We start from the raw sequence: 57,671 nt of genomic DNA on the forward strand, positions 1-57,671 counted from the left end.
CCGGACAGGCCCTTCTCGTGAGCGCGCGCGACCAGGCGGGCGAGGTCCAGGACGAGGGGGGCGGCGAGGGCGGAGTCGCAGCCCTGCCAGGTCGTCTGGAGGATCATGCGGGCGCCGAGGAAGCCGTCGAAGGCGATGTGGTCCCAGGCGGTCTTCCAGTCGCCGAGGGCGGGGACGTCGTCGATGTGGACCTCGCCCTCGGGGACGGTGCCGAGGGTGTCGGCGAGGACGCGTTCCTTGCCGGCGTTCTTGGCGGCCGCGGCGGCCGGGTCGGCCAGGGCGGCACCGTCGCCGCCGCCCAGCAGGTTTGTCCCGGACCAGGCGCGGACGGCGAGGGCCCGTTGGGTGAACATCGGGCCCAGGACCGAGCGCAGCAGCGTCTGGCCCGTCTTGCCGTCGCGCCCCGCGTACGGCAGACCACAGGCCGCCGCCGGAGCGGCGAGCGCGGGGTGGTGCAGTCCGGTGGAGGGGGTGAAGTTGACGTACGGGCATCCTGCGCGGAGGGCCGCCGCCGCGTACAGGGAACTCGGCGGCAGGGCCGCACCGTCCGGCGCGGGCTCGGTGGAGGCCACGTTCACGACGACCGCTCGGGCCAGCCCGTGCCGTCGTACGAAGTCGCGCATGTCCGCGGCGAAGCCGGTGATCAGCTCCTCCTCGTCCCGGGTGTCGCCGGGGAGCGGGCCGCCCGGTCTGATCTCGCGGTCGGCGGCGGCCAGTTCGGCCGCGACGGCCGACGGGAGGCCGACGGGCAGGACACCTCCGGCGGCGAGTGCCTCGGCGCGTTTGGGCAGCGGGCAGTCCACGGTGTCGTGGCCGCCGAAGACGAGTGAGGCCAGGGCGGGCAGGCCGCTGTCGGCGAACGCGGGGGTCTCGGTGACCAGGCCGGTCGGTGGCTGCAGGCCGGCGGTGACGGCGGCGCAGCCCGCGACGACCGTGGTGGCGACGGAGCCACGGGCCCCGATCAGCCAGACACCGACACGCGCTGGGGAAACGGACGCGGACATGAGCAGCCTCCTTCACGAACACGGTCGAGCGCGGTCGCGTGCGGTCGAGCGTGGTGGACGCGGCGTACGAACCCCGCGGGCCGCGCGCGGCGAGGCCCGGAGGGGAGAAGGCGGCGGGCGGGGGTCCGGCGTCCCCCGCCCGCCGCCGCTCAGCCGCCCTGCGAAGCCACAGCCGTGGTGGCCTTCGCGGGCAGTTCCTTGATGCGGATGTCACGGAAGGACACCCGGTCGTCGGCTCCGTGGTTCTGGATGCCGATGTGGCCGTCCCGCAGCGAGCGGGCCGGGTCGGTGTTGGTGAAATCGTTGATCTTCACGCCGTTGAGATAGACGCGGAGCCGTTCGCCCTCCACGCGGATCTCGTAGGTGTTCCACTCCCCCGGCGGGTTCAGCGCACGGTCGCGCTGCTTCAGGTCGGCGGAGCGGAAGCCGTAGACGGACCCGGTGGTCTTCTCCGGGACGTCGGTGGCGTCGATCTGGATCTCGTAGCCGTTGTTCACGGCCGACCACGGGTCGTCCGAGGGCGGGAAGCCCACGAACACACCGGAGTTGTCGTCACCGGAGGCGCCGGCCATCTTCCAGTCGAGCTTCAGGGAGTACGACGAGAAGCCCGAGTCGGCGTACCAGAGCATCCCCATTCCGCCGGAGGAGGTGAGGGTGCCGTCGTCGGCCAGGTCGAACGTCCCGGGGCCCGCCTGGCGCCAGCCGTCCAGGGAGCCGCCGTCGAAGAGGGCGCGGTAGCCGTTCTCCGGGCGGCAGTCGGCCTGTGCCTCGCCGACGGCCCAGCGGATGCCGCCCAGCAGGTGCTGCCGGAACGCCGGTTCCGCGAAGGACTCCTTGGTGTGGCCGCCCCCGGTGTAGAAGGCGCGGCCGCCCTGGTAGTTCTGGCACCAGGCGATCGGATGGTCGCCGTTCATGGTGCCGCCGGTGTACGACGACTCGTCGAGCGAGGCGAGGACATGGGCGCGTTCCCGGGGATTGGAGCGGTAGTTGTACCACTCGTCGGTACGCTCCCAGGCCCGCGGGAGTGCCGAGGTCGCCGGGTGGGCGTGGTCCTCGACCTCCACCGTCGCCGGCTGGATCGCCGGGTGGGACTGGAAGTAGGCGCCGGCGAGACCGCCGTAGAACTCCCAGTCGTACTCGGTGTCGGCGGCGGCGTGGATGCCGACGTAGGCGCCGCCGCGGTGGATGTAGCCCTCGAACGCCCGCTGTTGGGCGGGGTTCAGGACGTCTCCCGTGGTGGAGAGGAAGACGACCGCGTCGTACCGCCGCAGGTTGCGGTCGGTGAACGCGCCCGCGTCCTCGGTGGCGTCGACCGTGTAGCCCTCGGTCTCACCGAGTTGCCTGACCGTGGCCACGCCCTCGGGGATCGAGTCGTGCCGGAAGCCGGCCGTCTTGGAGAAGACCAGCACCCGTGCGGAGTCGCCCGGTTGCGAGGCGGCGGGTTCGGAGACGCAGCCGAGGAGCAGGGCCGCGCCCACGGCCGCCGTGCCCAGTCGTCCGGTTGAGCGCATCACGCGTACCTCCTCTCAGCTCGTGGTGAAGGTGAAGTCGTCCACGTCGTACAGGGCGCCGGTGCCGCTGCCCTTGAAGACGAGGAACAGGGTGGTGGTGCCCCGGGGTGCGCGGGACAGATCGGCGCTGACGTCCTGGAAGGTCTCCCAGCCGCCGGTCACGGGCACGATGGCCTTGCCGAGCAGGGTGCCCTTGGCGGATCCGGCGCGGACCTCCAGGGTGCCGCCGGCACCGGCCGAGGAGACGCGCGCGGTGATCGACTCGGCGTTGCTCAGGACGTACGGCGTGAAGGAGATCCAGTCGCCGTTGTTGATGTCGCCGACCGTCTTGCCGCCGTGCGCGCCGGCCTTGGTGATGACCGTGACGCCGGAGGAGTCGCCGAAGTGCTCGGCCTGGCGGTGCCTGGGCTGGACGACGTTCTGGTCGTGGGTGGTCAGCGCGGCCTGGCCGCCGCCTCCGTTGTCGGTGTACTCGGCGTCGAACACGCCGAAGATGTTGGCGTCGTCGTCGTGGCCGCCGTCGGCGCTGGTCTGGATGGTGCCGGTGCAGCCGTTGGCGGAGGTGACCGGGTGGCCGTGGCTGTCGTGGCCGAGGACGAAGGTGACCTTGACCTTGGAGCAGTCGATCCTGCGGTCCTCGGGGTCGGTGACCCTCACCTTGAACGGCACGGCGTCCCCGAAGCTGAACAGCTGGCCGTCACGGGGGAGTTCGAGGGTCACCTTGGGCGCGGTGTTGCCCACCACGACCTGCACGCTCGCGCTGCCGGTGCGGCCGGAGGGGTCCTTGGCGGTCAGTGTCGCCGTGTAGGTGCCGTTCTTGCGGTACGTGTGGGTCGGGTTGGCCGCGGTCGAGGTGCCGCCGTCGCCGAAGGTCCAACTGTAGGTGAGGGCGTCGCCGTCCTGGTCGGTGGTGCCGGCGGAGGAGAAGCCCACCCTGAGCGGGGCCTGTCCGGAGGTGCGGTTGGCGGTGGCCTGGGCGACCGGGGAGTGGCCGTCGGTGGCGTTCTCGATGCGGTAGAGGGCGGAGTGCTCGTCGCCGCCGAACCAGGAGACGCCGTAGTCGAGGACGTAGAGCGCGCCGTCCGGGCCGAAGGCCATGTCCATGACCTGGGTGCCGGTCCACGGGATGTCGTTGATGGACTCCACGGTGCCGTTCGCGTCGCTGGAGATGCGCTTGATCCAGCGGCGGCCGAACTCACCGGCGAAGAAGTCGCCGTCGTAGGCCTCGGGGAACTTCACGGGCGAGTCGAGCGCGGGGTCGTAGTGGTAGACCGGGCCGCCCATCGGGGACTCGGAGCCGTCGCCGAACTCGGGCACGGAGGCGCCGTCGTAGGGGATCCAGGCGGTCTGGGCCGGAGGCAGGTCGGTGAGGCCGGTGTTGTTGGGCGAGGTGTTCTTCGGGGCGGCGCAGTCGAAGGCGGCTCCCGAGGCGCCGGTGGCGAAGTCGTAGTCGACGTAGGCGTCGTTGTCGCCGGTGCAGTACGGCCAGCCGAAGTTGCCGGGGCCGGTCATCCGGGCGAACTCGACCTGGCCGGCCGGTCCGCGCGCCGGGTCGGCGGCGCCGGCGTCCGGGCCGTACTCGCCGACGTAGAGGATGCCGGTGGCCTTGTCGACGCTGAAGCGGAACGGGTTGCGCAGGCCCATCGCGTAGATCTCGGGCCGGGTCTTGTCCGTGCCGGGCGCGAAGAGGTTGCCGTCGGGGACGGTGTACGAGCCGTCGGCGTTCACCTTGATGCGCAGGATCTTGCCGCGCAGGTCGTTGGTGTTGCCGGCCGAACGCTGGGCGTCGAAGGCGGGGTTGCGGTTGGACCGCTCGTCGATGGGCGTGAAGCCGTCGGACTGGAAGGGGTTGGAGTCGTCGCCCGTCGACAGGTACAGGTTGCCCGCCGCGTCGAAGTCGATGTCGCCGCCGACGTGGCAGCAGATGCCGCGCGAGGCCGGGACGTCGAGGATCTTCTTCTCGCTGGCGTTGTCGAGGGTGCCGTCGGCCTTCAGGACGAACCGGGAGAGCCGGTTGACGCCGTCGAAGGGCGCGAAGTCGGCGGCGGTGCCGGTCTCGGGGGCGTCGCCCGCGGGGGTGTTCAGCGGGGGCGCGTAGTAGAGGTAGATGAACCGGTTGGTGGTGAAGTCCGGGTCGACGCCGATGCCCTGGAGGCCCTCTTCGTCGTGGCTGTAGACGTCCAGCTTGCCCGCGAGCTTGGTGGTGCCGGCCGCGTCGGTGAGGCGGAGTTCGCCGTCGCGCGAGGTGTGCAGGACCGAGCGGTCCGGGAGGACGGCGAGCGACATGGGCTCGCCGACCTCCGGTTCGCCCTTGGCGAGGGTGACCTGCTGGAAGTCCTCGGCGGCCGCCGCGGCCGCTCCCTCGTCGGCGACGGCTGCGCCGGCCTGGGGAGCGGTGAGGGTAAGGGACGCGCCCGCCAGCAGCAGGCCGCTGATCAGGGCCGCCGCTCTGCGCCACGGGGCGCGTCGTCTGTGGGTCTCGATTCTGTCGGTGCCGGTGGTGCGGTCTTTCCCGTGCACGGGTGCCTCCAGAAAGGGGCTGGTTGTACGGGCGGGTGCGAACGCCGGGATGCGCCGTCATCCCGGAGCGGTCGAAAGGACTCAGGTGCCGGAGTCGTGGAGAGAGGTCAGGTGCCGAAGTCGTGGACAGAGCGCGGGCTCAGTTGCCGAAGGCCGCGTCGAAGGAGGCCGTCGGAGGCTCGAAGTCGTACTTCTTGAGGCTCTTGAGTGCCTCGGGCGCGCCCTGGAGCCGGTCCATGCCGGCGTCCTCCCACTCCACGGAGATCGGGCCCTGGTAGTCGATGGAGCGCAGCATCCGGAAGACGTCCTCCCAGGGGACGTCGCCGTGGCCCGCGGAGACGAAGTCCCAGCCGCGGCGCGGGTCGCCCCACGGCAGGTGGGAGCCGAGGCGGCCGTTGCGGCCGTCGAGCCGCTTGCGGGCCTCCTTGCAGTCGACGTGGTAGATCCGGTCGCGGAAGTCCCACAGGAAGCCGACCGGGTCGAGGTCCTGCCACACGAAGTGCGAGGGGTCGAAGTTCAGCCCGAACGCGGGCCGGTGGCCGACGGCCTCCAGGGCGCGCTGGGTGGTCCAGTAGTCGTAGGCGATCTCGCTGGGGTGGACCTCGTGGGCGAACCGCACGCCCTCGGCGTCGAAGACGTCCAGGATCGGGTTCCAGCGCTCGGCGAAGTCCTCGTAGCCGCGGTCGATCATCGACTCGGGAGCGGGCGGGAACATGGCGACCAGGTGCCAGATGGCGGAGCCGGTGAAGCCGATGACGGTGTCGACGCCGAGGGCGGCCGCGGCGCGCGCGGTGTCCGCGATCTCGGTGGCGGCCCGTCGCCGTACGCCCTCCGCCTCGCCGTCGCCCCAGATGCGGGCCGGCAGGATCGCCTGGTGGCGTTCGTCGATGATGGCGTCGCAGACGGCCTGGCCCACCAGGTGGTTGGAGATCGCCCAGCACTTCAGGCCGTACTTGTCGAGGAGTTGCTTCCTGGAGTCGATGTAGCTGGAGTCGGCCAGGGCCTTGTCGACCTCGAAGTGGTCTCCCCAGCAGGCGAGTTCGAGTCCGTCGTAGCCGAAGTCGCGGGCGAGGCGGCAGACCTCTTCGAGCGGGAGGTCGGCCCACTGGCCGGTGAAGAGCGTGAACTGGCGGGGCATGTCTGCGAAACCCTTCTCAGACGGCTATGGGTGTTCAGACGGCTATGAGTGTTCAGACGGCTATGGGTGTGTAGACGGAGTTCTTCTCGGCGCTCTCCTCCACCGCGGCGAGCACCCGCTGCACCTGGAGCCCGTCGGCGAAGGAGGGGCGGGGCGGGCGGCCCTCGGCGATCGCGTGCACCAGGTCGCGGGCCTGGTGGACGAAGGTGTGCTCGTAGCCGAGGCCGTGGCCCGGCGGCCACCAGGCGTCGAGGTAGGGGTGGTCCGGCTCGGTGACCAGGATGCGGCGGAAGCCGGCCCGCGCCGCGGGTTCGGTGCCGTCGTGGTAGGCGAGTTCGTTCAGGCGCTCCAGGTCGAAGGCCAACGAGCCGAGCTCGCCGTTGAGTTCGATGCGCAGGGCGTTCTTGCGGCCGGTGGCGAAGCGGGTGGCCTCGAAGGAGGCGAGGGCGCCGGAGGCGAAGCGGCCGGTGAACACGGCGGCGTCGTCCACGGTGACCTGGCCGGTGCCGGCGGACTCCACGGAGGACAGGCCGCTGCTGGCGCCGACGGGCAGCGGGCGCTCGCGTACGAAGGTCTCGGTGAGCGCGGAGACGCCGGCCAGCGGCTCGCCCGCCAGGTACTGGGCGAGGTCGACGATGTGGGCGCCGAGGTCGCCGAGCGCGCCCGATCCGGCGGCTTCCTTGCGCAGCCGCCAGGTCAGCGGGAACCCGGGGTCCACCAGCCAGTCCTGGAGGTACGACACCCTGACGTGCCGCAGGGTGCCGAGGCGGCCGTCGGCGACCATGGAGCGGGCCAGCGCGGTGGCGGGCACCCGGCGGTAGTTGAAGCCGACCATCGCCAACTGACCGCGCCCGTACGCCACTTCGGCCGCCGCGGTCATCGCCTCGGCCTCCTCGACGGTGTTGGCGAGGGGCTTCTCGCACAGCACGTGCTTGCCCGCGGCCAGGGCGGCGAGGGCGATCTCGGCGTGGCTGTCGCCGGGGGTGCAGATGTCGACCAGGTCGACGTCGTCCCGTGCGATCAGGGCCCGCCAGTCGGTCTCGGCGGCCGCCCAGCCGTGCCGGTCGGCCGCCGCGCGCACGGCCGCCGCGTCCCGCCCGCAGATCGCGGAGAGCACCGGGCGGCGGGGCAGGTCGAAGACACGGCCCGCGGTGCGCCAGCCCTGGGAGTGGGCGGCGCCCATGAAGGCGTAGCCGACCATCCCGACGCGCAGCGGTGGCTTGCCGGCCTCCGGTGCTGCTGACTGCTGCGGCTGTTCCATGCAGATGTCCTCCTCGTCGTTCGTGGCGCGGTGGGGGGTGGGGCCCGGCCCGAAGGACCGCCGTGGTCCGTCGGGCGGGCGCGTCACTTGAAGCCGGTGGACATGTACTGGTCGACGTTGGTCTTGTCGACGACGGCCGAGTAGAGCGTGATGGACGCCGGGATCTCGTACTCGGCCATGCCGCCGATGCCCTTGGCCTGGCCGAGGGCGCGGGCCAGGTCGATGGCGGAGGCGGCCATGGTCGGCGGGTACAGGACGGTGGCCTTCAGCACTCCGTTGTCCTGCTTGATGGCCTGGAACGCGGAGAGCGCGCCCGCGCCGCCGACCATCAGGAAGTCGTCGCGGCCGGCCTGCTCGATGGCGCGCATCGCGCCTACGCCCTGGTCGTCGTCGTGGTTCCACAGGGCGTCGAAGTTCGACTGGGCCTGCAGGAGCTGGGCCATCTTGGCCTGTCCCGACTCGACCGTGAACTCGGCGGCCTGGCGGGCCACTTTGCGGATGTTGGGGTAGTTCTTCAGGGCGTCGTCGAAGCCCTGGGTGCGCTGCCGGGTGAGTTCCAGGTTGTCGATACCGGCGAGTTCGATGACGCGGGCGCCCGACTTCCCCTTGAGCTTCTCGCCGATGTAGTGGCCGGCGTTGAGGCCCATGCCGTAGTTGTCGCCGCCGATCCAGCAGCGGTACGCCTGCGGGGTGTTGAAGATCCGGTCGAGGTTGATCACCGGGATGCCCGCGCGCATCGCCTTCAGTCCGACCTGGGTGAGGGCCTTGCCGTCGGCGGGCAGGACCACCAGGACGTCGACCTTCTTGTTGATGAGGGTCTCGATCTGGCCGATCTGCGCGGCGGTGTCGTTGGAGCCCTCGGTGATCTCCAGGGTGACGTCGGAGTACTTCTTCGCACGGTTCTTGGCGTTGTCGTTGATGGCGTTGAGCCAGCCGTGGTCGGCCTGCGGGCCGGCGAAGCCGATGGTGACCTCCTTGCCCGGCTGGTCGTCGGCGGCGGGCTGGTTGCTCGCTGCCTGCTCGTCCTCCTTGGAGTCGTTGCTGGTGCACCCGGTGAGCAGGGCCCCGGCCGACACGGCGGCGGACCCGAGGAGCAGCCCTCTGCGGCTGGTGAAGCGGCTCGTGAAATCGGTCGGCTCTGGCATGGCGGTGAACCCTTTCCTCAGGTCGTGCTCGCGGTACGGCGCTGGACCAGCACGGCGGCGACGATGATCGCGCCCTTGGCGATCTGCTGGACGTCGCTCTGCAGGTTGTTCAGGGCGAAGATGTTGGTGATCGTGGTGAAGATCAGGACGCCGAGCACGGAGCCGGTGATGGTGCCGCGGCCCCCGCTGAGCAGGGTGCCGCCGATGATCGCGGCGGCGATGGCGTCGAGTTCGTAGAGGTTGCCGTTGGTGTTCTGACCGGAGCCGGACAGGATGATCAGCAGGAAGGCGGCGATGCCGCAGCACAGTCCGGACAGCAGGTACAGGTAGAGGCGTTGGCGGCGGACGTCGATACCGGCCAGCCGGGCCGCCTCCGCGTTGCCGCCGACGGCGACCGTGCGGCGCCCGAAGGTGGTGCGGTTCAGCACCAGCCAGCCGATGATCGTCACGACCGCGAACACCATGACCAGCGGCGGGACGCCGAGCACATAGGCGTCGCGTTCGCCCAGGTCGAGGATCGAGGAGACGGAGACGATCTGCGTCTGGCCGTCGGTGATCTGCAGGGCGAGGCCGCGGGCCGAGGCCAACATGGCGAGCGTGGCGATGAACGGGACCATTCCGCCGTACGCGATGAGCAGTCCGTTGACCAGGCCGCAGCCGACGCCCACGAGCACCGCGGTGAAGAGGATGCCCGCGAAGCCGTACTCCTGGGTGGCGACGGTGGTGGCCCAGACGGAGGCGAGGGCGACGATCGCGCCGACGGAGAGGTCGATGCCCCCGGAGGTGATGACGAAGGTCATCCCGACGGTGACGACACCGATCACCGAGGCCTGGGTGAGGACGAGTTGGAGGTTGCGGGTGTCGAGGAACTCGTCGGGCTTGGTGACGCCGCCGATGAGGATCAGGACGGCGAGGACGCCGAGGAGGGAGAGGGTGCGCACGTCGGCGCGGAAGACGAGGGCGCGCCAGGCCGGGGGTTCGTTGGCCGACGGCATCTTGTCGGCGCTGTCCCGGGGCGGGGAGACGGGCTGCGTCATGACGCGGGGCTTCCTTCCATGACGAGGTCGAGTACACGGTGTTCGTCCAGCTCGTGGGCGGGCGCCGTGTGGACGACACGGCCCTCGCGCAGCACCAGGACACGGTCGGCGAGGCCGAGCACCTCGGGGACCTCGCTGGAGACCAGCAGCACGCCGAGGCCCTCGTTCGCGAGGCGGCGGACGACCGCGTACAGCTCGGCGCGGGCGCCGACGTCGACGCCCCGGGTCGGTTCGTCGAGCAGCAGGACCCGGCAGCCGCGCAGCAGCCAGCGGGCCAGGACGGCTTTTTGCTGGTTGCCGCCGGACAGGGTGCGCACGGGCACGTCCGGGTTGTCGGGCCTCAGGGACAGCTCACGGGTCGCGGCCCGGGCGGCCCCGTGTTCGGCGCCCCGGTCGATCCAACCGGCGCGCGCGAAGCGGGACATGGAGGAGACCGAGACGTTGCGGGTGACGGACTCCAGCATCAGCAGGGCCTGGGCCTTGCGCTCCTCGGGGGCGAGCCCGAGTCCGGCGCGGACCGCGGCACGCACGCTTCCGGGCTTCAACGCCTTGCCGTCCACGACGACCTGACCGGTCGTCGGTTTGCGGGCGCCGTAGATCGTCTCCAGGATCTCGGAGCGTCCCGAGCCGACGAGTCCGGCCAGGCCGACGATCTCCCCGGGGCGCACGGTCAGGTCGAAGGGCTCGAACTCGCCCTCCCGCGCCAGCCCCCGGATCTCCAGCAGCGGGGTGCCGTCCACCGCGTCGGCCGGCGGCCGCTCGGGGAAGACGTACTCGACGTTGCGGCCCGTCATCAGGGCGACGACCTCGCGCGTCGGTGTCGACTTCGCGGGCAGTCCGACGGCGACGGCCCGGCCGTCCTTCAGGACGGTCACCCGGTCGCCGATACGGCGGATCTCCTCCAGCCGGTGGGAGATGTAGACGACGGCGACGCCCTCGGCGGTCAGGTCGCCGACGATCCGGAAGAGGTTGTCGACCTCGTCCGGGTCGAGCGCGGCGGACGGTTCGTCCATCACGATCAGCCGGACGTCGTGCGAGAGCGCCCGTGCCATCGACACGATCTGCTGCTGCGCGGCCGACAACTCCCCCACCAGCCGGGCGGGATCGATCTCCGGATGCCCGAGTCGCTTGAGCAGCGCGGCGGTCGACGCCTTCGCCGCCTTGGCGCGCACGACGAAGCCGGCCGTCGTGGGTTCGTGGCCCAGGTGGACGTTCTCGGCGACGGACAGGTGCTCCACCAGGTCGAGTTCCTGGTAGATGGTGGCGATGCCCAGGCGCATGGCGGCGATCGGCGAGCGCAGGGTGACGTCCTCGCCGCGCCAGCGGATGGTGCCGGTGTCGGGCTGGTGGGCGCCGGCCAGGACCTTGATGAGCGTGGACTTGCCGGCCCCGTTCTGGCCGAGCAGGCAGTGCACCTCGCCGGCCTGGACGTCGAGGTCGACGCCGTCGAGGGCCCGGACACCGGGGAACGACTTGGTGATGCCGGACATGCTGAGCAGCGGTGATTCTGGTGCCATGTGCGGGTCCCCCTGGCTGGCGTACGGGCCGGAATCAGGGCAGGGCGAAGCAGCGGGATGTGCTGGCGTGCCGTGGATGGAGCCGTGCGGTGAAGCGGCCGTCCGAGGACGTGCCTACGCGGGTGAGAAGACGGTGCCTGTGCGGGTGAGCAGCGGTGCGCCTGTGCGAGTGAGAAGCGGTGTCTACGCGGGTGAGAACAGGTGGTCGCTGATGAGGCGGGCCGCGCCGATGACTCCGGCGGTGGGGCCCAACTCCCCCAGCACGATGGGCAGGTTGCCCGTCGCGAGGGGCAGCGACTGACGGTAGACCTGGGTGCGGATCGCGGCGAGCAGGGTGTGGCCGAGGCCGGTCACCCCGCCGCCGATCACCACCAGGCCCGGGTTGAAGAAGGAGACCAGGCCGGCGATGACCTGGCCGGTGCGGTTGCCGCCCTCCCTGATGAGGTCGAGCGAGGTGGCGTCACCCGCGGCGGCCGCGGCGGCGACGTCGACGGCGCTGAGCGCGCCGTTCGTCTCCAGCCGGGTCGCGAGTTCGGCCGACAGTCCCTGGTGCGCGGCGTCCGTGGCGTCCCGGGCCAGGGCCGCGCCGCTGAAGTGGGCTTCCAGACAGCCCCGGTTGCCGCAGGCACACGGTCGTCCGTCGGGCACGGCCTGGATGTGCCCGATGTCGCCCGCGCTGCCCGTCGTCCCGCGGTGGACCTCACCGCCGGCGACGATCCCGCAGCCGATACCGGTGCCGATCTTGACGCAGAGGAAGTCGCCCACGGAGCGTGCCACGCCCGCGTGCATCTCCCCCATCGCCATCAGGTTCACGTCGTTGTCGACCATGACCGGGCAGCCGAGTTCCTGGCTGAGCGCCTCCCGCACGGGGAAGCCGTCCCAGCCCGGCATGATCGGCGGAGCCACTGGTACACCCTCGGGGAAGCGGACGGGTCCCGGGACGCCGATGCCGGCGCCGTCGAATCCCTCCGCGAGCCCCGAGGCCCTCAACTTCGCGGCCATGGACAGGACTTGCTCGAAGACCGCGACCGGGCCCTCGCGGACGTCCATGGGCTGGTTGAGGTGGCCGAGGATCTCCAGTTCGGCGTTGGTGACGGCGACGTCGACCGAGGTCGCGCCGATGTCGACGCCGAGGAACCGCAGTGCCGGGGCGAGCCGGATGTTGTGGGAGCGGCGGCCACCGCGCGAGGCGGCGAGTCCGTCGGCCACGACGAGGCCCGTCTCCAGCAGCCGGTCCACCTCCACGGCCAGTTTGGACCGCGAGAGGTCGACCTGATCGCCCAGCTGTGCGCGGGAGTTGGGGCCTCCGTCGCGCAACAGCTTCAGCAGTCGGGCCTGGTGGGCGTTCGCGGGTCGTGCCGTCATACGTCTCACAAGCCCCTCCCCGCCTCGATCGGCCGCCTGCTGTCCGGCTTTCGAGGGGAACGTAGCAGCGGCTGTCGAGACTGGGAAGAAGCTGTGCAGAGATTGCTGCCAACTTTCTCCACTCACAGGACAAAGACACTCCTTGCCCTGGTGTCCCCCGCGTTCACGCCGCAGGATGGGCAGCGCACCCGGACGGGCGGCGGCCGGGGCGGGGAGAGGGGGACCGGGTGTTCCTTGTGACGGGTGCCACCGGCAACGTGGGCGCCGAACTCGTGCGCGGGCTGGCGGAGATCGGCAAGCCGGTGCGGGCGCTGAGCAGGTCGGGCCGCGCGGACGGACTGCCGCCGGGGGTGGCGGCCGTGGCGGGCGACCTGAACGAGCCCGGGACGGTACGGCCCGCGCTGGACGGCGTGGAGGCCCTGTTCCTGATGCCCGGGTACGGCGGCCAACGGCAGGTCCTGGCGGACGCGCGGGCCGCGGGCGTGCGGCGGGTGGTGCTGCTGTCCGGGCTGTCGGCGCGGACCGGCGACACCGGCAACGCCGTGGCCGGCTATCTCATCGACGCGGAGGCCGCGGTCCGCGAGTCGGGGCTGGCGTGGACGGCCGTACGCCCGACGAGCTTCATGTCGAACGCGCTGCGGCTGGCGGACCAGATCCGCAAGGGCGACACGGTACGGGTGCCGTTCCCGGACGCGTCCACCGCCGACATCGACCCGTACGACATCGCACGGGTCGCACGGGCCGCGATGCTGTCGGACCAGTACCGGGGGCAGACCCTCGAAGTCTCGGGCCCCCAGGCGCTGTTGCCCGCCGACCGGGTACGGATCCTCGGCGAGGTACTGGGCCGGGACCTGGTCGCGGTCGGGCTCTCGCACGAGGAGACGCGCGCGGAGCTGGAGGCGGTCACTCCGAAGCCGTACGTCGACGCGTTCTTCGCCTTCTTCGTGGACGGCACCCTGGACGAGTCCGTGGTGCTGCCGACGGTCGAGGAGATCACCGGCCGCGCGCCGCGCACGTTCGCCCGGTGGGCACGGACGCACGCGGCGGAGTTCTGAGCCTCGACGGGCCGAACTCCCGTTCCGGCTAGCCCTGTTGACGGGCGTGGTACGAGCGGCGCGTGTGCTCGGTGTGCTCCCGCATGAGCTGGGTCGCGCGCTGCTCGTCACGGTCGGCGATGGCGGCGATCAGGGCCCGGTGCTCGATCCAGGACTGGTGGCCGCGCTGCCGGGCGATGGGCGTGTAGTACCAGCGGACCCGGCGGTCGACCTGCGCGGCCAGCTCGGCGAGCACGGCGTTGCCGGCGAGCTCCATGATCAGGGCGTGGAAACGGGCGTTCATCGCGACCGTGCCGTCCACGTCGGCGGCGGCGACGGCCTTCTCGCCCTCGGCGCACAGCTCCTCCAGCGCCTTGATCCCGGCGCTGTTCGCGTTCGCCGCGGCGAGCCGGGCCGCCTCGGCCTCCAGCAGCGTGCGTACGGTGAGGAGTTGGTCGGCCTCCTCCTCCGTCGGCTCGTGCACGAACGCGCCCTGGGCGGGCCGCAGGTCGACCCAGCCCTCGGTGTTGAGCCGCTGAAGGGCCTCGCGCACCGGCTGCCGGGAGACCCCCAGATGCCCGGCGAGTTCGCTCTCGACGAGGTGCTGGCCGGGCTGAAGGGCACGCGTGGTGATGAGTTCGAGCAGCGCCTCGTAGACGCGGTCGCGCAGCGGACCGGGCCGTTCCAGTTTGGGCACAGCCCCCTGCGGCAGTCCTGTCGACAACATCGCGGTCCCCCTCCTCGGCGGGCCGTGCACAGCGACCGTGAGCCGGTGCCAGCGGACACCAGTATCGATTGTCTTTCGTCTACAGTCTACGGCGCACAGATGCCAGGGAAACGCCGGGTCGGCCTCGTCACACCGGGCCGCCGCACCCCTTCACGTCCCCCTCCCCGCCCCGCCGCCCTCAGGGGCAGCGGACGACCTGTCCGGCGTACGACAGGTTCCCGCCGAAGCCGAACAGCAGCACCGGGTCCCCGCTGGAGATCTCGCCGCGCTCGACCAGCTTGGAGAAGGCCATCGGGATGCTCGCGGCCGAGGTGTTCCCGGACTCGGTGACATCGCGGGCGACCACGGCGTTCACGGCGCCGATCTTCTCGGCGAGGGGCTCGATGATCCGCAGGTTCGCCTGGTGCAGGACGACCGCGGCGAGGTCGGCGGGGGTGAGCCCGGCCCGCTCGCAGGCCTTGCGGGCGAAGGGCGGCAGCTGGGTGGTGGCCCAGCGGTAGACGCTCTGCCCCTCCTGCGCGAACCGCGCCGGCTGCCCCTCGATCCGTACCGCGTTGCCCATCTCGGGCACCGATCCCCACAGCACGGGCCCGATGCCGGGTTCCTCGTCCGGCCCGCAGGCCTCCACGACGGCGGCCCCCGCTCCGTCGCCGACGAGCACACAGGTGGTCCGGTCGGTCCAGTCCGTCACCTCGGACATCTTGTCGGCGCCGATGACCAGGGCACGGGTCGCGGCGCCCGCGCGAACGGTGTGGTCCGCGGTGGCCAGGGCGTGGGTGAACCCCGCGCACACCACGTTGAGGTCCATCACGGCGGGCGAGGGGATGCCGAGCCGGGCGGCGACCCGGGCGGCCATGTTCGGGGAGCGGTCGACGGCGGTGGAGGTGGCGACCAGGACCAGGTCGATGTCGCCGGGCGTGAGGCCGGCCGCCGCGAGCGCCTTGGCGGCGGCGTGCCCGGCGAGCTCGTCGACCGGCTCGTCGGGGCCGGCGATACGGCGGGTGCGGATGCCGACCCTGCTGGTGATCCACTCGTCACTGGTGTCGACCATGCCCGCCAGGTCCTTGTTGGTCAGTACCCTGGCGGGCTGGTAGTGGCCGATGGCGGCGATGCGCGAGCCGGTCATGGGTGGGTCCCCCTCGTCGTACTTCAGGTAGCGGGATCCACCAGTCTGATCAGTGACTCGCGGGTACGACGGCAAGTGATGCCACAGGAATCGGGCGCCCCGGTTGTCAGCTTCCGTCAGACCCTCGGGCACCCGAACACCTACCGAACAGTTACCCGGTGAACAGCTGGGTGGCCTTCTGTACGAGCTCGTACACCCCGTAGACGAGCGGCACGCCCACCCACACCCAGGCGAAGGCGATCAGTCCGCGCCGGTCAGGCGGACTCTGGCTGCTGTCGCTGGACATCGGCACTCTCCTTCTCGCTCGGTGTGGCGCTGTTGCCCGAGGCGGCGCTCGGCGCGGGGATGTGATGGCGGGCGTCGACGGGCCGGACGAGTTCGTTGGCGACGAAGCCGACGCCGAGCAGCCCGATCATGATGACGAAGGACAGACCGTACAGGGCCGCGCCGGACCGGCCCGCCTCCTCCTGCCGGTCGGCGATCCAGTTCACGATCAGCGGTCCGAGGACGCCGGCCGTGGACCAGGCGGTGAGCAGCCGCCCGTGGATCGCGCCGACCTGGTAGGTGCCGAAGAGGTCCTTCAGATAGGCGGGGATGGTGGCGAAGCCACCGCCGTAGAAGGACAGGATCACCAGCGCGCACAGGATGAACAGCGGCTTGGAGGAGTCGCCGAACAGGGCGATCAGCGCGTACATCACGGCGCCCACGCCCAGGTAGACGCGGTAGATGTTCTTGCGGCCGATCAGGTCGGAGGTGGACGACCAGCCGATCCGGCCGGCCATGTTGGCCGCGGACAGCAGGGCGACGAACCCGGCTGCGGCGGTGACCGACACCGGTGTCGAGGTGTCCTTGAAGAAGTCCGTGATCATCGGCGCGGCCTTCTCCAGGATGCCGATACCCGCGGTCACGTTCATGCAGAGCACGACCCACAGGCACCAGAACTGCGGGGTGCGCACGGCCTGGCGGGCCGACACCTGCGGGCCGGCGAGGATGCTGGGCGCCCCCTCGACCGGCTTCTCGGTGCGCGGCACCCGCACCAGCAGCACGCCCAGCGTCATGAAGACGGCGTACGTCAGACCGTGGACGAGGAACGCGAGCGCGATGCCGTCGTTGTCGCTGCCGAACGACTCCAGCATCTGCGCCGACCAGGGCGAGGCGATCAGCGCGCCGCCGCCGAAGCCCATGATGGCGATGCCGGTGGCCATGCCGGGCCGGTCCGGGAACCACTTGATCAGGGTGGAGACGGGTGAGATGTAGCCGATGCCGAGGCCTATGCCGCCCACGAAGCCGTAGCCGAGGACGATCAGCCAGTACTGCTCGGTGGCCGCGCCGAGCGCGGAGAGCAGGAAGCCGGAGGAGAAGCAGACCAGGGCCACGGTCATCGCCCAGCGCGGACCGTTGCGCTCGACGAGCGTGCCGCCGAACGCGGCGGACAGGCCGAGCATGACGATGCCGAGCTGGAACGGCAGCGCGCTCTGGGTGCCGCTGAGGCCGAGCGCCGATTCCAGCGGCGGCTTGAACACGGACCACGCGTACGCCTGGCCGATGGAGAGGTGGACCGAGAGAGCGGCCGGGGGGACAAGCCAGCGGCTCCATCCCGGCGGTGCGACTGGGGGACTCATGATCCCGAACGATAGGAATCGGCCAGGCAGTTGGGAAGCCGACCGGCCGTAACTCGTCGACCGTATGCGGTGAGCGGTATCCATGACGCGACAAACGGTCGCCGGGGCCGGACGAGCGGTCCCGGCGCGGGGCTCGGCCCAGGTCACCGGTGTGTGTTCCGGTGACCTGGGCCGAACGGTGCGGCGCGCGTCAGACCAGTTCCGCCGGACGCTCGCCCGGAGGCCTCTCCCGGCTCGGCGCGGCGGCCGGCAGGAGCGCGTCGGCGTCGTCCATGTCCGGGTGGATGTCCGGGAGGATCCGGTCCAGCGGTCCGGGCAGCCACCAGGCATGCCGCCCGAGCAGGCTCATCGCGGACGGTACGAGCACCATCCGCACCAGTGTGACGTCCAGGAGGACGGCCACCGACAGTCCGACGCCGAACAGCTTGGTCGAGGCGCTCGGGTCCAGTACGAACGCGCCGAACACACCGATCATGATCAGTGCCGCGCTCGTGATGACCCGGGCCGTCGGTCTGCCGGCCACCGGCAGCGAATCGCGCCGGGTGCTGGCCGTGTTGCTGTTCCTGCGCGCCTGACGCCGACGACGGCCTTCCCGGGGCGCTCGGCGCGCCCAGCGGCCGGACCAACCTGTTTCCCGGTTCCGTCAGGTGCTGCGCGAACCCTTGCTGCCCCAACCTCCATACTGTAGACAATATTCCGTCGACAGATTTCGACAGTGCGCCATCTCCGCGGTATCCCTCGACCGAACGGAGCTCCCTCGTATGAAAGTCGCAGTACTCGGCGCCGGAGCCATCGGCGCCTACGTCGGAGCCGCGCTGCATCGCGCCGGCGCCGACGTGTATCTCGTCGCCCGTGGACCGCATCTGGCGGCCATGAGGCAGCACGGCGTCCAGGTGCTCAGCCCGCGCGGCGACTTCACCGCGCGCGCCCACGCCACCGACGACCCGGCCGAGATCGGCCCGGTCGACTACGTCTTCCTCGGCCTGAAGGCCCACTCGTACGCGGCGTGCGGGCCGCTGATCGAGCCACTGCTGCACGACACCACGGCGGTCATCGCCGCCCAGAACGGCATTCCCTGGTGGTACTTCCACCGGCACGGCGGCCCGTACGACGGCCACCGCGTCGAGAGCGTGGATCCCGGCGGCGCGGTCAGTGCGGTGCTCGCGCCCGAACGGGCCATCGGCTGTGTGGTCTACGCGGCGACCGAGCTCGAAGGTCCGGGCGTCGTACGGCACTTGGAAGGCACCCGGTTCTCCGTCGGCGAGCCGGACCGGTCCCTGTCGCCCCGCTGTACGGCCTTCAGTGAGGCCATGCAGGCCGGCGGCCTGAAGTGCCCGGTCGAGCCCGATCTGCGCAACGACATCTGGCTCAAGCTGCTCGGCAACATCTCCTTCAACCCGATCAGCGCGCTGGCCCGCGCCACCATGCGGCAGATGTGCCTGCACGGCGGCACCCGCAAGGTCATCGAGATCATGATGACCGAGACCCTGGCCGTCGCCGAGGCCCTCGGCTGCGAGGTCGGCGTCTCCATCGAACGCCGGCTCGCCGGTGCCGAGCGGGTCGGCGACCACCGCACCTCCACGCTCCAGGACCTGGAGCGCGGCAAACCGCTGGAACTCGACGTGCTGCTCGCGGCCGTCGTCGAGCTGGCGGAGATCACCGGCGTGGACGTGCCCACCCTGCGCACCGTGCACGCCATCTCGGACCTGCTCGCGCTGAGGAGCGCCGCATGAGGAAACGCGACCGGACCCCGAAGACCTACACACGGCTCACCCACCCCCTCGTCCGCGACTCCCGTGACGAGCTCTTCCGGCAGGCCAGTTGGGAGGAGGCCCTGGACCGGGCGGCCCGGGGCCTGGAACGCAACCGCGGCGCCTTCGGGATGTTCTCCTGCGCCCGCGCCACCAACGAGATGAACTTCGTGGCGCAGAAGTTCGCCCGGGTCGTCATGGGCACCAACAACGTCGACTCCTGCAACCGGACCTGCCACGCCCCGAGCGTGGCGGGCCTGTCCGCCGCCTTCGGCTCGGGCGGCGGGACCTCCTCGTACGAGGAGATCGAGCACACGGACGTCATCGTGATGTGGGGCTCCAACGCCCGCTTCGCCCACCCGATCTTCTTCCAGCACGTGCTGCGGGGGATCCGGAACGGCGCCCGCATGTACGCCGTCGACCCGCGCCGCACGTCCACCGCCGAGTGGGCCGAGAGCTGGCTCGGTCTGAACGTCGGCACGGACATCCCGATGGCACACGCGATCGGCCGCGAGATCATCCACGCGGGGCTGGCGAACGAGACCTTCATCGAGCGGGCGACCAGCGGCTTCGAGGAGTACAGCAAGCTCGTCGAGCCGTGGACGCTCTCCCTCGCGGAGAAGGTGACGGGCGTACCGGCCGCCGCCATCAGGGAGTTGGCGCACGCCTACGCCCGCGCCGAGCGCGCCCAGCTGTGCTGGACCCTCGGCATCACCGAGCACCACAACGGCACCGACAACGTCCGGGCGCTCATCAACCTCTCGCTGCTGACCGGCCATGTCGGCCGTTACGGCGCCGGGTTGCAGCCCCTGCGCGGCCAGAACAACGTGCAGGGCGGCGGCGACATGGGGGCGATCCCCAACCGGCTGCCGGGCTTCCAGGACATCCTCGACCCCGACACCCGGCTGAAGTTCGAGTCGGCCTGGGACACCGTCATCCAGCCGCACTACGGGCTGAACCTGACGGAGATGTTCGAGGCGATGGAGGAGGGCTCGCTCAAGGCGGTCTACTGCATCGGCGAGAACCCGGCGCAGTCGGAGGCCGACAGCGAACAGGCGATACGCCGGATGCGGCAGCTCGACTTCCTGGTCGTGCAGGACATCTTCCTGACGAAAACGGCCGAGCTGGCGGACGTCGTGCTGCCCGCGACCGCGGGATGGGCCGAGACCGAGGGCACCACCACCAACAGCGAGCGGCGGGTCCAGCGGGTCCGCCGGGCGGTCGCCCCGCCCGGTGAGGCCCGCGAGGACATCGACATCATCTGCGAGCTGGCGGCCCGGCTCGGCCACGAGTGGAAGTACGCCGACTCCGAGGCGGTCTGGAACGAGCTGCGCGCGGTCTCGCCGGACCACTACGGGATGACGTACGAACGCCTGGAGGAGCACCAGGGCATCCAGTGGCCCTGCCCGGACACCGAGCGGCTCGAACCCACCTATCTGCACGGCCGGTTGTGGGAGCCCGACCCCGCCGACCGCGGCCGTCCGGCGCCCTTCGGGCTGGTCCAGCACGATCCGCCGGTCGACCTCACCGACGAGCGGTACCCGATCCGGCTGACCACCGGAAGGCGGCTGGACTCGTACAACACCGGTGTGCAGAGCGGGAGTTACGCCTCCCCGCTCAGGCGCGGCGAGTACATCGAGCTGTGCCCGGAGGACGCCGAGAAGTACGGGGTCGTGGTCGGCGAGGAGGTGCGGATCTCCTCGCGGCGCGGGGCGGTCGTCGCGCCGGTGTGGGTCGACACCGCCCTCAGGCCCGGCCTGGCCTTCATGACCATGCACTTTCCCGACGAGGTGGACACCAACCAGCTGACGATCGAGGCGAACTGCCCGATCGCGGGGACGGCGGAGTTCAAGGCGTCGGCGATCCGGATCGAGAAGCTCCCGGTTGCGACCATCGTGAGGTGACGTAAGTGGACCTGCACTTCGGCGACAGCAAACCCACCGACGACGAACGGGCGGCCGTGGACGCCCTGTTGGGACCCCCCGAGTCCTCCTGGGAGGGCGCGGACCGTTCCGACGCCGACCTGAGGTGGGCGCGCGGCGGGCGCGCGGCCCGGGACCGCCGCGACCTGCTGTTGCCGGGGCTGCACGCCATCAACGACCGGGTCGGCTGGATCAGCGACGGCGCCCTGGACTACCTGTGCCGGCGGCTGACCGTACCGCCGGCGGAGGCCTACGGCGTCGCCACCTTCTACGCCATGTTCTCCGTCAAGCCCCGCCCGGCGACCGTGCTGCACGTGTGCACCGACCTCGCGTGCGCGGCGGCCGGTGCGTCCGAACTGTGCGCCGGGATCGAGTCCCGCCTCGGCCCCGGCAGCGGCGTCCACGTCGAGCGCAGCCCGTGCCTGGGCCTGTGCGAACGCGCCCCGGCCGCGCTCGCGATCAGGGCGGGCGATCCCGTGCGTACGGCGGTCTCGGCGCCGGCGACCGTGCGCGACGCGGTGCTCGCCGCGAGCGCGCCGGACTCCGCGCCCGAGGAGCCGCCGGCGGCGATGGCGGTGCCCCAGGCGGGCGACCCGGCGCTGACGCTGCTCGGGCGCGTCGGTGTCGTGGACCCGGCCAGTCTCGACGACTACCGCGCCCACGGCGGCTACACCGCCCTGCGCCGGGCCTTCGACCTCGGACCGGCCGGGGTGATCCGCGAGGTCACCGACTCCGGCCTGGTCGGGCGTGGCGGCGCCGCCTTCCCCACCGGCCGCAAATGGCAGGCCACGGCGTCCCAGCCCGACCACCCGCACTACCTGGTGTGCAATGCCGACGAGTCCGAGCCGGGCACCTTCAAGGACCGCGTGCTCATGGAGGGCGACCCGTACGCCCTGGTCGAGGCGATGACCATCGCGGCGTACGCCACCGGCGCGCACCGCGGCTACCTCTACCTGCGCGGCGAGTACCCGCGGGCGATCCGGCGGGTCCAATACGCCATCGACCAGGCGCGGGCCCGCGGTCTGCTCGGCGACGACGTCCTCGGCCAGGGCTACGTCTTCGACATCGAGATCCGGCGGGGCGCGGGCGCCTACATCTGCGGCGAGGAGACCGCGCTGTTCAACTCCATCGAGGGCTACCGGGGCGAGCCGCGCTCCAAGCCGCCCTTCCCCGTGGAGAAGGGCCTGTTCGGCAAGCCGACCGTGGAGAACAACGTCGAGACCCTGGTCAACGTGCTGCCGATCCTGACCATGGGCGCCCCGGCCTACGCGGCGATCGGCACCGGCCGCTCCACCGGGCCGAAGCTGTTCTGCGTGTCGGGGAGCGTGGACCGCCCGGGGATCTACGAGCTGCCGTTCGGCGCGACACTCGGCGAGGTGCTGGAGCTCGCCGGGGTGCGTCCGGGGCTGCGCGCGGTGCTGCTGGGCGGCGCGGCGGGCGGCTTCGTACGGCCCGACGAACTCGGCATCCCCCTCACCTTCGAGGGCACGCGTGAGGCGGGCACGACGCTCGGTTCCGGAGTGGTCATGGCCTTCGACGGCACGGTCCCGCTGCCCCGGCTGCTGCTGCGCATCGCCGAGTTCTTCCGCGACGAGTCGTGCGGGCAGTGCGTGCCCTGCCGGGTGGGGACCGTGCGGCAGGAGGAGGCGCTGCGCCGGATCGCGGAGCGCACCGGCGCCGCCGCGGCCGACGACATCGCCCTGCTCAGGGACGTCGGCCGCGCCATGCGGGACGCCTCGATCTGCGGTCTGGGGCAGACCGCGTGGAACGCCGTGGAATCCGCCATCGACCGTCTGGGGGCGTACGAATGACCGTGACACCGCTGGGGATCCCGCGCCGGCTGCTGGAGTTCACCCTCGACGGGCAGGAGGCCCGGGTGCCCGAGGGCTCCACGATCCTGGACGCCTGCCGGGCGGCGGGCAAGGACATACCGACGCTCTGCGAGGGCGACACCCTCACCCCGAAGAACGCCTGCCGTGTCTGCGTGGTCGAGGTGGAGGGGGCGCGCACCCTCGTCCCGGCCTGCTCCCGCAGGGCCGAGCCGGGCATGGAGGTGCGCACGGACACCGAGCGCGCCCGGCACAGCCGCAGGATCGTCCTCGAACTGCTGGCCTCCTCGGTCGACCTGTCGACCACCCCCAAGGTCGCCGGGTGGATCAAGGAGTACGAGGCGAAACCGGACCGTTTCGGCCCCGACGCGGCCCGCCTGAACGAGGAGCCCAGGGTCGACAACGACCTGTACGTGCGCGACTACGACAAGTGCATCCTCTGCTACAAGTGCGTGGACGCCTGCGGCGACCAGTGGCAGAACACCTTCGCGATCTCGGTCGCCGGGCGCGGCTTCGACGCCCGGATCGCGGTCGAGCACGACGCCCCGCTGACCGACTCGGCCTGTGTGTACTGCGGGAACTGCGTCGAGGTCTGCCCGACCGGAGCCCTGTCCTTCAAGTCGGAGTTCGACATGCGGGCGGCGGGCACCTGGGACGAGTCGGCGCAGACCGAGACGACCACGGTGTGCGCGTACTGCGGAGTGGGCTGCAACCTGACCCTGCACGTGCAGGACAATGAGATCGTGAAGGTCACCTCGCCGCACGACAACCCGGTGACCCACGGCAATCTCTGCATCAAGGGCCGTTTCGGCTACCAGCACGTACAGAACCGGGGCTGAACAGGACATGGGACGAGTCACGGAACGACGCAAGGTGATCCGCATCCGCGACGGGGTGGTCTCCAGCCGCCCGGACACGCTCGTCGCCGAGGAACCACTGGAGATCCGGCTCAACGGCAAACCCCTCGCGATCACCATGCGCACGCCGGGCGACGACTTCGCGCTGGCCGCCGGGTTCCTGGTGAGCGAGGGCGTGCTGGCGGCCGCGTCCGACCTCCGGAACATCGTCTACTGCGCGGGCGCGACCGAGGACGGCTCGAACACGTACAACGTAGTGGACGTGAGCACGACACCCGGTGTGGTGATCCCCGACATCACCCTCGAACGCAACGTGTACACCACCTCGTCCTGCGGCCTGTGCGGCAAGGCGAGCCTCGACGCGGTCCGCACCACGGCCCGCTGGCCCATCTCCGACACTCCCCCGGTCCGCGTCGAGCCCGAGCTCCTCGCGAGCCTCCCCGACCGGCTGCGCGAGGCCCAGCGGGTCTTCGACCGGACCGGGGGCCTGCACGCGGCGGCCCTGTTCACCGAGGCCGGCGAGCTGGTCGACATCCGGGAGGACGTGGGCCGCCACAACGCGGTCGACAAGCTGGTCGGCCGCGCCCTCCAGAACGGCGACCTGCCGCTGTCCCGCACGATCCTGCTGGTCTCCGGCCGGGCCTCCTTCGAGCTGGCGCAGAAGGCCGTCATGGCGGGCATCCCCGTCCTGGCGGCGGTCTCGGCGCCCTCCTCGCTGGCGGTGGACCTGGCCGCGGAGACCGGCCTGACGCTGGTGGGCTTCCTGCGGGGCGCCTCCATGAACGTGTACGCGGGCGAGGACCGTATCGCCCTGCGGGCCGCGGCCGCCCAGGGCTGAGAAGGTTCCCCGCGACACGGCGGCGGGGCCCCGAGGCGGGGAGCGCCCCCTGCGCCGAAGGGGCCCCGTCTCAGCTCCGGGCCACCCGCACGAAGTCACCGATCAGGGGTGAGCGGGGGCTCGCCTCCCGGGCGAGGAGCACCTCGTCGGGTACGGGGGACGTAGGTGATGTCGGGGCGCGAGTCGTGGTGGACGGCGGCGGCCTACTGGTCTGAGCCCGGCCCCGTCGTGAACCGCACCTGCCCCACCGACACCACGGTGCCCAGCCGGGGGAAGTCCAGCCGTACCGACGCCTCGTGTTCGGCGGCCGTGAACGCGGCCATGGCGTCCTCGACGAAGACGAGGTCGTAGCCGAGGTCGCCGGCCGCGCGGGCGGTGGACTCGACGCCGAGGTTGGTGGCGATGCCGCCGAAGACGAGGGTGGTGACGCCGTGCTCCCGCAGCCGCGCGTCGAGCTCGGTGCCCTGGAAGGCGCCGATGGTCCGCTTGACGATCTCCAGGTCGCCCTGGCGGAGGAGCCCGGCGGCCAGCGCGCTGCCCGGCGGCTGCTCGGTGACACCGGGGCGTTCGACCCGGACGAGAACGACGAGGGCGCCGGCCGAGCGGAACGCGGCCGCCAGTTCCTCGCCGGCGGTGAGGACGTCTGTCCCCTTGTGGGGTGCCAGGGGCAGGGCGACGATGCGGTCCATCAGGTCGACGAGCACGAGGGCGGTGCGCGCGGGATCGAGCGCGAGGGGTGCGGTCATGACGGAACGTTATCCGCCGTCAGCCCTCGGTACCGGAGATACGGATCAACAGGTCCGTGAACAGCTCGCGTGCTGATCCCCGCGTCCCCCGTGGCGGCCCGATGTGACGAGCCGTCAGCCCTAGCATGGCCGGATGATCGGACCAAAGAGGTCATGTCGCCCCTTGTCGGCCCATACGCGCCGACGTCTGAGATCCCCGCTCACCGTGACGGCCGCGCTGTCCGTCCTGCCCGCGCTCTCCGTCCTGCCCGCCCTGTCCGTCCTGGCCGCCCTCCCGGGCCCCGCGCACGCCGGTCCGGCCGCCGCGGCCCCGGTGTTCGAGCAGCAGGTGCTGTTCACTGCCTCCCAGGACCCCGGCTACGCCTGCTTCCGTATCCCGGCGATGGTGCGGACGAGCGCCGGGACACTGCTGGCGTTCGCCGAGGGCCGGGTCCTCAACTGCGGTGACGCGGCCGACATCGACATCGTCCTCAAACGCTCCACGGACGGCGGCCGCACCTGGGGCCCGCTCCAGGTCGTCGACGAGGGCGACGGGGACACCCACGGCAACCCGACCCCGGTCGTGGACCGGACGACCGGCCGCGTCCTGCTCGCCGCGACCCGCAACACCGGCCGCGCGGACGGCGGGAACTGCGCCGTGCCCTGCGACCGCGCCCCGCATCTCCTGCACAGCGACGACGACGGCCTGACCTGGTCGGCGCCGCGCGACCTGAGCGCCGAGATCCGGCCCGCGCACTGGAACTCCTGGTACGCCACCGGCCCCGCGCACGGCATCCAGCTCACCCGTGGCCCGCGCGCCGGGCGGCTGGTCCTCGGCGTCAACACCGAGACCTGGGACGGCACCCGGGTCACCGCCAACCACGCGGCGCTGGTGGTCAGCGACGACGGCGGCGAGCACTGGAAGGTCGGCGCCACCGACACCTGGCCGGTGGCCGCCGACGGCACCTTCCGGCAGAAGCCGTCCGAACTCGCCCTCGCCGAGCGGACCGACGGCTCGGTCCTGGTCAGCGGCCGTGAACAGGACGGCACCGACCTCGGCCACCGCACCCAGGCCGTCAGCACCGACGCCGGCGACAGCTTCACCGCCCCGTTCACCGCGCTCCCGGACCTGTCCGCACCCCAGGTCCAGTGCGCCACGCTCCCCTTCGGCGGACGCCTGCTGCTGTCCTGCCCCGGCGACCCGGACCGCCGGAGGACCATGATGATCCGCTCCTCCCACGACGGCGGCGCCACCTGGGACAGCGCGGACCGGGGCGCGGTCGTGACCGCCGACTGGTCCGGCTACTCGGACCTGGCGCCGGTCGACGACACCACGGTGGGCCTGCTCTACGAGGGCGGCACGGTCGACGCCCGCGACGAGATCCGCTTCGCCCGGTTCGCCGAGGCCCGGCTGCCCCCACGCCCCACGCCGGACCCGACCACCGCCGACCTCGCCCCGGGCGCCGAGGGAGCGGCCGTGCTGGGCGGCGCCGCGGCCACGGCGGGTGTGTCGGGCGGCGCGCTGTCCTTCGACGGCGCCGACGACGCCGTACGCCTGCCCTACCGGGAGCATCTTCCCCTCGGGACGAAGGACTTCACGGTGTCCCTGTGGTTCCGGCGGACCGCCGCGGCCGGGGAGCAGCCGCTGCTGTGGATGGGCGGGGTCGGCCATCAGCCGCAGGTGTCGCTGCGCGCGGAGGGCGGCGGGGTGCAGGGGCGGATCGTCGTACGGGAGGGAGCGGCGGCCGTACGCACGGCGGCCGTGACCGCGACCGGCGGCTACGACGACGGCCGCTGGCACCATGTGGCCCTGCGCCGGGGTGACGGCGAGCTGACGCTGTTCGTCGACGGGACGGCGACCGGCACGGCGGACGTACCCGGTTCGGTCAGCCGCGACGCGCCCTTCGGTGTGCGCCTCGGGCAACGCGTGGACGGGCGGGCCCACTTCACCGGCGCGATCGACGAGGTCCGCGTCTGGGACCGGGCCCTGACCGACGCGGAGATCGTGACCGGGATCCCGCTCGCGGGGAACACGGTGATGTGGTTGCCCATGGACCGGGTGGACCGCAGCCACTAACGTCCCGGGCGTGCCCGAGGACTCACGAGCACGACAGCGGACGGGAGCCGGGGTCGGCCTGCTGCTGACCCTGGTTCTCGCGGCCGTGCTGCTCACCGCCCTCCCGGACGACGAGAGCCGGCCGGAGGGCTGCGCACCGCGCACCGTCGGCGCGTGGGCGGCCGACGACGACCTCACCGCGGAGTTCGCCCGCTACGGCGACGACGCGTCCCGTACCGACGACTGGACCGGCGGCGACGGCACCCACTCCGTGCGGCTGCCCGACGGCCGCCTGCTGTGGCTGTTCTCGGACACCTATCTGGGCCAGGTGTACGGCCCCCCGAACCCGGTCGGCGAGTCCTTCGCCTGGCGGGACACCAGCGCGCCCCTGGTCCGCAACTCGGCCGTGGTGATGCGCGAGGGCCGCCTGGAGTCCACCCTGCCCGCCCCGCTCTTCCCCGACCCCGGCCCGAACCAGTGGCGCTGGCCGGTCGCGGCCCGGGTCGAGCCCCGCTCCCCCGGCTCCACGGAACAGGTCCTGCGGGTGCTGCTGTGGGTGCGGACGGCGGGCGCCGCGCCCTGGGTGTTCGGCGTGCCCACGGCCACCGAGGTCGCCACGCTGTCCCTGCCCGACCTGCGGGTCGAGTCGGTCGTGCAGGTGCTCGACCAGCGGACGGTGCCGGATCCCTCCCGGCGGGTGCTGTTCGGGACCACGCTGGTGACGGAGGGCGGCTGGACCTACGTCTTCGGCGGCGACGACGGCCAGGCCGCCTCCCGGCCCGCCTCGCGGGCGTACGCGGCCCGGGTGCCGGAGGGAGGACTGGGGGATCCGGCCGCCTGGGAGTACTGGGACGGGTCCGAGTGGACCGCCCGGGCGCGCCCGGCCGCGGTGCTCGGGGACGGGCGGCGCACCGGGGTGGGCAGCGCTTTCTCGGTGGTGCGGCAGGACGGGACGTACGTGCTGTTCACGATGGCCGCGGGGACCCGCGGGCTGACGACCGTGACCTCGTACTGGGCGTGCTCCCCCACCGGGCCCTGGCACGGCCCGGCACGGGACTTCACACCCGCGCTGCCCGAGGGCCAGGTCGCCGCGTACAACCCGCAGGCGCACACGGAATTGCGCGACGACGGACGGCTGGTGCTCAGCTACGACGTCAACTGGCTGGAACCGACCGCCGCCGCGGCGCAGCTCAACCGGAACGTGTCCCTGTACCGACCGCGGTTCGTGACGCTTCGGCTGGAGCCGAGGGGGTGACCTCCGGCAGCGGGTCGCGGGCGCGGCGCTTGGCGATCACCGCGCACACCATCAGCTGCATCTGGTGGAAGAGCATCAGCGGCAGCACGGCCAGTGAGGCGTGCGCGCCGAACAGCACGCTGGCCATGGGCAGTCCGGCGGCGAGGGACTTCTTCGAGCCGGCGAACTGGATGGCGATCCGGTCCTCCCGGTCGAAGCGCAGCGCCTTGGCGCCGTACCAGGTCACCAGCAGCATCACGGCGAGCAGTACGGCCTCGACGACCAGCAGGCCGGCCAGCCGGACCGGGCTGACCTGGTGCCAGATGCCCTGCACCATGCCCTCGCTGAACGCGGTGTAGACGACGAGGAGGATCGAGCCGCGGTCGACCAGGCCGAGGACCTTCTTGTGGCGGGCGACGAAGCCGCCGATCCACCGGCGCAGCAGCTGTCCGGCGACGAACGGCACCAGCAGCTGGAGCACGATCTCAAGCAGCGAGTCCGCCGAGAAGCCCCCGCCGGTGCTGCCGAGCACGGCGGCGGCCAGCAGCGGCGTGAGGACGATGCCGACCAGCGAGGAGAAGGAGCCCGCGCAGATCGCGGCGGGCACGTTGCCCCGGGCCATCGAGGTGAAGGCGATCGAGGACTGGATGGTCGACGGGACCAGCGTGAGGAACAGCAGGCCCTGGTAGAGCGGGTGGGTCAGGAAGACCGGGACGAGGCCGCGGGCGGCGAGACCGAGCAGCGGGAAGAGCACGAACGTACAGGCCAGGACGGTGACATGGAGCCGCCAGTGCTTGAGGCCGTCCACCGCCTCACGGGTGGACAGGCGGGCACCGTAGAGGAAGAACAGGAAGGCGATCGCCCCGGTGGAGGCGCCGGAGGCCACGTCCGCGGAGGTCCCGCGCGCCGGCACCAGGGCGGCGAGGCCGACGGTCCCGAGCAGCAGCAGGATGTACGGGTCGACCGGCATCCAGGCCGGCCACTTCAGGCGCTTCACGGTGCTCCACTTGCTCTCGTGCGTCGGTTCCGGGCGGGCACGGGGTATCCCCGTCCATCGTCCTCCTCACCCGCTTGATCGGGAATCCGGCATACCGCTCTGACTGTCATCATGTTTCGCGATAGCCTGGCCTCCGTGTACGACCCTTCCCAGTTGCGTACGTTCCTGGCGGTGGCCCAGACGCTGAGCTTCACGCAGGCCGCCCGGCGGCTGGAGCTGCGCCAGTCGACCGTCAGCCAGCATGTGCGGCGCCTGGAGGAGGCCGCCGGGCGGCAGTTGTTCAGCCGGGACACCCACTCCGTGGAGCTGACCGAGGACGGCGAGGCCATGCTCGGATTCGCCCGCCGGATCCTGGAGGTGCACGAGCAGGCGACCGCGTTCTTCACCGGGACGCGGGTGCGTGGCCGGCTGCGCTTCGGTGCCTCCGAGGACTTCGTGCTGACCCGGCTGCCCGAGATCCTGGAGGGCTTCCGCCACGACCATCCCGAGGTCGACCTGGAGCTGACGGTCGAGTTGTCGGGCACCCTGCACGAGCGGCTCGCGGCCGGAAAGCTGGACCTGGTCCTGGCCAAACGGCGCCCCGAGGATCCGCACGGCCGGCTGGTCTGGCGCGACGAACTGGCCTGGATCGGCGCGGAACGGCTCCGGCTGGACCCGGACCGCCCGGTGCCGCTCATCGTCTACCCGCCGCCGGGCATCACCCGGGCGCTGGCCCTGGAGGCGCTGGAGCGGCAGGGCCGCGAGTGGCGCGTGGTGTGCACCAGCGGCAGCCTCAACGGCCTGATCGCGGCGGCCCGTGCCGGTCTCGGCGTGATGGCCCACTCACGGGGCCTCGTCCCGCCCGGCCTGGTCCGCGTGCCCGACCGCTTCGGGCTCCCCGAACTCGGCCGCGTCGACTTCGTCCTCGTCCACGGCCGGCGCCGCACCGCGGCCCAGGGCGCCGCCGACGCGCTGGCCGCGGCGATCCTGGCCGGCGGGGACCGGCTGCACCGGCGCTGAGCGCCGTCCCGCGCATAGGGCCGCCCGGCCGGGGTAGACACGTGAGGACATCACCTCCGGCACCGTGCCGCACCGCACCACAGCTGACGGAGTGACGAAATCCGGTTCTTGGACGCTGAAGACGCTGAAGGGGCCGGAGAACCCGGCGCCCCCGGCGTGTCGGCCGTGACCGGGTCGTAGCGATTCGGTGGAGATTGCGGGAGCGAAACCTACGCAAGCGTAAGGATTCTGTCCGGCCCTTCCCCTTGTGAGCGCATTTCGCGTCACTGACCAGCGAATACCTGAACACTGCTCGTGTTCGGCACCCCTCCCGCCCGATGCGCGGGTGGGGTAGCTTTCACGGCGCTGTGCGGAGCGCCACAAGGAGCGGGGAGCGGGGTTTGCGCGAGTTCACCAACCCTCCGTTGGCGTTGGCACCGCCGGTGGGCGGACTGGCCGACGTCGTCTACGAGCATGCCCGGAACGACCCCCACTACATCGCGCTCGGCCGCAAGGACGAGGCGGGGCAGTGGCGCGACGTGACCTCCGCGGAGTTCCGCGACGAGGTCCTCGCCCTCGCCAAGGGCCTGCTCGCCGAGGGCATCCGGTTCGGCGACCGGGTCGCCATCGTCTCCCGGACCCGCTACGAGTGGACGCTCTTCGACTTCGCGCTGTGGACCATCGGCGCCCAGGTCGTCCCGGTCTACCCGACCTCCTCGGCCGAGCAGTGCTTCTGGATGCTCTACGACTCCGAGTGCACGGCCGCGATCGTGGAGCACGAGGACCACGCGATGACGATCGCCACCGTCATCGACCGGCTGCCCCAACTGCGCCGCCTGTGGCAGCTGGACTCGGGCTGCGTGCAGGAGCTGTACGACGCGGGCGCCCACCTCGACGACGAGGTCGTGCACCGGCACCGGCAGGCGGTCACCCCCGACTCGACCGCCACCGTCATCTACACCTCGGGCACCACCGGCCGCCCCAAGGGCTGTGTCATCTCGCACGGCAACTTCATGTACGAGGCGGACACGGTCATCCAGCGCTGGGAGCCGGTGTTCCACTCCAAGCGGGGCGACGAGGCGGCGACGCTGCTGTTCCTGCCGCTCGCGCACGTCTTCGGGCGGATGGTGCAGGTGGCGGCGATCCGCGGCCGGGTGCGCTTCGGCCACCAGCCGCAGATGAACGCGGCCGCGCTGCTGCCGGACCTCGCCGCGTTCAAGCCGACGTTCTTCCTCGGCGTGCCGTACATCTTCGAGAAGGTCTTCAACGCCTCGCGCCGCAAGGCCGAGAAGGACGGCAAGTCCGGCGCCTTCGAGAAGGCCGTCGACGTGGCCGTGAAGTACGCGGACGCGATGGAGGCCAAGGCCTGGGGCATCGGACCCGGGCCCTCGGCGGGGCTGCGCATGCAGCACCAGCTCTTCGACAAGCTCGTCTACTCCAAGATGCGGGCGGCGATGGGCGGCCGCATCAAGCAGGCCATGACCGGCGGCTCCGCGATGGACCGCAGGCTCGGTCTGTTCTTCGCCGGGGCGGGCGTGCACATCTACGAGGGCTACGGCCTGACCGAGTCCACGGCCGCCGCCACCGCCAACCCGCCCGAGCGCACCCGCTACGGCACGGTCGGCCAGCCCATCCCGGGCATGACCGTGCACATAGCCGACGACGGCGAGATCTGGCTGCGCGGCGAGAACATCTTCCAGGGCTACCTCAACAACCCCAAGGCCACCGACCAGTCCCTGCACGACGGCTGGCTGGCCACCGGCGACCTCGGTTCCCTCGACGAGGACGGCTATCTCACCATCACCGGCCGCAAGAAGGAGATCCTGGTCACCTCCGGCGGCAAGAGCGTCTCCCCCGGCGTGCTGGAGGAGCGGGTGCGCGACCATCCGCTGGTCGCCCAGTGCATCGTCGTCGGCAACGACCGGCCGTACATCGCCGCCCTGGTCACCCTCGACCAGGAGGCCGTGGAGCACTGGCTGACGATGCGCGACAAGCCGCAGATGCCGGCGGCCCAGCTGGTGCGCGACGCCGACCTGGAGACCGAGGTGCGCCGGGCCGTGGTCGCCGCCAACACCCTGGTCTCGCAGGCCGAGTCGATCCGCACCTTCCGCATCCTGGCCCAGCCCTTCACCGAGGAGCACGGCCTGCTGACCCCGTCGCTGAAGCTGAAGCGCAAGGCCATCGAGAACGCCTACGCCAACGAGGTCGAGGCGCTGTACCGGGCCTGAGCCCGGGCTCTCGGGGCCGGTCACACCAGCTGGTAGCCCCGGAGGCCGGTGAGCAGCAGGTAGGTGTCCTGGAGGGACCCGGAGGTGTCCCCGAGGGAGCGGTAGATGCCCCACTTCGGGCGCACCCGGTCGGCCAGGAAGGTGTCGACGCCGGTCTTCGAGGCGTCGACGACCGTGGAGCCGCCGGACTTCAGGATCCAGCGGACCGAACCCGCCGAGCCGTTGCCGACCTTGATCTGGAAGTCGACGTCGGTCCACCTGTCGTGCAGGGGCGCGAGATCGGTGCGGCCCACGAGGATGTCGCTCTCGAACAGCTTCAGCTCGATGGTCTGCCTGCCGTCCACCCTGCGCAGCGACTGCACGACGATCGGCGAGGTGCCGGAGCCGGGCTGCTTCATCTGCATGATGTGGGTGAAGCTGGTGGTCGCCTTCAGCGAGCTCGGGATGTACATCGAGTACGTGACCCGCCAGGTCTGGCCCTCGGTCCATCTGAGGAAGCCGCTGCCGGTGCGCAGGCCGGTGACCTCCTGGCGCTGGCGGTCGGTCGAGGTGTCGCGGTCGGCCATGTGCATGTTGAAGCGCCAGTTGTTCCCGGTCGCGAAGATGTGCGGCTGCCCGCCGGGGTGCGAGTCGGCGCGGTCGTCCTCGATCGTCTCGAAGGCGCGCAGTCCGTCGCCGCTCGCGGAGGGAGCCCACTTCTGCTGCCAGGAGGCGGCATGGGCCGTGCCCGCGGCCGGCAGCCCGACCGCGGCGGCCGTGGCGCCACCGAGGGCGGCACCCAGCAGTGCGCGTCTTGTTGTGCTCATGACATTCATCACCTCACAAGAGGCCTTCATGTTCACATCCATGAAAGCGGTTCAGCGACTCGTTCGTCGGCGGGATCCAGGGTCGCGGCAGGGCGATCCGCGGTCAATGGTCTGGACCGAAGACCTCCGGTGCGTTTCCGGCCAACTTCGGGCGCTCGTACCCACTCCGTGGGCACTTCGGGCGGATTCGCGGATCAGGAATGCATCACGGCTCGTGATCGTTGACGATGGGAGTACCACCTGTCGACAACCGTAAGGATCAAGAGCTCGTGAGCAGCAAGGTCCCCCCGATCATCCTCAACAACGGCGTCGAGATGCCCCAGCTGGGCCTCGGAGTCTGGCAGGTGCCGGACGACGAGGCGGAGCAGGCGGTCACCACCGCGCTGGAGGCCGGGTACCGCAGCATCGACACAGCGGCGATCTACGGCAACGAAGAGGGCACCGGCAAGGCGATCGCCGCCTCCGGTCTGGCCCGTGAGGACATTTTCGTCACCACCAAGCTCTGGAACAGCGACCAGGGGTACGACTCCACGCTGCGCGCCTTCGACAGCTCGCTGGCGAAGCTCGGCCTGGACTATCTGGACCTGTACCTCATCCACTGGCCCATGCCGGAGCGCGACCTGTACACGGACACGTACAAGGCGTTCGAGAAGCTGCACGCCGACGGCCGGATCCGGGCGATCGGCGTCTCCAACTTCGAGCCCGCGCACCTGGAGCGGCTGATCGCCGAGACGTCCGTCATCCCGGCCGTCAACCAGATCGAGCTGCACCCGCACCTCCAGCAGCACGCGGCCCGTGAGTACGACGCCCAGCAGGGCATCGCCACCGAGGCCTGGTCGCCGCTCGGTCAGGGCAAGGGTCTGCTGGAGGTCCCGGCGATCGTGGCCATCGCGCAGAAGCACGGGCGCACCCCGGCGCAGGTCGTCCTGCGCTGGCACCTCCAGCTGGGCAATGTCGTGATCCCCAAGTCCGTGACGCCGTCCCGGATCAAGGAGAACATCGAGATCTTCGACTTCAGCCTGGACACCGAGGACCTGGCGGCCATCAGCGCCCTGAACGAGGACCGCCGGCTGGGCCCGGACCCCGCGACGGTCAACGCCTGAGGGCCACCTCGGCGACGGAGCGTCCCGGCCGCCCGCTTACGCGCGGGAGCCGGGACGCTTCGCCCGTCACTCCCCTGACACTCCAGGCTTGACGCGAGCATGCAAAGGGAGCACGTTGGGTCGCGAAGGTAAGGAAACCTTCCTGACAGAACTGCCAGAAGGACTGACAGAAGGACCCTCTCCCCATGCGTATCCCCCACATGCGTATCCCTCGCCCGCCTGCCCCCTCCCTGTCTCTCGCCGCCGTATGCGCGGCCGTCCTCCTGGCCGCATCGGCCCTCCCCGCCACCGCGACCTCCGCCTCCGCACCGGCCCCCCGGGAGGGCACGGTCGGCGCGGCCGAGCTGCTCGCGAAGGTGACGTCCTGCACCCGGATCTCCCAGGGCGAGTACCGCACCGACGAGGAGGCCCCGGCCACGGTGCCCGTCTGCGGCACGGACGGCGCGGTGTTCTGGAAGGCCGACATGGACATCGACTGCGACGGACAGCGCACCACGCGGTGCAACGAGAACACCGACCCCTGGTTCCAGCCCGACACCGCCTTCCACCAGTCCGACGGCAGGCCGCTGCGGTCCGACAGCCTGCCCTACGTCGTGGTGCCGAGCGTCAGCGAGACCTGGAGCTTCCCGAGCGCGGGCATCGGGGGCGGCGGCGTGGTCGCGGTGATCCACGACGGCAAGGTCCAGTACGCCGTCGTCGGCGACACCGGCCCGAAACGGATCATCGGCGAGGCCTCGTACGCCACCGCCGAGGCCCTCGGCATCGATCCCGATCCGGCGACCGGCGGCACCGACGCCGAGGTGACCTACATCCTGTTCCCGCACTCCCGGGTCTCCCCCATCGAGAACCACGACGCGGCGGTCACCCTGGGCGACCGCCTAGCGCGGGAGTTCGTCCGGGGCGACTGACCCGGGCCGTACGTCAGTTGGGCTGCCCGAGGGGCCGTACGACGACCGTGTTGATGTCGACGCCCTCGGGCTGCTCCATGGCCCACACCACCGACGCGGCGATCTGCTCGGCGGTGAGCAGGTGACCGGGCGGCAGGCTGCCGTAGGAGTCCCAGAAGGGGGTCTCCACACGGCCGGGTGCGATCAGGGTGACGCCGACACCGAACTCGGTCACCTCACGGCGGACGTTCTCGGCCAGACCGGTCACCGCCCACTTGGTCGCCCCGTAGATGTTGCCGGGCGTGGGCACGAACCCGGCGACGCTGCCGACCAGCACGATCCGCCCCCGGGTCTCCTTCAGGGCGTCGACGGACGCGCGGATCAGCAGCGCGGGACCGAGCACGTTGGTCAGCACCATCTCGGTCCAGCCGGCCGGGTCGCCGGTGGCCACGGAGTCGTGGGTGGCGAATCCCGCGTTGGCGACCACCGTGTCCAGTCGGCCGAACTCCTTGAGCGTCCGGTCGACGGCCGACCGCACGTCCTCGTAGTCGGCCGCGTTCCCGCGAAGGGTCAACAGGCCCTCGGGGCGGCCGAGTTCCTCGGCGAAACCGTCCAGCCGCTCCTCCCCGCGCCCGGTGACGGCGACCCGCTGACCCGAGTCGAGCAACCGCCTGGCCACCGCGGCGCCGATGCCGCTGCCGCCGCCGGTGATGAGCGTGACCGGTGAGTCGGTCATGAGTACCCCCCTGTGGTTCTTCCTCGTCCGGGTGGACGACACGGGGAGTCCATCAGTTGGAGCACTCTCGAAGTCAAGGGGCTTCGGGGCCGGAGCGGGGAGGTGGGCTCAGCCCGTCTTCACGGCGGTGTACACGGTGTGCGCCGCCAGCAGGAAGACGTCCGCCCGGCGGTGCACGCTCGCCGCGTCCTCGGGGTCGAGGAGCCGGTCCAGGGTGGCGCGGTCCGTGGCGTCGAGGCGGTCGCCGAAGCCCTGCCGCATCCGGCCGAGGACGGCGGCCGCGTAGGCGCGGGCCCGGTCCGTGGTGGGCGCGGGCAGGTCGAGCAGGAAGCTGCGTGTGCCGGTGTGCCTGAGTCCCGCGGCCGCCATCAGCGCCGGCCAGTCCTCGGTCTCGGCGACCGAGCCGGGCAGGTCCGCCCGCATGGCCTCGAACCACTCCTCCTCCAACGCGTCCAGCCGCGCCTGGAGTCCGGGCCGCCCGATGCCGATCTCCCGGGGCAGGAACCGGACGGGCAGACCGCCCTCCAGCAGGGCGAGCGTGCCGCCGTTCGCGAGCCGTGCCGCGAAGGCCGCGAGTGCGGCACGCTGGTCGCCCAGGTGGTGCAGGCTCCGGCCGGCCCACATCAGGTCGGCCGGATAGTCCAGTTCGTCCAGGACGCCGGGCAGCTCCCCGGCCAGGGTGCCGAACCGGTCGGCGACCCCCCCGCCGCTCGGCCCGGGCCCCGGCCCGCTCCAACAGCGGCTCGGTCCCGTCCACGGCGACCACCCGGGCGCCGGGGAAGGCGTCGGCGAACAGGCAGGAGATGACACCGGGGCCGCTGCCCACGTCGACGATCAGCCCGGGTTCCGTCTGCTTGTGCCCGAGCCACGCCAGCGCCCGTTCGTACAGGGGTGTGAACAGCTCCGCCTGGGACTCCAGCAGCGGGGCCATCTCGTTCCAGTCGATGTCGGTGTGCCCGTGGTGGCCGGGACCGTGTCCGTGCTTGTTCTTGTGTTCGTGTTCGTGTTCGTGCGCCATGGTGGTCAGCCTCTCGTCCGCGTGCGGCCAGAGTGCTCCGACGCACCGCGCACAGCAACCACTCTTGCCGTCACGGCAAAAAAGAGGGAACCCCCGCGCCCCTCGTGGGGGCGCGGGGTCACGTCCCGGCAGAACGTCAGAGTGCCGGGTACGCGTTCTTCATGAGCTCCTGGAACTGCGCGGAGAACCAGTGCCCGGAGATCGGCGCGTTGGGCAGCGCGCCGGACATGTTGAAGCCGTTGCGCGTGTTGCCCGTGTAGGTCGGGTCGCACATCCGGTCGAAGCCCTTGCCCTCGGGGTTCTCGATGAACTGGCTCGACCCGTCGGACTCGCCCGGGGGCTTCATCCAGACGTACGCGTCGATCCCGGCGGCCGGGTTGGCCTGCGGGCGCTCACCGAGGCCGGCTCCGGACTGGTTGCACCAGTTGCCGATGTGGATCCGGCGGTCGTAACGGCCGCCGTTGACATAGGTGTTGACGTCCGTCAGCGCACCCGGTCCGGCGGGCCGGGCGGTGCCGCCCCAGCCGTTGCGGGAAGTGTCGATCAGCATGCCGATGCCGGAGTTGAAGCCGGTCGTCACCAGCTGGTTGCGGAACGCCTGGGCGAACGACAGCTCGTCGACGTACCGGTTCCAGTCCACCCACGAGGACTCACGGACCGACTTGCCGCCCACGGAGTCGTTGATGGTGAAGTTGTTCTCCTTCAGGGCGCTGTAGTTGGCCGTGTTGGTGATGAAGCCGTGGACGTCGTTGACGGTGGCGCCCTCGGTGGTCGCCGCCTCCTTGAACAGGGCCGCGCTGGGGGCGAAGTTGTCGTCCCAGCCGATCCAGCCGTGGTGTCCGGCGTCGATGTAGTTGTAGACGTTGGGCGCGTCGCCCAGCTTGTTCAGGGCGTAGCCGACGCCCTTCTGGTAGTTGCCGTTGGCCTTCATCACGTCGCACTCGGGGGTCGCCGTGGGACGGCTGCCGGTGTTGGTGACGAGGTTGGGCAGCGAGTCGATCTCGATCGTGTTCACGATCCGCAGCGCCGCGTACTTGGGGTCGGCGAGGATCGCGGCGATCGGGTCGATGTACTGCGTCTTGTACTTGTCGATCTCCGTCGGGCCGAGTTCGCCGTTGGAGGCGAGGGCGGCGCAGTCGCGTCCGGGCAGGTTGTAGATGACCAGCTGGACGACGAGTTCGCCGGAGCCCTTCTGCCGCAGAGCCTCGTCGAGGTGGGCGCGCAGACCCATGCCGCCGTTGACCCCGTTGATCGCGGCGATCCGGTCCAGCCAGACACCAGTGGGCTGGTTGGAGATGCGGCTGCCGCCCGGCTCGGCGGCGGCCTTCGCGGACCACTCCGGGTTCACGTACACCTTGGCGCCGCTGTACGGGTTGTCGACCTTCGGTCCGGTCGGGTCCGGCGGGTCGGTGGGTCCGCCGCCGCCGTCGACGTTGCAGGTCACGCCGTCGAGGGTGAAGGTGGCCGGGATCGCGTTGGTGCCGCTGTAGCTGCCCTGGAAGCCGAAGCCGGCCGAACCGCCGGTGGCGAGTGTGCCGTTGTAGGTCTCGTTGCCGGCGGTGACGGCGGTGCCGCTCTGGCTGACCTTGGCGTTCCAGGCGCTGGTGACCTTCTGGTTCCCGGCGTAGGACCACTTCAGCGACCAACTCGTCTTGGCCGCGCTGTTGTTGGTGACGGTGACGGCGGCGGTGAAGCCGGTGTCCCACTGGTTCTGCACCTTGTAGTCGACGGTGCACGGGATCGCTGCGACGCCGACATCGCCGGGTACGACGGCGAACGCCGTCCCGGAGGCCCCGGCGACCAGCGCCAGGGCAGCGAGCATCGCGGTTCTGGTACGGCTCATGAGTGCGGGTTCCTTCTCGGTTGCGGAAGCTGACCGTTTCGGACGTGCCGCCGCGATCGCTGATCGGGGACGGGCAGGAGCCGATGAAGGTGCTCGCCGCCGAGGCCCGGCAAGTGGGGGTGGCGCATGCCGGGCATCGGGAGCTGGGGCCGGACACCCCGAAGACCGTCGCCGCCGGGAACCCACAGAGGGCAGGCAACGCCGACGCCGGCTAAAAGTACTGAACGCGGGGGGTGTCGCATGAGCGACTCCTTGCAGATCAGCGCGCCGTGACGGACGCGTCGACTGATGGAATCGCTCCCACTGGTGTCAACGAAGCTAGCGCCAAGTGACGGCAAAGAACAGAGGAGTCACTTGACTTTCCCGGGCCTCGTTCATCGAATCTTTTCGACTCTTCAAGCACCTTGACCCCTCTCCCCCCCGTCCCCACTATGGGAGCGCTCCCACTGGTTCAAGCCTTGACTTCTCCGAGCCGCGAGGAGGAACCAGCACATGCCCCCCAGAAGGAGACGCCGGACTGCCCGGCGCTTGTGGACCGCTGTCGTGGCGGCCCTGGCACTTCCGTTCACGATGCTCAGTACGGGTTCAACTCCCGCACAGGCAGCAGCAGTTCAGTGCAGCGTCGACTACAAGACCAACGACTGGGGCTCCGGCTTCACGGTGGATCTCACGATCACCAACCGAGGCACGGACGCGATCGCCGGCTGGACCGTGGCCTACGGCTACAGCGGCAACCAGAAGCTCTCCGGCACCGGCTGGAACGGCACCTGGTCCCAGTCCGGCCAGGCGATCTCCGTGCGGAACGCCGCGCACAACGCCACCATCGCGGTCGGCGCCGCCGTATCCACCGGCGCGCAGTTCAGCTACAGCGGCACCAACACCGCGCCCACGAGCTTCTCCGTCAACGGCACCCCGTGCACCGGCGCCCACCAACCCCCCATCACCGTGCTGACCAGCCCGGCGGCGGGCGCCGTCTACACCCAGGGCAGCGCGGTCCCGCTGGCCGCGACGGCCGCGGCGGCCGACGGCGCGACGATCAGCAAGGTGGAGTTCTACGACGACACCACGCTGCTCGGCACCGACACCACCGCGCCCTACTCGCTCTCGGCCTCTGGTTTGACCGTGGGCAGTCATTCCCTGGTGGCCAAGGCGTACGACAGCCTCGGCGCGTCCGGGTCGTCCACACCGGTCGGCATCACGGTCGCCTCGGGTCCCGCCGTGGTGGCCTCGACCAACCAACTGGCCGTCCAGCAGGGCAGGACGGGCACCTTCGACGTGAAGCTGTCGACCCAGCCGTCCGCCAACGTGACCGTGACGACCGCCCGCACGGGCGGCAACACGGGCCTGTCGGTGACCGGCGGGGCCTCGCTCACCTTCACGCCGTCGAACTGGAACACCGCGCAGAGGGTGACCATCACCGCCAACGCCTCCGGCAGCGGCGCGGCCACCTTCGACTCGACGGCCACCGGACACGCCAAGTCGACGGTGACGGTCACCCAGATCGCCGCGGCGGGCGAGTACGACGCCCGGTTCCTGGAGCTCTACGGCAAGATCACCAACCCGGCGAACGGCTACTTCTCCCCCGAGGGCATCCCGTACCACTCGGTCGAGACGCTGATCGTCGAGGCTCCGGACCACGGTCACGAGACCACGTCGGAGGCCTACAGCTACCTTCTGTGGCTGCAGGCCATGTACGGCAAGGTCACAGGTGACTGGACCCGGTTCAACGGCGCCTGGGAGATCATGGAGAAGTACATGATCCCCACCAAGGCCGACCAGCCCACCAACTCCTTCTACAACGCCTCGAAGCCGGCGACGTACGCGCCCGAGCTGGACACCCCGAACCAGTACCCGGCGCCGCTCGACGCGTCGGTCCCGGTCGGCACGGACCCGATCGCCGGTGAGCTGAAGAGCGCCTACGGCACGGACGACGTCTACGGCATGCACTGGCTCCAGGACGTCGACAACGTCTACGGCTACGGCAACTCGCCCGGCAAGTGCGAGGCGGGCCCGACGGACACCGGTCCGTCGTACATCAACACCTTCCAGCGCGGTGCGCAGGAGTCGGTGTGGGAGACGGTGCCGCAGCCGACCTGCGACGCCTTCAAGTACGGCGGCAAGAACGGCTATCTGGACCTGTTCACCGGTGACGCCTCCTACGCCAAGCAGTGGAAGTTCACCAACGCCCCGGACGCCGACGCGCGTGCGGTGCAGGCCGCGTACTGGGCCGACAAGTGGGCCGACGCGCAGGGCAAGGGCGGCGAGATCTCCGCGACCGTGGGCAAGGCCGCGAAGATGGGCGACTACCTGCGGTACTCGATGTACGACAAGTACTTCAAGAAGGTCGGCAACTGCGTCGGACCGTCCGCCTGCCCGGCGGGCACCGGCAAGGACGCCTCGATGTACCTGATGTCCTGGTACTACGCCTGGGGCGGCGCGACCGACACCTCGGCGGGCTGGGCCTGGCGCATCGGTTCCAGCCACACGCACGGCGGCTACCAGAACCCGCTGGCCGCCTACGCGCTCAGCTCCTACGCCGACCTGAAGCCCAAGTCGGCGACGGGACAGGCGGACTGGGCCAAGTCGCTCGACCGGCAGCTGGAGTTCTACCGCTGGCTCCAGTCGAACGAGGGCGCCATCGCGGGCGGCGCGACCAACAGCTGGGCGGGCCGCTACGCGACCCCGCCGGCCGGGAAGTCGACGTTCTACGGCATGTACTACGACCAGCAGCCCGTCTACCACGACCCGCCGTCCAACCAGTGGTTCGGCTTCCAGGCGTGGTCGATGGAGCGGGTGGCCGAGTACTACCAGCAGACGGGAGACGCCAAGGCCAAGACGGTCCTCGACAAGTGGGTCGACTGGGCGCTGTCCCACACCACGATCAACCCGGACGGCACCTTCCGGATCCCCTCCACCCTCCAGTGGTCGGGCCAGCCCGACACCTGGAACGCGTCGAGTCCCGGCTCCAACAGCGGACTTCACGTGACCGTCGCCGACTACACCAACGACGTCGGGGTGGCCGCCGCGTACGCCAAGACCCTGACGTACTACGCGGACCGGTCCGGGGACACCCAGGCGGCCTCCACCGCCAAGGCCCTGCTCGACGGCATGTGGGACAACCACCAGGACGCCCTGGGCATCGCGGTGCCGGAGAACCGGGCGGACTACAACCGGTTCGACGACTCGGTGTACGTGCCGAGCGGCTGGACCGGGACGATGCCGAACGGTGACGCGATCAACTCGTCGTCGACCTTCGAATCCATCCGGTCGTTCTACGAGGACGACCCGAACTGGTCGAAGATCGAGGCGTATCTCGCGGGCGGTGCGGTGCCGTCGTTCACGTATCACCGGTTCTGGGCCCAGGCGGACATCGCCCTGGCCATGGGTTCGTACGCGGAGCTTCTCGAATAGCCCCCGCGAGGCGCTCCGCGGGTTGGGCCGTGTTTCGACTGCGGGTCCGTTGTGGCTGGTCGCGCAGTTCCCCGCGCCCCTGACGGGGTGCTCCGGGCACCGTCTCTCCCGCGGAACCGCTTGAAGGCTCCGCGTACGTGGTCCCGCCACCTGACGGCGGGGCCGACCGGCCGGGTGGCCCCCTCCCGCACTGGGGGTCGCCCGGCACCTTTCGTGTCATGGGGAAAGCGCTTACCGCGCTTCCTCTCCCCCACATCCCGGAAAGGACCCCCCGTGCGAAGAACCCGCATCCTGACCGCGGTACTGGCACTGGCTGCCGGTCTGCTCGCGGGCACGCCGCCCGTGCTGGCCGCGCCGAAGGCTCAGGCGTTCGTCGCCGCCGACACGTACACCTGGAAGAACGCGCGCGTCGACGGCGGTGGCTTCGTCCCCGGCATCGTCTTCAACCGCAAGGAGAAGAACCTCGCCTACGCCCGGACCGACATCGGCGGCGCCTACCGGTGGCAGGAGTCGACGAAGACCTGGACACCGCTGCTGGACTCGGTCGGCTGGGACGACTGGGGGCACACGGGCGTGGTCAGCCTGGCCTCCGACTCGGTGGACCCGAACAAGGTGTATGTGGCGGCCGGCACCTACACGAACAGCTGGGACCCCGGCAACGGGGCGATCCTGCGGTCCTCGAACCGGGGTGCGACCTGGCAGAAGACAGCTCTGCCGTTCAAGCTGGGCGGCAACATGCCGGGCCGGGGCATGGGCGAGCGGCTCGCCGTCGACCCGAACCGCAACAGCGTGCTGTACCTGGGCGCCCCCAGCGGCAAGGGGCTGTGGCGGTCCACGGACTCCGGGGTCACCTGGTCGCAGGTGACGAACTTCCCCAACGTCGGCAACTACGTGCAGGATCCGAGCGACACCAGCGGTTACGCCAGTGACAACCAGGGCATCGCCTGGGTCACCTTCGACGAGTCGACGGGCACGTCCGGCAGCGCGACCCGGACGATCTACGTCGGGGTCGCCGACCTCCAGAACGCGGTGTACCGCTCGACGGACGGCGGCGCGACCTGGAGCAGGCTCGCCGGGCAGCCGACCGGGTACCTGGCCCACAAGGGCGTCCTGGACGCCGAGAACGGCTATCTGTATCTCGCCTACAGCGACAAGGGCGGGCCGTACGACGGCGGCAAGGGCCGGTTGTGGCGGTACGCGACCGCGACCGGGACCTGGACCGACATCAGCCCGGTCGCCGAGGCGGACACCTACTACGGCTTCAGCGGGCTGACCGTGGACCGGCAGAACCCGGGGACCGTGATGGCCACGGCCTACAGCTCCTGGTGGCCGGACACCCAGATCTTCCGCTCCAAGGACAGCGGCGCGACCTGGACGAAGGCGTGGGACTACACGTCGTATCCCACCCGCGCGAACCGCTACACCATGGACGTGTCGTCCTCGCCCTGGCTGACCTGGGGCGCGAACCCCTCGCCGCCCGAACAGTCGCCGAAACTGGGCTGGATGACGGAGGCGCTGGAGATCGACCCGTTCAACTCCGACCGGATGATGTACGGCACCGGCGCGACGATCTACGGCACGGAGAACCTGGGGAACTGGGACGGCGGAAGCCAGTTCACCATCAAGCCGATGGTGCAGGGCCTGGAGGAGACCGCGGTCCTCGACCTCGCCTCTCCCCCGTCCGGGGCCCCGCTGCTCAGCGCCCTCGGTGACATCGGCGGGTTCCGGCACACCGATCTCACCAAGGTGCCGTCGATGATGTTCACCCAGCCGAACTTCACCACGACCACCAGCCTGGACTTCGCCGAGTCCAACGCCAACACGGTCGTGCGGGTCGGCAACCTCGACTCGGGCCCGCACATCGCGTTCTCGACCGACAACGGCGCCAACTGGTTCGCCGGGACGGACCCGTCGGGCGTCAGCGGCGGCGGCACGGTCGCGGCGGCGGCCGACGGCAGCCGGTTCGTGTGGAGCCCGACCGGCGCGGGCGTGCATTTCGCGACCGGCTTCGGCACGTCCTGGACCGCCTCCAGCGGGATCCCGGCGGGCGCGATCGTCGAGTCGGACCGGGTCGACCCGAAGACCTTCTACGGCTTCAAGTCCGGGAAGTTCTACGTCAGTACGGACGGCGGCGCGACCTTCACGGCGTCCGCGGCGACCGGTCTGCCGAGCGGTGACCAGGTCCGGTTCAAGGCGCTGCCCGGAGGCAGGGGCGACGTGTGGCTGGCGGGCGGCGCGAGCGACGGCGCGTACGGACTGTGGCACTCGACGGACGGCGGCGCGAGCTTCACCAAGCTGTCGGGCGTCGACCAGGCCGACACGATCGGTTTCGGCAAGGCGGCCACGGGGGCGTCGTACCAGACGCTCTACACCAGCGCGAAGATCGGCGGCGTCCGCGGCATCTTCCGCTCCACCGACAAGGGTGCGACCTGGACCCGGATCAACGACGACGCCCACCAGTGGGGTTGGACCGGCGATGCCATCACCGGTGACCCGCGGGTGTACGGGCGGGTGTACGTGTCGACCAACGGTCGCGGGGTGATCTACGGCGACAGCTCCGACACCAACGGGCCCACGGAGCCGGGTCCGACGCCGACGGGCGCCTGTGCGGTGACGTACACGGTCACCAACCAGTGGTCGGGCGGCTTCCAGGCGGACGTGCGGCTCACCAACACCGGGACGAGCGCCTGGAACGGCTGGTCGCTCGGCTGGACCTTCCCCGGCGGGCAGCAGGTCGCCCAGGCCTGGAACGCCGAGGCGTCCCAGTCGGGTTCGGCGGTGACCGCGAAGAACGTCGGCTGGAACGGCACTGTCACGGCGGGCTCGTCCGTGAACTTCGGCTTCACGGCGAACTCGTCGGGCACGAACCCGAAACCGACCGCGTTCAAGCTGGGCACGCAGGACTGCACGGTCACCTGACCCGAGGGTGCGTGTCCTGCCGGGTGCTCGTTCTCCCGGCAGGACACGCGCCCACCGGGACTACGGCGTGTAGACCGTCGGCCGCGGTGCCGTCGGCATGCCGTTGCCGATGAAGAAGCTCGGGTGCGGTGGCTGGTTGTAGGCGGTGTTCTGCCAGGCCAGGGCCGTGCGGTACATGGTGTCGTGCAGCAGGGTCGTGATCTTCGTGGTGGTCTCGACCGGCGTCGAGTACACCCGCAGGGCCGTGTTGTTCGACGTCGGCCAGACGACCTCCTCGCGCCAGTCGCCGAGGATGTCGCCGGACAGGGCCGGGGTGGCCTTGGTGCCGTTGTTGGAGTGGACGCCGGAGGCGGTCAGCAGGCGGGTGTCGCCGGAGGTGCCGTACTTGTCGACGCGGGTGCCGTCGAGAAGTTCGCGGACGGGGTCGCCGTCCCACCAGGACAGGAAGTTGATGCTGGAGGGCTCGCGGCCGAGGGAGGCGCCGGTCGCCGAGCGCAGGGTGGTGTCGGAGGCGGACCAGGCCTCGGCGCCCGCGCTGCCGGCGTAGATGTCGGCGGCGACACCGCGGCCGTTGTCGGCGCCGGAGGCGGTCTGCCACAGGATCTGGCCGGTGCGCGCGTCCGCCATCCACGAGCCGGGCTGGCCGGTGCTCTCGGAGACCTTGAAGTACTCCAGGCCCGCCCGGGAGGGGTTGAGGTCGCCGACGTGGCCCGCGTCGCCGTGACCGAGCCTCGTCGTCCACAGCCCGTTGCCGTTGTCGTCCACGGTCATCGCGCCGTAGACGATCTCGTCCCTGCCGTCGGCGTCGACGTCCGCGATCGACAGGCTGTGGTTGCCCTGGCCGTCGTAGCCCTTGCCGGTGTTGGTGGAGGAGGTGGTGTCGAAGGTCCAGCGGCGGGTGAAGGTGCCGTTCCGCCAGTCCCAGGCGGCGATCACCGTGCGGGTGTAGTAGCCGCGGGCCATGATCACCGAGGGGCGGGCGCCGTCCAGGTAGGCGGTGCCGGCCAGGAAGCGGTCGACGCGGTTGCCGTAGGAGTCGCCCCAGGAGGAGACCGTGCCGCGGGCCGGGACGTAGTCGACGCTCTGCATGGCCTTGCCGGTCTGGCCGTTGAACATGGTCAGGAACTCGGGCCCGGAGAGGATGTAGCCGGAGGAGTTGCGGTGGTCGGCGGAGGAGCTGCCGATGACCGCGCCGGTGCCGTCCCGCGTGCCGTCGGCGGTCTTCATGGCGACCTCGGCCTTGCCGTCGCCGTCGTAGTCGTACGCCTGGAACTGCGTGTAGTGCGCGCCGGAGCGGATGTTGCGGCCCAGGTCGATGCGCCACAGGCGGGTGCCGTCGAGCTTGACGCCGTCGACGAAGGTGTTGCCCGTGTAGCCGGACTGGGAGTTGTCCTTGGCGTTGGTGGGCTGCCACTTCAGGACGAAGTCGAGGGCGCCGTCGCCGTCGAGGTCGGCCACCGAGGCGTCGTTGGCCTCGTAGGTGTAGGCGACGCCGTCGGGGGTGGTGCCGCCGGCCGGCGGGGAGATCGGGACGTCCTTGTAGCCGGTGCGCAGTTGGACGGCGTGGACGGAGTCGGCCTGCTCGACGCCGCCGACGATCGCGCGGACCGTGTAGTCGGCCTGGGCGGGGGCGCCGGAGTGGAAGTAGTTGGTGGAGCCGGTGACGGGCGTGGAGTTGACCTTGGTGCCGGCCCGGTAGACGTTGAAGGAGACGTCGCCCGGGTCGGTGCCGAGCCAGCGCCAGCTGACCAGGTTGCCGGCGTCGGTGTGCACGCTGACGACACCGCGGTCGAGCTTCTCCACCTGGCGGGCGGTGGCCGCCTCGGCGGTGTCGCCGGTGGCGAGGGTGGTGAGGCCCGCGCCGACCAGGGCCGTGCTGACGGTCAGGGCGGAGAGGAGCACGCGGCGTCTGCGGTGTCCGCGCGGGCGGGGCCGCGGGTCCGGGTGGGGGTGCGGGTGCGGGTGCTGCACGGGAGGGACCTCCTGGGGGGAGACGGATGGATTCCGTTCCCTGTCAGTCGCCGCCGGGGGCGTCCGGGTTGCCGTATCTTCCGGCCAGCTCGGCGACCGTGCGGGCGATGCGTTCGCGCAGCTCGGGCGGGTGCGGCGCCTCGATGGCGGTGCCACCGTGGCCGGGCGGCGCATCAAGCGCCACCACGTCACCGCCGACCCGGCCGGCATCGCTCCCTGGGTGGAGAAGGCGGCGTACGTGATCCTGCCGGGGCGCTGCGCTCGCCTGAACCAGGGGCACGGCCGCTGCTGTTTCGAGCAGCTGCGCCGCTTGCGTGGTCGTCCCTGGGGGCTGCGCCCCCAGGCCCCCATCGGCCTGAACGGCCTCGTCCTCAAACGCCGGACGGGCTGGAGAGTCAGCCGGGCTTCCTGAACGCCAGCACCGTGAACACCGGGTCGGGGCGGGGGCGGTTCTGGTCGGGGAGGGCTTCGAGGTGGGTGGTGAAGTGTTCGGCGAGGGGGGAGCCGGGTGGGACGCGGGTGAACCAGCCGCGTCCGAGGTCGGCGACGGTGCCTCGGGGGCTGCGGCCCTGGCCGTGGCCGGGGAAGCGGGCGCGGCCCGCAGGGACCAGGCCGAGCGCCTCGGCGTAGGCCGTGACGGCCTCGGCGGCGTCCTGCGCCGGTCTGCGCGGGCGGGGGGCGAGCACCGCGTCGATGTCGCTGCCGACGTCGTGCGCGGCGGCCTTGTCGACGGTGGTGACGTAGACGCCGCCGGGGCGCAGGACACGGGCGCATTCGGCGGCCACGGCCCGGACGTCCTCGCCCGTGTCCAGCAGGTGCAGTAGCCACACGCTGCTCACGGCGTCGAACGTGCCGTCGGGGAACGGCAGCCGGCGGCTGTCCGCGAGCACGACCGCCCCGGGCAGGCGTACGGCGGCCATCCGGGCCATGCCGTACGTCAGATCCGCGCCGGTGACCCGCAGGGCGGGGCGGGCCGTGGCGAGGCGCCGGGTGACGATCCCCGTGCCGCAGGCGACGTCGAGGAGCCGGCGGGCGTCCGGCGGGACGAGGCCGAGGACGGCTTCGGCGGCCGCGGCGGCCCTGGGTTCGCCGCCGCGGCTGTCGTCGTAGGCGTCGGCCTCCTTGTCGTAGTCCAGCACCGGCGCTCCTCGTCCTGGTCCGGCGCCGGTCTCACCGGGCTCCGTGGCCGGGGGCGAGTGCCTCCACCTTCTGCGCGAGCTCGAAGTCCTTCTCGGTGACGGCGCCGCCCACACTGTGCGTGTTCACGCTCAGGGAGACGGTGTTGTAGCCGAGGGTGAGGTCGGAGTGGTGGTCGAGTTCGTCCTGGACCTGGGCGATGTGGACGACCAGTGCCGCCGCGGCGAAGTGCGTGCCGAGCCGGTAGGACCGGGTGAGCCGGTCGTCGTCGACGGACCAGCCGGGCAGTTCCGCCAGCCGGTCCTCGATGTCCTTCTGCGACAGCGGTTCGAGGGGCATGACGCGCTCCTTCCTGAAGCCGGGACGCCGGGTACGGTGCCTCTTCAGCCTGCCACAGCGGATGCGCCGCGGCCCTGGTCAGAAGGGTTCCCCCGGGTCAGCCGCGGACACTTTCGGCCGCCAGGTCTTCGGCGAGCGCGGCGATCACGGCCCGGCCCTCGACCCGCCGGACCCACGCGTGCGGCAGGCCGACGTCGCCGTGCAGCGCGCCGAGCAGGTTGCCGCACAGAGAGCCGGTCGAGTCGCTGTCGCCGGAGTGGTTGACGGACAGCAGCAGGGCCCGCTCGACGCCGGGCTCGGCGAGCGCGCAGTAGACGGCGAGGGCGAGGGCCTCCTCGGCGACCCATCCCGCGCCGAGGGTTTCGAGCTTCTCCGCCGTCGGCATTCCCTCGGAGGCCAGGTCGAGGGCCTGTTCCAGGGCGGCCGTCGTCTCCTGGTGGCCGGGGTAGCGGGCCAGCAGCCGGAGCGTGCGCAGGACCGCGCCCTCCAGGGACTCGCCGGCGACGAGATGCGCCACGATCGCGGCCAGCGCGCCCGCCGCGTAGTAGCCGGTGGGGTGCCCGTGGGTGATCTGGGCGCCGCGGGCGGCCATCGCGAAGGCCGCGTCCGCGGGGTTGACCAGTCCGAAGGGGGCCGAGCGCATGACCGTGCCGCAGCCCTTGGAGTCGGGGTTGACCTGTCCTGGCTTGCCGTCCAGTTCGAGCCACGGGTCGGGAGCGTACAGCTGGGCGATCCCTGAGAGGCAGGCGTTGCCCGGAGCACGTCGGGCGTACAACCAGAGCTCGCCGAGCAGCCCGCCCGTGGGGGCGCCACCCTGCTCCGGACCCGGCTTGGACTGGGTCTCCAGCCAGCGCTCGTACGCCTGGCGCAGCAGTACCGGCCAGGCGCCGCCGATCCCCTTCTCCCGCTCCCGGGCGCGAGCCTGGATCAGGGCCTCCACGGTGAAGAGCGTCATCTGTGTGTCGTCGCTGACCAGACCGGTCGCGCCGTGCGCCCCGGGCACCAGGCCGGTGACGCCGTGCCGTCCGTGGGTGGAGCGGATGCGGTCCAGGGAGGAGAACTCCACGGGGTAGCCGAGGGCGTCCCCGACCGCCCCGCCGAGCAGGCATCCCCGTACCCTGGCGCGGTGCACGGCCGCGCTTTCGATCGTCCACGGCCCGTTCATGCGCCCACTCCTCGATTACCGTCGTACGCATGACCATTGTCCCGACCGACAAGGCCGAACGAACCCCCGCCCCCTCCGGCCGGGGCGTCGGCCCGATGCTGCGGGCCTGGCGGGAGCAACGGCGGGTCAGCCAGCTGGAGTTGGCGCTGCGGGCCGATTCCTCCGCCCGGCACATCAGCTTCATCGAGACGGGCCGCTCCCGGCCGAGCGAGGAGATGGTGCTCCGGCTGGCCGAGCACCTGGACGTGCCGGTCCGGGAGCGCAACGCGCTGCTGCTGACGGCCGGTTACGCACCCCGCTACCCCGAGACCCCGCTGGACGACCCGGCACTGGACGCCGTGCGCGAGGGCATCGAGCAGCTGATCCAGGGCTACGAGCCCTACCCGGCCTTCGTGGTGAACGCGGTGTACGACGTCGTCGCCGCCAACCGGGGCGTGCTGATGCTGCTCGACGGCATCCCGGAGTCGGTGCTCGCCCCGCCGCTGAACGCGATGCGGCTGAGCCTGCACCCTCAGGGGCTGGCGCCGCGGATCCGCAACCTGCGGGCGTGGCGCGGACATCTGCTCGACCAGATGGAGCGGCAGATCGCCCTGCACCGCTCGGAGCCGCTGCGGGCGCTGTACGAGGAGGTGGCGGCGTACCCGGTGCCCGAGGAGGACGACGAGCCGCAACCGGGCCCGCCCGTCCCGCACTTCGCGCTGCCGATGGTGATCGAGCACGAGGGCCGGACCCTGTCGTTCGTCTCGTCCATCTCCACCTTCAACACCCCCATGGACGTGACGGTCGCCGAGCTGGCCATCGAGACGCTGCTCCCGGCCGACCCGGCGACGGTCAAGTACCTTCACTCACTGCTGCCCTGACGGGCCTTCAGAGCCAGGTGCTGGAACAGCGCGAACCCCGCCACCACCGCCGCCTGGAGCACGGTCCACACCACGCCCGCCGTGCTCGGGGTCAGCCACAGGGCGAGCGCCGCGCAACTGAGCGCAGCCCAGGCGAGGTTGGCATCGACCACGGCCCGGACGGCGAGCGCCGGCGGCCGTTCGCGCGCGGCCAGGACGCCCACACCGGCCGCGTACACCAGGAGGAAGACCCCGAGGGCGGGCAGCAGCGCGGAGTCGACGCCGAGGAAGTCGGCGAGCGGCCCGGACACGGCGAGGTAGGCGAGGCCGTTCGCGCCGGTCACCAGCGCGTCCAGTGCCAGGAAGCGGCGCAGCGCGGTCTGCGGTTCGGCGGTCCGGGCGAGGGCGGAAAGCTGGGATGCGGACATGGCGGATCAGCCTCCGTCGAGGTCGGTGAGCGGTGCGGGAAGCCGGATCCCGGGCCGGAGTGCGCCGGCCCGGAACCCGATGACTCCACGATCGCGCCCGCCGGGGTCCGGGTCGATTACCCATGAGGTAATGGAAGGGTGACGAAGAAGCGGCGGTGACCGCTGAGACTGACAGGTGAACATGACAGACTGCACGCAAGCTTCGACGCGTAGGGGAGGCGTGGCGTGAGTGAGCGGCGTCCCGCGCCCACCGTAGGACAGGTGGTGCTCGGCAGACGCCTGCAGGAACTGCGGGAGGCGGCCGGACTCAAGCGTGAGGAGGCCGCCCAGGTGCTGCGGGTGGCACCCGCGACGGTCCGGCGCATGGAAATGGCCGAGGTCTCGCTGAAGATCCCGTACGTGCAGGTGCTGCTGGAGACGTACGGCGTCTCCGAGGAGGAGACCGAGGCGTTCATCGCGCTGGCCGAGGAGGCGAACCGGCCGGGCTGGTGGCAGCGGTTCCACGACGTGCTGCCCGAGTGGTTCAGCCTGTACGTGAGCCTGGAGGGCGCCGCCCGCATCATCCGCTCCTACGAGCCGCACTTCGTGCCCGGTCTGCTCCAGACCGAGGAGTACGCGCGTGCCGTGCTGGAGGCCGGCACGATCGGTCAGGCCGGTGCGGAAACGATCGAGCGGCATGTGTCCCTGCGGATGGCCCGGCAGCGGCTTCTGGAGCGCGAGAACCCGCCCCACCTGTGGGTGATCATGGACGAGACGGTGTTACGGCGCCCGGTCAGCATCCGCGGCGAGGTCATGGCCGAGCAGCTGGACAAGCTGCTGGAGTTCGCCGAGCGGGACCGGGTCACCCTCCAGATCGCGGAGTTCGCCGAGGGCCCCCACCCGGGCACGTACGCGCCGTTCTCGCTCTTCCGCTTCGCCGAGCCGGAGCTGCCCGACATGGTCTTCACCGAGTACCTCACCGGTGCGCTCTACCTCGACTCCCGCAAGGAGGTCGGCACGCACCTGGAGGTCCTGGACCACATGTCGGCGCGGTCGGCCTCGGCGGAGCGCACGCTGAAGCTCCTGCGGGACCGCCGCGCGGACTTCTGAGCGGGCTCCACACCTACGGCTGTCCCGCTACCACGCCTACGGCTGTCCCGCTGCGTCGTGCCCGTGTACGCGGGGGTCGCCCGCAGGCCCCGGCCGTGGGGGTACCCGGACGGGTGCCGTCAGCGGGTGCGCTCCCCCGCCCCGCCCTAGGTTCGCAGTGGCGGGGACAGCCCACCGACGACGCCCAGGAGGCCCGATGCCCTCGGACGCTGTGCTGTACCAGGCGGCGGCGCTCTGCCTGACCTACCCCGACGACGACTTCCGCGCCCGCCTCGCGCTGCTGCGTGAAGCGGCCCCGCAGCTCAGGGAGTTCGTGGACCACGCGACGGTGACGGCGCCGCGGGAGCTGGCCGGGCACTACGTCCAGGTCTTCGACCTCGACGACCGGCACAGCCTGTACCTGAGCCGGTGGCGGGACGCGGACATGCGGCGGGGCATGTCGCCGGTCCGCTTCCAGGAGGCCTACCGGGCCGCGGGGCTCGAACTCACCGGCGAGGAGCTGCCCGACTTCCTGCCCGCGGTGCTGGAGTTCGCGGCCCGCACCGGCGACACCGGCCTGCTCACCGCGCACCGCGACGGCCTGGAGCGCCTCCGCTCCCGGCTCACCGACGCCGGCACACCCTACGCGTCGGTCCTGGACGCCGTCTGCGCCACCCTGCCGCCCGCCCGGGCCGGGGCGGGCGGCTGAGGGCCTGCTCCGGCCGTCAGGCGGCGCCGCCCTTCTGGTCCCGGTCGTCGTCGACGATCTCCGCGTCGACCACGCCTTCCTCCTCCTGCGCCGCACCGGAGGGCTGCCCCGAGTCGTCCGTGGGGGTCTGCTGGGCCTGGGCGTACATCGCCTGGCCCATCTTCTGGCTGACGGTGGCGAGTTTCTCGACGCCGGTGCGCAGGGCGTTGGTCTCGGCGTTCTCCTGGAGGAGCTGCTTGAGTTCGGCCACCGCGGACTCCACCTCGCCCTTGGTGTCGGCGGGCACCCGCTCCTCGTTCTCGCGGACGAACTTCTCGGTCTGGTAGACGAGTTGCTCGGCCTGGTTGCGGGTCTCGGCGGCCTCGCGGCGCTGCCGGTCCTCCTCGGCGTACTGCTCGGCCTCGCGCATCATGCGGTCGATGTCGTCCTTGGGCAGCGCCGAGCCGCCGGTGACGGTCATCTTCTGCTCGCGACCGGTCGCCAGGTCCTTCGCGGAGACGTGCATGATGCCGTTGGCGTCGATGTCGAAGGCGACCTCGATCTGCGGCACCCCGCGCGGCGCGGGCGGCAGCCCGGTGAGGTCGAAGACGCCGAGCTTCTTGTTGTACGCGGCGATCTCGCGTTCGCCCTGGTAGACCTGGATGCCCACCGAGGGCTGGTTGTCGGTGGCGGTGGTGAAGATCTCCGAACGGCGGGTGGGGATCGTGGTGTTGCGTTCGATGAGCTTGGTCATGATGCCGCCCTTGGTCTCGATGCCCAGGGACAGCGGGGTGACGTCGAGCAACAGCACGTCCTTGACGTCGCCGCGGATGACACCGGCCTGGAGGGCCGCGCCGACGGCCACCACCTCGTCCGGGTTGACGCCCTTGTGCGGCTCCTTGCCGGTGAGTTCCTTGACCAGGTCGGTGACGGCGGGCATGCGGGTGGAGCCGCCGACGAGGATGACGTGGTCGACGGCCGAGAGCTTCACGCCGGCGTCCTTGACCGCCTGGTGGAAGGGTGTCTTGCAGCGGTCGAGGAGATCGGCGGTCAGCTCCTGGAACTGGGCGCGGGTCAGCTTCTCGTCCAGGTGCAGGGGGCCTTCGGCGGAGGCGGTGATGTAGGGAAGGTTGATCGTCGTCTCGGAGGAGCTGGACAGCTCGATCTTGGCCTTCTCGGCGCCCTCGCGCAGCCGCTGGAGGGCCATCTTGTCCTTGCCGAGGTCGACCCCGGTCTGCCCCTTGAACCGTTTGACGAGGTGCTCCATGACCCGCTGGTCCCAGTCGTCACCGCCGAGGTGCGTGTCGCCGTTGGTGGCCTTGACCTCGATGACGCCGTCACCGATCTCCAGCAGGGACACGTCGAAGGTGCCACCGCCCAGGTCGAAGACGAGGACCGTCTGCTCCTCGCCCCGGTCCAGGCCGTAGGCGAGGGCGGCGGCGGTCGGCTCGTTGATGATCCTCAGGACGTTCAGACCGGCGATCTCCCCGGCCTCCTTGGCGGCCTGCCGCTGGGTGTCGTCGAAGTACGCCGGCACGGTGATCACGGCGTCCGTGACGTCCTCGCCGAGGTAGGACTCCGCGTCCCGCTTGAGCTTCTGCAGCACCCGCGCGGACAGCTCCTGGGCCCGGTAGCGGGTGCCGTCGACGTCCCCCTCGTCCGGGAAGCGCCAGTGCGCGTCGCCCATGTGGCGCTTGACCGAGCGGGCGGTGCGTTCGACGTTCGTCACGGCCTGCCGTTTGGCGACCTCGCCGACGAGCACCTCGCCGTTCTTGGCGAAGGCCACCACCGACGGTGTGGTCCTGGCCCCCTCCGCGTTGGCCACGACCGTGGGTTCGCCGCCCTCCAGGACGGCCACCACCGAGTTCGTGGTCCCGAGATCGATTCCGACCGCACGTCCCATCGCTGTCCCCTTCCGCCAGGGAGTTCCCGCACTCCAGCACAAAACTTGAGTGCGCCGCTGTCAAGGGGACGGGTACCCCAGGGGGCGCTCGTCGTGCCGTCCGCCTCTGAGGGCGACGGCGCGGCGGGGGCGGTCGGTGATCAGGACGTCGACGCGCGGGTGGTCGAGGAAGGCCCGCATCAGGGTGTCGTCGTTGACCGTCCACACCATGGTGAACAGGTCGTGGCGGACCGCCTCGCGCAGCACGGTGGTGCGGGCCAGCCGCTGGTGCACGGCCACTCCGCCCGCGCCGCAGGCGCGCACCCGGCGCATCGGCAGCAGCTCGCCGAGCCGGGTGCCCAGCAGCCGGCCCCGGGCGATCTCCCCGCGGTCCCGGCCCAGCGACAGGGCCGTGCGCACGCGCGGGAAGTCCCGGGCGATGGCGGCGACGGAACGGTCCTCCAGGGTGGTGGCGACGAAGCCGTCCTCGCCGAGCAGGGCGACGGCCCGGTCGATCAGCTCGCGCTCGTAGCCGGTCTCCTTCAGGTCCAGGTGGCCCCTGAGCTTCCCGGCGATCAGGGACATCACCTCGTCCACGACCGGCACGGCGTATCCGGCGCGCTCGCTCAGCTCGGCGTGGGTGATCCCGCTCAGCGGCGGCCCGCCGTGCCCCACCCGGGGGTCGTGGTAGACGACGAGGACGCCGTCCTTCGTACGCCGGATGTCGAACTCGACGTACTCGGCGCCGGTGCGCAGCGCGTCCTCGTACGCCTCCCAGGTGGCGGCGCGGGCGCGCTCGGATCCGCCGCGGTGGGCGGAGACGGCGGGTCGTCGGGTCATACGGCGGTCAGCCTCCCGACGGCGGTCGAGGAGCGGGTACCGGGGAGGGGGCGTTCGTGGGCGGGTCCAGCAGCGAGCCGGAGCGCCTGCTGACCCGGCGCAGCAGGAGGTATCCGACGACGGCGAGGGCGATGAAGGGCAGCCAGGCCAGGACGTACGCCCAGCCGTAGGCGTGCAGGTCGAAGATGGACCGCCGGTTGTCCACGGTGGAGGCGTTGACCCCGAAGAAGGCGAGCAGCAGCGTCGGCGGCAGGGCTATCCCGGTGGCCACCGCGACGAGCGCCGAGACCGTACGGTCCCTGCGGTCGTCCCGCTCCGCGAGCTCGGCCTCCAGGGCGGCCGAGCGGGCGCTGATCACCGAGGTGAGACGCTCGACCATACGGGCCGAGTTCTCCAGGCTGTCGGGGATGCCGAGGGCGTCCCGCAGCGACGACTGGAAGACCTCCATGACCATCTCCGGGATCAGCAGGCTGTCGACGTACGCCTCGACGCCGAAGGCCAGGTCGAGCTGGAGTTCGTTGACGCCGTCGGAGAGCCGGGAGATCAGCGAGCGGATCTGGTACGGCGACTGGGCCACGGCCTGTTCGTTGGCGCGCATGGTCTCGAAGGCGGCCAGCCGGGTGCGCTGCAGCACGGCCAGGGCGGAGACCATGCCGAGCGCGACCAGGGTCAGGCCGTTCTCCACGTGCTCGGCCCAGCCGGCGTGGACGGAGACACCCCGGCCGTGCGCGGAGAGCGTGGCGCCGTGGTTCCTGAGGTTGGGCGGCACGGCGGGCACCGAGGCGAGGGGCGCGCCCATGCGGCCGCGATAGAGGATCCGGTGCAGCACGGCAGGTGCCTCGGCCGGGTCGGCGCCCAGCAGGTCCTGGCGCAACTCACCGCCGGGGAAGACGAGTTGGTGGACGTTCTGTCCGAAGGCGAGCGGTTCCACGGAGGTCAGGCGCCGGTTCAGCTCGGCCGGCAGCGGCTGGTCGCCGAGCATGATCCGGTCCCGGTCGAAGCAGGTCGTCGCGAGCCAGGCGGCCAGCGCCTCGGGCGGGGTCTGCCCGGCGAATCCGCAGTCCAGGGCCAGGGTCATGTCACCGCGCGGGGTGGCGAGGACGGCGATCTGCACGGACGCCAGGTCGAGGCCGTGGTCGCCGTGCGGCAGCCGCAGCCGGGCCGGTGCCACCTCCTCGACCAGCACCGGCACGGGAAGCACCGCCTCGCTGGACTTCAGGTGCAGGGCGAAGCGGCCGAAGTCGAACCGGTCGACGAGGCTGCCCAGCGCGGGCCGCCGCGCGCCCAGGCGGCCGGTGAGGCTCAACAGCACCAGGACACGGGTGAGTTCACGGGTGCCGGAGTCGAGGGCCGCGGCACTGCTGGACGTCTCCGGAATCATCGTGTTTCCTCCCGCACCGCCGAATTGATACCCCGGTCCCCGCGCACGAACCGACGGTGCGCGAGCCCCCTCCTGGGCGGCCCGCGCACCATCCGGTCACGGCGTCAGGCGAGCTTGGCGTCCAGGGTGATCGGGACGGCCTTCAGGGCCTGGCTGACCGGGCAGTTCACCTTGGCCTGCTCGGCGGCGGCGACGAAGCCCTCCTCGTCCAGGCCCGGCACCGTGCCCTCGACGGTCAGGTGGATGCCGGTGATGCCCTCACCCGGCTGGAAGGTGACGTCGGCGGAGGTGGTGAGCTTGGTGGGCGGGGTGCCGGCCCCGGCCAGGGCGTGCGAGAACGCCATGGAGAAGCAGCTGGAGTGGGCGGCGGCGATCAGCTCCTCGGGGCTGGTCTTGCCGTTCGCCTCCTGGGTGCGGGCGGCCCACGTCACCGGCTGCTGACCGATGGCGCCCGAGGAGTCGAAGCTGACGACGCCGTTGCCCTCGAGCAGGCTGCCTTCCCAGACGGTGTGTGCGGAGCGCGTGGTGGCCACGGTCATTCCTTTCGTAAGGTCCCGATCAGAGGATTCCTTCTCGGTCCCGATGCCGGGTTTGCGGACTCCATCCGATCACACTCCGGGTCAACTCACGTAAAAGACCGGCCCACGCGCGGTGAACGGCAGCCGTGCTCCGCGCGGGATCAGATAGGCGTGCTCGCGGCGCACCCTGAGCACGTCGCACCAGCCGTCGGTGATCACCAGGACGGGGGCGCCGGGCGGGAAGTCGTCCGCGCGGTGCAGCAGGTCGAC

The 57,671-nt window shown here is 71.3% G+C and carries 48 protein-coding genes and 1 pseudogene (2 of these 49 only partly in view); 18 read left to right on the plus strand and 31 right to left on the minus strand.

Going from position 1 to position 57,671, the window contains the following annotated elements; all coding sequences use genetic code 11:
- From K4B79_RS00980 to K4B79_RS01020, 9 genes are all read right to left on the minus strand, one after another.
- Positions 1-1,004 carry the 5' portion of an inositol-3-phosphate synthase gene (locus K4B79_RS00980; RefSeq protein WP_232024214.1) on the minus strand. 325 nt of this gene lie to the left of the window's left edge, so 1,004 of the gene's 1,329 nt are visible here — the first part of the coding sequence; the start codon lies at positions 1,002-1,004; its stop codon lies off the left edge, out of view.
- A 149-nt stretch (positions 1,005-1,153) separates the two neighbouring features.
- Positions 1,154-2,515, minus strand: coding sequence for a ThuA domain-containing protein (locus tag K4B79_RS00985; RefSeq protein ID WP_232024215.1), 1,362 nt, complete (start codon positions 2,513-2,515; stop codon positions 1,154-1,156).
- 15 nt (positions 2,516-2,530) lie between these two features.
- Positions 2,531-5,035, minus strand: a complete 2,505-nt coding sequence (locus K4B79_RS00990; RefSeq protein ID WP_232024216.1) for a PQQ-dependent sugar dehydrogenase — start codon at positions 5,033-5,035, stop codon at positions 2,531-2,533.
- Between the two features lie 139 nt (positions 5,036-5,174).
- Positions 5,175-6,173, minus strand: coding sequence for a sugar phosphate isomerase/epimerase family protein (locus K4B79_RS00995; protein ID WP_232024217.1), 999 nt, complete (start codon positions 6,171-6,173; stop codon positions 5,175-5,177).
- A 52-nt stretch (positions 6,174-6,225) separates the two neighbouring features.
- Positions 6,226-7,434, minus strand: a complete 1,209-nt coding sequence (locus K4B79_RS01000; RefSeq protein WP_232024218.1) for a Gfo/Idh/MocA family protein — start codon at positions 7,432-7,434, stop codon at positions 6,226-6,228.
- 83 nt (positions 7,435-7,517) lie between these two features.
- The gene (locus K4B79_RS01005; RefSeq protein ID WP_232024219.1) at positions 7,518-8,579 is read right to left on the minus strand and encodes a substrate-binding domain-containing protein; all 1,062 of its coding nucleotides are present in this window, start codon (positions 8,577-8,579) and stop codon (positions 7,518-7,520) included.
- Between the two features lie 17 nt (positions 8,580-8,596).
- On the minus strand, positions 8,597-9,616 hold the full coding sequence (locus K4B79_RS01010) for an ABC transporter permease (RefSeq protein ID WP_232024220.1): 1,020 nt from the start codon (positions 9,614-9,616) through the stop codon (positions 8,597-8,599).
- Positions 9,613-11,133: a sugar ABC transporter ATP-binding protein gene (locus tag K4B79_RS01015; RefSeq protein WP_232024221.1), complete on the minus strand. Its 1,521-nt coding sequence runs from the start codon at positions 11,131-11,133 to the stop codon at positions 9,613-9,615. The genes K4B79_RS01010 and K4B79_RS01015 overlap by 4 nt, the downstream gene beginning before the upstream one ends.
- 183 nt (positions 11,134-11,316) lie before the next feature.
- Positions 11,317-12,498 carry an ROK family transcriptional regulator gene (locus K4B79_RS01020; protein WP_232024222.1) on the minus strand — a complete coding sequence of 394 codons (1,182 nt, stop codon included), beginning with the start codon at positions 12,496-12,498 and terminating at the stop codon, positions 11,317-11,319.
- Between the two features lie 227 nt (positions 12,499-12,725).
- Between K4B79_RS01020 and K4B79_RS01025 the strand changes: the two genes are divergently transcribed.
- Positions 12,726-13,553, plus strand: a complete 828-nt coding sequence (locus K4B79_RS01025) for an NAD(P)H-binding protein (protein WP_232024223.1) — start codon at positions 12,726-12,728, stop codon at positions 13,551-13,553.
- A gap of 28 nt (positions 13,554-13,581) precedes the next feature.
- On the opposite strand, the gene K4B79_RS01030 is transcribed toward K4B79_RS01025, so the two are convergent.
- The 5 genes from K4B79_RS01030 to K4B79_RS01045 form a co-directional block, all read right to left on the minus strand.
- On the minus strand, positions 13,582-14,259 hold the full coding sequence (locus K4B79_RS01030) for a GntR family transcriptional regulator (protein ID WP_232024224.1): 678 nt from the start codon (positions 14,257-14,259) through the stop codon (positions 13,582-13,584).
- A gap of 178 nt (positions 14,260-14,437) precedes the next feature.
- On the minus strand, positions 14,438-15,385 hold the full coding sequence (locus tag K4B79_RS01035; RefSeq protein ID WP_232024225.1) for a beta-ketoacyl-ACP synthase III: 948 nt from the start codon (positions 15,383-15,385) through the stop codon (positions 14,438-14,440).
- A gap of 151 nt (positions 15,386-15,536) precedes the next feature.
- Entirely contained in the window at positions 15,537-15,671 is a 135-nt protein-coding gene (locus K4B79_RS47660; RefSeq protein ID WP_269462956.1) for an MFS transporter small subunit, read from the minus strand.
- The gene (locus K4B79_RS01040) at positions 15,640-17,007 is read right to left on the minus strand and encodes an OFA family MFS transporter (RefSeq protein ID WP_232024226.1); all 1,368 of its coding nucleotides are present in this window, start codon (positions 17,005-17,007) and stop codon (positions 15,640-15,642) included. The genes K4B79_RS47660 and K4B79_RS01040 overlap by 32 nt, the downstream gene beginning before the upstream one ends.
- A 190-nt stretch (positions 17,008-17,197) precedes the next feature.
- Positions 17,198-17,503, minus strand: coding sequence for an MMPL family transporter (locus K4B79_RS01045; RefSeq protein WP_374208412.1), 306 nt, complete (start codon positions 17,501-17,503; stop codon positions 17,198-17,200).
- A 265-nt stretch (positions 17,504-17,768) separates the two neighbouring features.
- Here K4B79_RS01045 and K4B79_RS01050 point away from each other — a divergent pair, with 265 nt between their 5' ends.
- The 5 genes from K4B79_RS01050 to fdhD are packed head-to-tail and all read left to right on the plus strand — an operon-like array spanning position 17,769 to position 24,204.
- Positions 17,769-18,740: a 2-dehydropantoate 2-reductase gene (locus tag K4B79_RS01050; RefSeq protein WP_232024227.1), complete on the plus strand. Its 972-nt coding sequence runs from the start codon at positions 17,769-17,771 to the stop codon at positions 18,738-18,740.
- A complete protein-coding gene (locus K4B79_RS01055) occupies positions 18,737-20,662 on the plus strand; it encodes a molybdopterin oxidoreductase family protein (RefSeq protein ID WP_232024228.1) in 1,926 nt (641 codons plus the stop codon). Before K4B79_RS01050 ends, K4B79_RS01055 begins: the two co-directional genes overlap by 4 nt.
- 5 nt (positions 20,663-20,667) lie before the next feature.
- The gene (locus K4B79_RS01060) at positions 20,668-22,491 is read left to right on the plus strand and encodes an NAD(P)H-dependent oxidoreductase subunit E (protein WP_232024229.1); all 1,824 of its coding nucleotides are present in this window, start codon (positions 20,668-20,670) and stop codon (positions 22,489-22,491) included.
- On the plus strand, positions 22,488-23,348 hold the full coding sequence (locus K4B79_RS01065) for a 2Fe-2S iron-sulfur cluster-binding protein (RefSeq protein WP_232024230.1): 861 nt from the start codon (positions 22,488-22,490) through the stop codon (positions 23,346-23,348). Before K4B79_RS01060 ends, K4B79_RS01065 begins: the two co-directional genes overlap by 4 nt.
- Before the next feature lie 7 nt (positions 23,349-23,355).
- On the plus strand, positions 23,356-24,204 hold the full coding sequence (gene fdhD, locus K4B79_RS01070; protein ID WP_232024231.1) for a formate dehydrogenase accessory sulfurtransferase FdhD: 849 nt from the start codon (positions 23,356-23,358) through the stop codon (positions 24,202-24,204).
- Between the two features lie 203 nt (positions 24,205-24,407).
- On the opposite strand, the gene K4B79_RS01075 is transcribed toward fdhD, so the two are convergent.
- Positions 24,408-24,950: an isochorismatase family protein gene (locus tag K4B79_RS01075; RefSeq protein ID WP_232024232.1), complete on the minus strand. Its 543-nt coding sequence runs from the start codon at positions 24,948-24,950 to the stop codon at positions 24,408-24,410.
- A gap of 133 nt (positions 24,951-25,083) precedes the next feature.
- On the opposite strand from K4B79_RS01075, the gene K4B79_RS01080 reads away from it, so the two are divergent.
- Entirely contained in the window at positions 25,084-27,006 is a 1,923-nt protein-coding gene (locus K4B79_RS01080; RefSeq protein ID WP_232024233.1) for a sialidase family protein, read from the plus strand.
- A gap of 10 nt (positions 27,007-27,016) precedes the next feature.
- Positions 27,017-28,240, plus strand: a complete 1,224-nt coding sequence (locus K4B79_RS01085) for a DUF4185 domain-containing protein (protein ID WP_232024234.1) — start codon at positions 27,017-27,019, stop codon at positions 28,238-28,240.
- On the opposite strand, the gene K4B79_RS01090 is transcribed toward K4B79_RS01085, so the two are convergent.
- Positions 28,176-29,189, minus strand: coding sequence for a bile acid:sodium symporter family protein (locus tag K4B79_RS01090; protein WP_232024730.1), 1,014 nt, complete (start codon positions 29,187-29,189; stop codon positions 28,176-28,178). The two genes, K4B79_RS01085 and K4B79_RS01090, sit on opposite strands and share 65 nt — an antisense overlap.
- Before the next feature lie 162 nt (positions 29,190-29,351).
- On the opposite strand from K4B79_RS01090, the gene K4B79_RS01095 reads away from it, so the two are divergent.
- Positions 29,352-30,215: a LysR substrate-binding domain-containing protein gene (locus tag K4B79_RS01095; protein WP_232024235.1), complete on the plus strand. Its 864-nt coding sequence runs from the start codon at positions 29,352-29,354 to the stop codon at positions 30,213-30,215.
- 380 nt (positions 30,216-30,595) lie between these two features.
- Positions 30,596-32,422 carry an AMP-dependent synthetase/ligase gene (locus tag K4B79_RS01100; RefSeq protein ID WP_232024236.1) on the plus strand — a complete coding sequence of 609 codons (1,827 nt, stop codon included), beginning with the start codon at positions 30,596-30,598 and terminating at the stop codon, positions 32,420-32,422.
- 20 nt (positions 32,423-32,442) lie between these two features.
- Here K4B79_RS01100 and K4B79_RS01105 read toward each other — a convergent pair whose 3' ends face one another.
- Complete coding sequence (locus tag K4B79_RS01105) at positions 32,443-33,228, minus strand: heparin lyase I family protein (RefSeq protein ID WP_232024237.1); 786 nt, start codon at positions 33,226-33,228, stop codon at positions 32,443-32,445.
- Positions 33,229-33,497: 269 nt separating this feature from the next.
- Here K4B79_RS01105 and K4B79_RS01110 point away from each other — a divergent pair, with 269 nt between their 5' ends.
- On the plus strand, positions 33,498-34,331 hold the full coding sequence (locus K4B79_RS01110; RefSeq protein ID WP_308280356.1) for an aldo/keto reductase: 834 nt from the start codon (positions 33,498-33,500) through the stop codon (positions 34,329-34,331).
- Between the two features lie 185 nt (positions 34,332-34,516).
- Positions 34,517-35,239, plus strand: a complete 723-nt coding sequence (locus K4B79_RS01115) for a glycoside hydrolase family 75 protein (protein ID WP_232024238.1) — start codon at positions 34,517-34,519, stop codon at positions 35,237-35,239.
- A gap of 13 nt (positions 35,240-35,252) precedes the next feature.
- On the opposite strand, the gene K4B79_RS01120 is transcribed toward K4B79_RS01115, so the two are convergent.
- The 3 genes and pseudogenes from K4B79_RS01120 to K4B79_RS01130 all read right to left on the minus strand — a co-directional run bounded on the left by K4B79_RS01120 (position 35,253) and on the right by K4B79_RS01130 (position 38,815).
- Positions 35,253-35,954, minus strand: coding sequence for an SDR family oxidoreductase (locus tag K4B79_RS01120; protein ID WP_232024239.1), 702 nt, complete (start codon positions 35,952-35,954; stop codon positions 35,253-35,255).
- Between the two features lie 108 nt (positions 35,955-36,062).
- Positions 36,063-36,972, minus strand: a pseudogene (locus tag K4B79_RS01125) (class I SAM-dependent methyltransferase).
- A 136-nt stretch (positions 36,973-37,108) separates the two neighbouring features.
- A complete protein-coding gene (locus tag K4B79_RS01130) occupies positions 37,109-38,815 on the minus strand; it encodes a glycoside hydrolase family 6 protein (RefSeq protein WP_232024240.1) in 1,707 nt (568 codons plus the stop codon).
- Between the two features lie 44 nt (positions 38,816-38,859).
- Here K4B79_RS01130 and K4B79_RS01135 point away from each other — a divergent pair, with 44 nt between their 5' ends.
- The 3 genes from K4B79_RS01135 to K4B79_RS01145 all read left to right on the plus strand — a co-directional run bounded on the left by K4B79_RS01135 (position 38,860) and on the right by K4B79_RS01145 (position 45,145).
- The gene (locus K4B79_RS01135) at positions 38,860-39,030 is read left to right on the plus strand and encodes a hypothetical protein (protein WP_232024241.1); all 171 of its coding nucleotides are present in this window, start codon (positions 38,860-38,862) and stop codon (positions 39,028-39,030) included.
- Positions 39,031-39,307: 277 nt separating this feature from the next.
- The gene (locus tag K4B79_RS01140) at positions 39,308-42,226 is read left to right on the plus strand and encodes a glycoside hydrolase family 48 protein (protein WP_232024242.1); all 2,919 of its coding nucleotides are present in this window, start codon (positions 39,308-39,310) and stop codon (positions 42,224-42,226) included.
- Between the two features lie 273 nt (positions 42,227-42,499).
- Positions 42,500-45,145, plus strand: a complete 2,646-nt coding sequence (locus K4B79_RS01145; RefSeq protein WP_232024243.1) for a cellulose binding domain-containing protein — start codon at positions 42,500-42,502, stop codon at positions 45,143-45,145.
- Between the two features lie 60 nt (positions 45,146-45,205).
- Here the strand turns inward: K4B79_RS01145 and K4B79_RS01150 are convergent, their stop codons facing one another.
- The 5 genes from K4B79_RS01150 to K4B79_RS01170 form a co-directional block, all read right to left on the minus strand.
- Entirely contained in the window at positions 45,206-47,116 is a 1,911-nt protein-coding gene (locus K4B79_RS01150) for a rhamnogalacturonan lyase (RefSeq protein WP_232024244.1), read from the minus strand.
- A gap of 43 nt (positions 47,117-47,159) precedes the next feature.
- Entirely contained in the window at positions 47,160-47,300 is a 141-nt protein-coding gene (locus tag K4B79_RS48225) for a hypothetical protein (RefSeq protein WP_232024245.1), read from the minus strand.
- A gap of 211 nt (positions 47,301-47,511) precedes the next feature.
- A complete protein-coding gene (locus K4B79_RS01160; RefSeq protein ID WP_232024246.1) occupies positions 47,512-48,255 on the minus strand; it encodes a class I SAM-dependent methyltransferase in 744 nt (247 codons plus the stop codon).
- Positions 48,256-48,286: 31 nt separating this feature from the next.
- Positions 48,287-48,592 (minus strand): 4a-hydroxytetrahydrobiopterin dehydratase, encoded by a 306-nt coding sequence (locus tag K4B79_RS01165; protein ID WP_232024247.1) that lies wholly within the window; start codon positions 48,590-48,592, stop codon positions 48,287-48,289.
- Between the two features lie 97 nt (positions 48,593-48,689).
- Positions 48,690-49,757: an ADP-ribosylglycohydrolase family protein gene (locus K4B79_RS01170; protein WP_232024248.1), complete on the minus strand. Its 1,068-nt coding sequence runs from the start codon at positions 49,755-49,757 to the stop codon at positions 48,690-48,692.
- A gap of 29 nt (positions 49,758-49,786) precedes the next feature.
- On the opposite strand from K4B79_RS01170, the gene K4B79_RS01175 reads away from it, so the two are divergent.
- Entirely contained in the window at positions 49,787-50,617 is an 831-nt protein-coding gene (locus K4B79_RS01175) for a helix-turn-helix domain-containing protein (protein WP_232024249.1), read from the plus strand.
- Here K4B79_RS01175 and K4B79_RS01180 read toward each other — a convergent pair.
- On the minus strand, positions 50,599-51,024 hold the full coding sequence (locus K4B79_RS01180) for a hypothetical protein (protein ID WP_232024250.1): 426 nt from the start codon (positions 51,022-51,024) through the stop codon (positions 50,599-50,601). The two genes, K4B79_RS01175 and K4B79_RS01180, sit on opposite strands and share 19 nt — an antisense overlap.
- Before the next feature lie 225 nt (positions 51,025-51,249).
- Between K4B79_RS01180 and K4B79_RS01185 the strand changes: the two genes are divergently transcribed.
- Positions 51,250-52,113 (plus strand): helix-turn-helix domain-containing protein, encoded by an 864-nt coding sequence (locus K4B79_RS01185; RefSeq protein ID WP_232024251.1) that lies wholly within the window; start codon positions 51,250-51,252, stop codon positions 52,111-52,113.
- Between the two features lie 196 nt (positions 52,114-52,309).
- Positions 52,310-52,801 carry a nitrate reductase molybdenum cofactor assembly chaperone gene (gene narJ, locus K4B79_RS01190; protein ID WP_232024252.1) on the plus strand — a complete coding sequence of 164 codons (492 nt, stop codon included), beginning with the start codon at positions 52,310-52,312 and terminating at the stop codon, positions 52,799-52,801.
- Between the two features lie 16 nt (positions 52,802-52,817).
- On the opposite strand, the gene dnaK is transcribed toward narJ, so the two are convergent.
- The 5 genes from dnaK to K4B79_RS01215 form a co-directional block, all read right to left on the minus strand.
- Positions 52,818-54,683, minus strand: coding sequence for a molecular chaperone DnaK (gene dnaK, locus K4B79_RS01195; protein WP_232024253.1), 1,866 nt, complete (start codon positions 54,681-54,683; stop codon positions 52,818-52,820).
- A gap of 60 nt (positions 54,684-54,743) precedes the next feature.
- A complete protein-coding gene (locus K4B79_RS01200; protein WP_232024254.1) occupies positions 54,744-55,502 on the minus strand; it encodes a glycerophosphodiester phosphodiesterase family protein in 759 nt (252 codons plus the stop codon).
- A 7-nt stretch (positions 55,503-55,509) separates the two neighbouring features.
- Positions 55,510-56,883, minus strand: coding sequence for a hypothetical protein (locus K4B79_RS01205; protein WP_232024255.1), 1,374 nt, complete (start codon positions 56,881-56,883; stop codon positions 55,510-55,512).
- 104 nt (positions 56,884-56,987) lie between these two features.
- The gene (locus K4B79_RS01210) at positions 56,988-57,416 is read right to left on the minus strand and encodes an OsmC family protein (protein ID WP_232024256.1); all 429 of its coding nucleotides are present in this window, start codon (positions 57,414-57,416) and stop codon (positions 56,988-56,990) included.
- An 87-nt stretch (positions 57,417-57,503) separates the two neighbouring features.
- A protein-coding gene (locus tag K4B79_RS01215) for a vWA domain-containing protein (protein ID WP_232024732.1) crosses the window boundary here: on the minus strand, positions 57,504-57,671 show its 3' end. The gene runs 1,563 nt beyond the window's last position; the window shows 168 of its 1,731 coding nt (coding positions 1,564-1,731); the start codon falls outside the window, past its right edge; its stop codon occupies positions 57,504-57,506.

It is taken from the genome of Streptomyces lincolnensis (assembly GCF_021173675.1).
GTDB classification, from domain to species: domain Bacteria; phylum Actinomycetota; class Actinomycetes; order Streptomycetales; family Streptomycetaceae; genus Streptomyces; species Streptomyces lincolnensis_B.

Excerpts from the sequence above, each read along its gene's own strand:
- K4B79_RS01200 (WP_232024254.1), bottom strand. The coding sequence starts at position 55,502 with ATGACCCGACGACCCGCCGTCTCCGCCCACCGCGGCGGATCCGAGCGC.
- K4B79_RS01040 (WP_232024226.1), bottom strand. The coding sequence starts at position 17,007 with ATGAGTCCCCCAGTCGCACCGCCGGGATGGAGCCGCTGGCTTGTCCCC.
- K4B79_RS00985 (WP_232024215.1), bottom strand. The coding sequence starts at position 2,515 with ATGCGCTCAACCGGACGACTGGGCACGGCGGCCGTGGGCGCGGCCCTG.
- K4B79_RS01115 (WP_232024238.1), top strand. The coding sequence starts at position 34,517 with ATGCGTATCCCCCACATGCGTATCCCTCGCCCGCCTGCCCCCTCCCTG.
- K4B79_RS01180 (WP_232024250.1), bottom strand. The coding sequence starts at position 51,024 with ATGTCCGCATCCCAGCTTTCCGCCCTCGCCCGGACCGCCGAACCGCAG.
- K4B79_RS00995 (WP_232024217.1), bottom strand. The coding sequence starts at position 6,173 with ATGCCCCGCCAGTTCACGCTCTTCACCGGCCAGTGGGCCGACCTCCCG.
- K4B79_RS01020 (WP_232024222.1), bottom strand. The coding sequence starts at position 12,498 with ATGACGGCACGACCCGCGAACGCCCACCAGGCCCGACTGCTGAAGCTG.
- K4B79_RS01005 (WP_232024219.1), bottom strand. The coding sequence starts at position 8,579 with ATGCCAGAGCCGACCGATTTCACGAGCCGCTTCACCAGCCGCAGAGGG.
- K4B79_RS01010 (WP_232024220.1), bottom strand. The coding sequence starts at position 9,616 with ATGACGCAGCCCGTCTCCCCGCCCCGGGACAGCGCCGACAAGATGCCG.
- K4B79_RS01050 (WP_232024227.1), top strand. The coding sequence starts at position 17,769 with ATGAAAGTCGCAGTACTCGGCGCCGGAGCCATCGGCGCCTACGTCGGA.
- K4B79_RS01165 (WP_232024247.1), bottom strand. The coding sequence starts at position 48,592 with ATGCCCCTCGAACCGCTGTCGCAGAAGGACATCGAGGACCGGCTGGCG.
- K4B79_RS01205 (WP_232024255.1), bottom strand. The coding sequence starts at position 56,883 with ATGATTCCGGAGACGTCCAGCAGTGCCGCGGCCCTCGACTCCGGCACC.
- K4B79_RS01120 (WP_232024239.1), bottom strand. The coding sequence starts at position 35,954 with ATGACCGACTCACCGGTCACGCTCATCACCGGCGGCGGCAGCGGCATC.
- K4B79_RS01130 (WP_232024240.1), bottom strand. The coding sequence starts at position 38,815 with ATGAGCCGTACCAGAACCGCGATGCTCGCTGCCCTGGCGCTGGTCGCC.
- K4B79_RS01075 (WP_232024232.1), bottom strand. The coding sequence starts at position 24,950 with ATGACCGCACCCCTCGCGCTCGATCCCGCGCGCACCGCCCTCGTGCTC.
- K4B79_RS01175 (WP_232024249.1), top strand. The coding sequence starts at position 49,787 with ATGACCATTGTCCCGACCGACAAGGCCGAACGAACCCCCGCCCCCTCC.
- K4B79_RS01000 (WP_232024218.1), bottom strand. The coding sequence starts at position 7,434 with ATGGAACAGCCGCAGCAGTCAGCAGCACCGGAGGCCGGCAAGCCACCG.
- K4B79_RS01090 (WP_232024730.1), bottom strand. The coding sequence starts at position 29,189 with ATGCCGGTCGACCCGTACATCCTGCTGCTGCTCGGGACCGTCGGCCTC.
- K4B79_RS01015 (WP_232024221.1), bottom strand. The coding sequence starts at position 11,133 with ATGGCACCAGAATCACCGCTGCTCAGCATGTCCGGCATCACCAAGTCG.
- K4B79_RS01035 (WP_232024225.1), bottom strand. The coding sequence starts at position 15,385 with ATGACCGGCTCGCGCATCGCCGCCATCGGCCACTACCAGCCCGCCAGG.
- K4B79_RS01105 (WP_232024237.1), bottom strand. The coding sequence starts at position 33,228 with ATGAGCACAACAAGACGCGCACTGCTGGGTGCCGCCCTCGGTGGCGCC.
- fdhD (WP_232024231.1), top strand. The coding sequence starts at position 23,356 with ATGGGACGAGTCACGGAACGACGCAAGGTGATCCGCATCCGCGACGGG.
- K4B79_RS01080 (WP_232024233.1), top strand. The coding sequence starts at position 25,084 with ATGATCGGACCAAAGAGGTCATGTCGCCCCTTGTCGGCCCATACGCGC.
- dnaK (WP_232024253.1), bottom strand. The coding sequence starts at position 54,683 with ATGGGACGTGCGGTCGGAATCGATCTCGGGACCACGAACTCGGTGGTG.
- K4B79_RS01140 (WP_232024242.1), top strand. The coding sequence starts at position 39,308 with ATGCCCCCCAGAAGGAGACGCCGGACTGCCCGGCGCTTGTGGACCGCT.
- K4B79_RS01170 (WP_232024248.1), bottom strand. The coding sequence starts at position 49,757 with ATGAACGGGCCGTGGACGATCGAAAGCGCGGCCGTGCACCGCGCCAGG.
- K4B79_RS47660 (WP_269462956.1), bottom strand. The coding sequence starts at position 15,671 with ATGTCCAGCGACAGCAGCCAGAGTCCGCCTGACCGGCGCGGACTGATC.
- K4B79_RS01065 (WP_232024230.1), top strand. The coding sequence starts at position 22,488 with ATGACCGTGACACCGCTGGGGATCCCGCGCCGGCTGCTGGAGTTCACC.
- K4B79_RS01055 (WP_232024228.1), top strand. The coding sequence starts at position 18,737 with ATGAGGAAACGCGACCGGACCCCGAAGACCTACACACGGCTCACCCAC.
- K4B79_RS01030 (WP_232024224.1), bottom strand. The coding sequence starts at position 14,259 with ATGTTGTCGACAGGACTGCCGCAGGGGGCTGTGCCCAAACTGGAACGG.
- narJ (WP_232024252.1), top strand. The coding sequence starts at position 52,310 with ATGCCCTCGGACGCTGTGCTGTACCAGGCGGCGGCGCTCTGCCTGACC.